The sequence below is a fragment of the Thalassospira sp. genome (assembly GCF_030690045.1).
Lineage (GTDB): Bacteria > Pseudomonadota > Alphaproteobacteria > Rhodospirillales > Thalassospiraceae > Thalassospira.
Genome location: NZ_JAUYHK010000016.1, coordinates 627,910 through 685,580, shown reverse-complemented (window position 1 = coordinate 685,580; position 57,671 = coordinate 627,910). Strand labels below are relative to the sequence as shown.

The 57,671-nt window shown below is 56.9% G+C and carries 53 protein-coding genes (2 of these 53 only partly in view); 20 read left to right on the top strand and 33 right to left on the bottom strand.

From position 1 onward, the window contains the following. Positions 1–554, top strand: the 3' portion of a protein-coding gene (locus Q8O73_RS14845; protein ID WP_305558945.1) for a D-sedoheptulose 7-phosphate isomerase. 40 nt of this gene lie to the left of the window's left edge; 554 of the gene's 594 nt are visible here — the last part of the coding sequence; its start codon lies beyond the left edge, outside the window; it ends in the stop codon at positions 552–554. Between the two features lie 17 nt (positions 555–571). Beyond that, the gene (gene rfaE1 / locus Q8O73_RS14840; protein WP_305558944.1) at positions 572–2,041 is read left to right on the top strand and encodes a D-glycero-beta-D-manno-heptose-7-phosphate kinase; all 1,470 of its coding nucleotides are present in this window, start codon (positions 572–574) and stop codon (positions 2,039–2,041) included. On the opposite strand, the gene cbiB is transcribed toward rfaE1, so the two are convergent. Beyond that, on the bottom strand, positions 2,038–3,114 hold the full coding sequence (gene cbiB / locus Q8O73_RS14835) for an adenosylcobinamide-phosphate synthase CbiB (protein WP_305558943.1): 1,077 nt from the start codon (positions 3,112–3,114) through the stop codon (positions 2,038–2,040). The two genes, rfaE1 and cbiB, sit on opposite strands and share 4 nt — an antisense overlap. 185 nt (positions 3,115–3,299) lie before the next feature. Here cbiB and Q8O73_RS14830 point away from each other — a divergent pair, with 185 nt between their 5' ends. The 12 genes from Q8O73_RS14830 to bioB all read left to right on the top strand — a co-directional run bounded on the left by Q8O73_RS14830 (position 3,300) and on the right by bioB (position 15,556). Continuing rightward, complete coding sequence (locus tag Q8O73_RS14830; RefSeq protein WP_305558942.1) at positions 3,300–4,298, top strand: sirohydrochlorin chelatase; 999 nt, start codon at positions 3,300–3,302, stop codon at positions 4,296–4,298. 14 nt (positions 4,299–4,312) lie between these two features. Continuing rightward, on the top strand, positions 4,313–5,545 hold the full coding sequence (gene cbiE / locus Q8O73_RS14825) for a precorrin-6y C5,15-methyltransferase (decarboxylating) subunit CbiE (protein WP_305558941.1): 1,233 nt from the start codon (positions 4,313–4,315) through the stop codon (positions 5,543–5,545). After that, positions 5,542–6,243 carry a precorrin-2 C(20)-methyltransferase gene (gene cobI / locus Q8O73_RS14820; protein ID WP_305558940.1) on the top strand — a complete coding sequence of 234 codons (702 nt, stop codon included), beginning with the start codon at positions 5,542–5,544 and terminating at the stop codon, positions 6,241–6,243. The genes cbiE and cobI overlap by 4 nt, the downstream gene beginning before the upstream one ends. Beyond that, positions 6,240–8,168, top strand: a complete 1,929-nt coding sequence (gene cobJ, locus Q8O73_RS14815) for a precorrin-3B C(17)-methyltransferase (RefSeq protein WP_305558939.1) — start codon at positions 6,240–6,242, stop codon at positions 8,166–8,168. Before cobI ends, cobJ begins: the two co-directional genes overlap by 4 nt. Next, complete coding sequence (gene cobM / locus Q8O73_RS14810; RefSeq protein WP_305558938.1) at positions 8,165–8,938, top strand: precorrin-4 C(11)-methyltransferase; 774 nt, start codon at positions 8,165–8,167, stop codon at positions 8,936–8,938. The genes cobJ and cobM overlap by 4 nt, the downstream gene beginning before the upstream one ends. A gap of 152 nt (positions 8,939–9,090) precedes the next feature. Further along, entirely contained in the window at positions 9,091–10,494 is a 1,404-nt protein-coding gene (locus Q8O73_RS14805; protein WP_305558937.1) for a circularly permuted type 2 ATP-grasp protein, read from the top strand. Between the two features lie 15 nt (positions 10,495–10,509). Further along, positions 10,510–11,460 carry an alpha-E domain-containing protein gene (locus tag Q8O73_RS14800; RefSeq protein ID WP_305558936.1) on the top strand — a complete coding sequence of 317 codons (951 nt, stop codon included), beginning with the start codon at positions 10,510–10,512 and terminating at the stop codon, positions 11,458–11,460. Position 11,461: 1 nt separating this feature from the next. Next, complete coding sequence (locus Q8O73_RS14795; protein ID WP_305558935.1) at positions 11,462–12,280, top strand: transglutaminase family protein; 819 nt, start codon at positions 11,462–11,464, stop codon at positions 12,278–12,280. Between the two features lie 15 nt (positions 12,281–12,295). After that, a complete protein-coding gene (locus Q8O73_RS14790) occupies positions 12,296–13,033 on the top strand; it encodes a proteasome-type protease (protein ID WP_305558934.1) in 738 nt (245 codons plus the stop codon). Between the two features lie 72 nt (positions 13,034–13,105). Beyond that, entirely contained in the window at positions 13,106–13,756 is a 651-nt protein-coding gene (locus Q8O73_RS14785) for a GntR family transcriptional regulator (RefSeq protein ID WP_305558933.1), read from the top strand. 253 nt (positions 13,757–14,009) lie between these two features. Further along, complete coding sequence (locus tag Q8O73_RS14780; protein ID WP_305558932.1) at positions 14,010–14,585, top strand: biotin transporter BioY; 576 nt, start codon at positions 14,010–14,012, stop codon at positions 14,583–14,585. Further along, positions 14,582–15,556, top strand: a complete 975-nt coding sequence (gene bioB / locus Q8O73_RS14775) for a biotin synthase BioB (RefSeq protein ID WP_305558931.1) — start codon at positions 14,582–14,584, stop codon at positions 15,554–15,556. Before Q8O73_RS14780 ends, bioB begins: the two co-directional genes overlap by 4 nt. Positions 15,557–15,636: 80 nt before the next feature. Here the strand turns inward: bioB and Q8O73_RS14770 are convergent, their stop codons facing one another. Both Q8O73_RS14770 and Q8O73_RS14765 read right to left on the bottom strand, forming a co-directional pair. Further along, on the bottom strand, positions 15,637–16,203 hold the full coding sequence (locus tag Q8O73_RS14770; RefSeq protein ID WP_305558930.1) for a CHAP domain-containing protein: 567 nt from the start codon (positions 16,201–16,203) through the stop codon (positions 15,637–15,639). A gap of 89 nt (positions 16,204–16,292) precedes the next feature. Further along, positions 16,293–17,573 (bottom strand): MFS transporter, encoded by a 1,281-nt coding sequence (locus tag Q8O73_RS14765; RefSeq protein ID WP_305558929.1) that lies wholly within the window; start codon positions 17,571–17,573, stop codon positions 16,293–16,295. 202 nt (positions 17,574–17,775) lie between these two features. On the opposite strand from Q8O73_RS14765, the gene Q8O73_RS14760 reads away from it, so the two are divergent. Continuing rightward, complete coding sequence (locus tag Q8O73_RS14760) at positions 17,776–20,106, top strand: alpha/beta fold hydrolase (protein WP_305558928.1); 2,331 nt, start codon at positions 17,776–17,778, stop codon at positions 20,104–20,106. Here the strand turns inward: Q8O73_RS14760 and Q8O73_RS14755 are convergent. The 6 genes from Q8O73_RS14755 to Q8O73_RS14730 form a co-directional block, all read right to left on the bottom strand. Further along, entirely contained in the window at positions 20,101–20,700 is a 600-nt protein-coding gene (locus tag Q8O73_RS14755; protein ID WP_305558927.1) for a hypothetical protein, read from the bottom strand. The two genes, Q8O73_RS14760 and Q8O73_RS14755, sit on opposite strands and share 6 nt — an antisense overlap. Positions 20,701–20,710: 10 nt before the next feature. Further along, entirely contained in the window at positions 20,711–21,313 is a 603-nt protein-coding gene (locus tag Q8O73_RS14750; protein WP_305558926.1) for a hypothetical protein, read from the bottom strand. Positions 21,314–21,375: 62 nt separating this feature from the next. Next, on the bottom strand, positions 21,376–22,953 hold the full coding sequence (locus Q8O73_RS14745) for an ABC transporter substrate-binding protein (protein WP_305558925.1): 1,578 nt from the start codon (positions 22,951–22,953) through the stop codon (positions 21,376–21,378). Position 22,954: 1 nt separating this feature from the next. After that, positions 22,955–23,833 carry an ABC transporter permease gene (locus Q8O73_RS14740; protein ID WP_305558924.1) on the bottom strand — a complete coding sequence of 293 codons (879 nt, stop codon included), beginning with the start codon at positions 23,831–23,833 and terminating at the stop codon, positions 22,955–22,957. Beyond that, positions 23,833–24,771 (bottom strand): ABC transporter permease, encoded by a 939-nt coding sequence (locus tag Q8O73_RS14735; RefSeq protein ID WP_305558923.1) that lies wholly within the window; start codon positions 24,769–24,771, stop codon positions 23,833–23,835. Before Q8O73_RS14735 ends, Q8O73_RS14740 begins: the two co-directional genes overlap by 1 nt. A gap of 193 nt (positions 24,772–24,964) precedes the next feature. Continuing rightward, the gene (locus tag Q8O73_RS14730) at positions 24,965–25,768 is read right to left on the bottom strand and encodes a class I SAM-dependent methyltransferase (RefSeq protein ID WP_305558922.1); all 804 of its coding nucleotides are present in this window, start codon (positions 25,766–25,768) and stop codon (positions 24,965–24,967) included. Between the two features lie 149 nt (positions 25,769–25,917). On the opposite strand from Q8O73_RS14730, the gene Q8O73_RS14725 reads away from it, so the two are divergent. From Q8O73_RS14725 to Q8O73_RS14715, 3 genes are read left to right on the top strand one after another with little or no spacing between them, the layout of a single operon-like run. Further along, a complete protein-coding gene (locus Q8O73_RS14725; protein WP_305558921.1) occupies positions 25,918–27,042 on the top strand; it encodes an ABC transporter substrate-binding protein in 1,125 nt (374 codons plus the stop codon). 3 nt (positions 27,043–27,045) lie between these two features. Then, on the top strand, positions 27,046–28,110 hold the full coding sequence (locus Q8O73_RS14720; RefSeq protein ID WP_305558920.1) for an iron ABC transporter permease: 1,065 nt from the start codon (positions 27,046–27,048) through the stop codon (positions 28,108–28,110). Further along, on the top strand, positions 28,107–28,907 hold the full coding sequence (locus tag Q8O73_RS14715) for an ABC transporter ATP-binding protein (protein WP_305558919.1): 801 nt from the start codon (positions 28,107–28,109) through the stop codon (positions 28,905–28,907). Before Q8O73_RS14720 ends, Q8O73_RS14715 begins: the two co-directional genes overlap by 4 nt. 65 nt (positions 28,908–28,972) lie before the next feature. Here the strand turns inward: Q8O73_RS14715 and Q8O73_RS14710 are convergent, their stop codons facing one another. Beyond that, on the bottom strand, positions 28,973–30,307 hold the full coding sequence (locus tag Q8O73_RS14710) for a tetratricopeptide repeat protein (protein WP_305558918.1): 1,335 nt from the start codon (positions 30,305–30,307) through the stop codon (positions 28,973–28,975). A 147-nt stretch (positions 30,308–30,454) separates the two neighbouring features. On the opposite strand from Q8O73_RS14710, the gene Q8O73_RS14705 reads away from it, so the two are divergent. Next, the gene (locus Q8O73_RS14705) at positions 30,455–31,417 is read left to right on the top strand and encodes an AraC family transcriptional regulator (RefSeq protein WP_305558917.1); all 963 of its coding nucleotides are present in this window, start codon (positions 30,455–30,457) and stop codon (positions 31,415–31,417) included. Here Q8O73_RS14705 and Q8O73_RS14700 read toward each other — a convergent pair. Further along, positions 31,409–32,455: a serine hydrolase gene (locus tag Q8O73_RS14700; protein ID WP_305558916.1), complete on the bottom strand. Its 1,047-nt coding sequence runs from the start codon at positions 32,453–32,455 to the stop codon at positions 31,409–31,411. The genes Q8O73_RS14705 and Q8O73_RS14700 overlap by 9 nt on opposite strands. A 131-nt stretch (positions 32,456–32,586) precedes the next feature. Here Q8O73_RS14700 and Q8O73_RS14695 point away from each other — a divergent pair, with 131 nt between their 5' ends. Then, a complete protein-coding gene (locus Q8O73_RS14695) occupies positions 32,587–32,916 on the top strand; it encodes a DHCW motif cupin fold protein (protein ID WP_305558915.1) in 330 nt (109 codons plus the stop codon). On the opposite strand, the gene Q8O73_RS14690 is transcribed toward Q8O73_RS14695, so the two are convergent. From Q8O73_RS14690 to lnt, 22 genes are all read right to left on the bottom strand, one after another. Continuing rightward, positions 32,913–33,332 (bottom strand): rubrerythrin family protein, encoded by a 420-nt coding sequence (locus Q8O73_RS14690; protein ID WP_305558914.1) that lies wholly within the window; start codon positions 33,330–33,332, stop codon positions 32,913–32,915. The genes Q8O73_RS14695 and Q8O73_RS14690 overlap by 4 nt on opposite strands. A gap of 195 nt (positions 33,333–33,527) precedes the next feature. After that, positions 33,528–33,965, bottom strand: a complete 438-nt coding sequence (gene irrA, locus Q8O73_RS14685; RefSeq protein ID WP_305558913.1) for an iron response transcriptional regulator IrrA — start codon at positions 33,963–33,965, stop codon at positions 33,528–33,530. A gap of 207 nt (positions 33,966–34,172) precedes the next feature. After that, positions 34,173–35,567: a nitronate monooxygenase family protein gene (locus tag Q8O73_RS14680; protein WP_305559001.1), complete on the bottom strand. Its 1,395-nt coding sequence runs from the start codon at positions 35,565–35,567 to the stop codon at positions 34,173–34,175. A 122-nt stretch (positions 35,568–35,689) separates the two neighbouring features. Then, complete coding sequence (pnp, locus tag Q8O73_RS14675; RefSeq protein ID WP_305558912.1) at positions 35,690–37,819, bottom strand: polyribonucleotide nucleotidyltransferase; 2,130 nt, start codon at positions 37,817–37,819, stop codon at positions 35,690–35,692. A 218-nt stretch (positions 37,820–38,037) separates the two neighbouring features. After that, positions 38,038–38,310, bottom strand: a complete 273-nt coding sequence (gene rpsO, locus Q8O73_RS14670; RefSeq protein ID WP_305558911.1) for a 30S ribosomal protein S15 — start codon at positions 38,308–38,310, stop codon at positions 38,038–38,040. 17 nt (positions 38,311–38,327) lie between these two features. Then, the gene (truB, locus tag Q8O73_RS14665) at positions 38,328–39,254 is read right to left on the bottom strand and encodes a tRNA pseudouridine(55) synthase TruB (protein WP_305558910.1); all 927 of its coding nucleotides are present in this window, start codon (positions 39,252–39,254) and stop codon (positions 38,328–38,330) included. Beyond that, a complete protein-coding gene (rbfA, locus tag Q8O73_RS14660) occupies positions 39,254–39,673 on the bottom strand; it encodes a 30S ribosome-binding factor RbfA (protein WP_305558908.1) in 420 nt (139 codons plus the stop codon). Before rbfA ends, truB begins: the two co-directional genes overlap by 1 nt. A gap of 24 nt (positions 39,674–39,697) precedes the next feature. Next, a complete protein-coding gene (gene infB / locus Q8O73_RS14655; protein WP_305558907.1) occupies positions 39,698–42,328 on the bottom strand; it encodes a translation initiation factor IF-2 in 2,631 nt (876 codons plus the stop codon). Between the two features lie 78 nt (positions 42,329–42,406). Beyond that, positions 42,407–42,997, bottom strand: coding sequence for an RNA-binding protein (locus Q8O73_RS14650; RefSeq protein ID WP_305558906.1), 591 nt, complete (start codon positions 42,995–42,997; stop codon positions 42,407–42,409). Between the two features lie 20 nt (positions 42,998–43,017). Next, positions 43,018–44,574 carry a transcription termination factor NusA gene (gene nusA / locus Q8O73_RS14645; protein ID WP_305558905.1) on the bottom strand — a complete coding sequence of 519 codons (1,557 nt, stop codon included), beginning with the start codon at positions 44,572–44,574 and terminating at the stop codon, positions 43,018–43,020. Positions 44,575–44,583: 9 nt separating this feature from the next. Then, the gene (gene rimP, locus Q8O73_RS14640) at positions 44,584–45,123 is read right to left on the bottom strand and encodes a ribosome maturation factor RimP (RefSeq protein WP_305558904.1); all 540 of its coding nucleotides are present in this window, start codon (positions 45,121–45,123) and stop codon (positions 44,584–44,586) included. 166 nt (positions 45,124–45,289) lie between these two features. Then, complete coding sequence (locus Q8O73_RS14635; RefSeq protein ID WP_305558903.1) at positions 45,290–45,889, bottom strand: biliverdin-producing heme oxygenase; 600 nt, start codon at positions 45,887–45,889, stop codon at positions 45,290–45,292. 92 nt (positions 45,890–45,981) lie between these two features. After that, positions 45,982–47,346 carry an HlyD family type I secretion periplasmic adaptor subunit gene (locus Q8O73_RS14630; protein ID WP_305558902.1) on the bottom strand — a complete coding sequence of 455 codons (1,365 nt, stop codon included), beginning with the start codon at positions 47,344–47,346 and terminating at the stop codon, positions 45,982–45,984. Continuing rightward, positions 47,343–49,079, bottom strand: a complete 1,737-nt coding sequence (locus Q8O73_RS14625; protein WP_305558901.1) for a type I secretion system permease/ATPase — start codon at positions 49,077–49,079, stop codon at positions 47,343–47,345. The genes Q8O73_RS14630 and Q8O73_RS14625 overlap by 4 nt, the downstream gene beginning before the upstream one ends. 106 nt (positions 49,080–49,185) lie before the next feature. Further along, entirely contained in the window at positions 49,186–49,920 is a 735-nt protein-coding gene (locus tag Q8O73_RS14620) for a calcium-binding protein (protein ID WP_305558900.1), read from the bottom strand. Between the two features lie 183 nt (positions 49,921–50,103). Then, a complete protein-coding gene (locus Q8O73_RS14615; protein WP_305558899.1) occupies positions 50,104–52,533 on the bottom strand; it encodes a TonB-dependent receptor in 2,430 nt (809 codons plus the stop codon). A 451-nt stretch (positions 52,534–52,984) separates the two neighbouring features. Then, positions 52,985–53,908 (bottom strand): DUF4880 domain-containing protein, encoded by a 924-nt coding sequence (locus Q8O73_RS14610; RefSeq protein WP_305558898.1) that lies wholly within the window; start codon positions 53,906–53,908, stop codon positions 52,985–52,987. Between the two features lie 89 nt (positions 53,909–53,997). Continuing rightward, a complete protein-coding gene (locus Q8O73_RS14605; protein WP_305558897.1) occupies positions 53,998–54,501 on the bottom strand; it encodes an RNA polymerase sigma factor in 504 nt (167 codons plus the stop codon). A gap of 88 nt (positions 54,502–54,589) precedes the next feature. After that, positions 54,590–55,309: a tRNA (guanosine(46)-N(7))-methyltransferase TrmB gene (locus Q8O73_RS14600; RefSeq protein ID WP_305558896.1), complete on the bottom strand. Its 720-nt coding sequence runs from the start codon at positions 55,307–55,309 to the stop codon at positions 54,590–54,592. Between the two features lie 107 nt (positions 55,310–55,416). Beyond that, entirely contained in the window at positions 55,417–56,589 is a 1,173-nt protein-coding gene (metK, locus tag Q8O73_RS14595; RefSeq protein WP_305558895.1) for a methionine adenosyltransferase, read from the bottom strand. Between the two features lie 285 nt (positions 56,590–56,874). Then, positions 56,875–57,375 carry a helix-turn-helix domain-containing protein gene (locus tag Q8O73_RS14590; protein WP_305558894.1) on the bottom strand — a complete coding sequence of 167 codons (501 nt, stop codon included), beginning with the start codon at positions 57,373–57,375 and terminating at the stop codon, positions 56,875–56,877. Between the two features lie 71 nt (positions 57,376–57,446). Further along, on the bottom strand, positions 57,447–57,671 hold the final stretch of the coding sequence (lnt, locus tag Q8O73_RS14585; protein ID WP_305558893.1) for an apolipoprotein N-acyltransferase. The gene runs 1,359 nt beyond the window's last position; 225 of the gene's 1,584 nt are visible here — the last part of the coding sequence; the start codon falls outside the window, past its right edge — the gene reads right to left on this strand; it ends in the stop codon at positions 57,447–57,449.

The window sequence follows — 57,671 nt, the reverse complement described above, 5'->3', positions numbered from 1 at the left end:
ATTTCGCCCTGATCAACAGCACGCGCGACGCCACCCGCGACTCTTTTATCCGGTTGGTCGATATCTGCGCCGATGCGTTGAATGCGGGTAACAAACTGTTGTTTTTTGGCAATGGCGGATCGGCTGCCGATGCGCAACATCTCGCCACCGAATTTGCAGTGCGCTATGTGCATGATCGCCGCGCCCTTGCCGCCATCGCCCTGACCACCGATTGTTCGGCCCTGACCGCAATTGGCAATGATTTCGGGTTTGATCATTTGTTTGCCCGCCAAATCGAGGCCCTGGGCAAACCCGGCGATGTCGCGATTGGCATTTCCACATCAGGCAACAGCAAGAACGTCAATCTTGCCCTGCAAAAGGCCCGCGAAACGGGCCTGATTGCGACCGGCTGGTCTGGCCGCACCGGCGGCGAGATGACGCAATTATGCGATCCGTTGATCATTGTGCCGTCCAACACCACCGCCCGCATTCAGGAAATGCATATCCTGTTGGGGCATATGCTGGTCGGGGCGCTGGAACACAAGCTGGGCCTGACCACCAATTCCCCTTATTGAAGACGAGCCTGACAATCATGACCGATCTGAGCCACCTTGCGCAACTGGTTGAAGATTTGCCCAATGCCCGGATTCTGTGCCTTGGCGATGTCATGCTGGACCGGTTTGTTTATGGCAGTGTCACGCGCATCTCGCCCGAGGCGCCGATCCCCGTGATCCGGGTGGAACGCGAAAACGCCATGCTGGGCGGGGCGGGCAATGTGGTGCGCAATGCCACCGCCCTTGGCGCATCGGTGTGGTTTCTGTCGCTGGTGGGGGATGATGCGCCGGGCCGCGAGGTGATGGAATTTGTCGCCCGCGACAAACGGGTTGAACCCTATATCCAGATCGAACGCAACCGCCCGACCACGATCAAAACCCGCTTTATCGCCAGCGGCCAGCAATTATTACGGTCTGATAACGAAACCACAACGGCCCCCGGTACGGATGCCATCGCCCGTCTTGGTGATCTGGCCGCCCAACTGATCCCCGAAGTCGCCGCTGTTATCCTGTCGGATTATGGCAAGGGCGTTTTGGCCCCGGCCGTGGTCAGCGCGACGATTGCCGCGGCGCGCAAGGCCAAGATTCCGGTGATTGTCGATCCCAAGGGAACGGATTACAGCATCTATCGCGGGGCGACCATCGTCACCCCGAACCGGGCCGAGGCCGAAGCCGCCACCGGCATTGCGGTGCGCAGCGATGACGATGCGATTTCTGCTGCGCGCAAGATCATCACTGATTGCGGCATTGAAAATGTTCTTTTGACCCGCAGTCAGGATGGCATGACGCTGGTGCCGCAAAACGGCGATGCCATCCATCTGCCAACCGAAGCGCGTGAGGTTTATGACGTGTCGGGTGCGGGCGATACGGTGGTCGCCTGTCTGGCCGCTGCCATTGCGGCGGGGATTGGCCTTGCCGATGCGGCGCGCATTGCCAATGTTGCCGCCGGCATTGTGGTTGGCAAAATCGGCACGGCGATTGTTTATCCCGATGAACTGGTGTCGATCCTGCATCATCATGACCTGATGATTGGCGAGGCCAAACTGATGCCGGTGGACCGTATGGTGGACCGGGTGGAGCGCTGGCGGCGCAAGGGATACAAGGTCGGCTTTACCAATGGCTGTTTTGATTTGCTGCATCCGGGCCATCTCAGCCTGTTGCAACAGGCACGGTCCAATTGTGACCGGCTGGTGGTCGGGCTGAATTCCGATGCCTCGGTCAAACGGCTGAAAGGTGAAAGCCGCCCGGTGCAATCCGAAGCCGCACGGGCCGCCGTTCTGGGATCGCTTGAAACCGTCAGCGGTGTGGTGATTTTCGGGGACGATACGCCGCTTAAGGTGATCGAGGCCTTGAAACCCGACATTCTGGTCAAGGGCGCGGATTACACCATCGACAAGGTGGTGGGGGCCGATATTGTGCAGGCCTATGGCGGCAAGGTGGTTCTGGCGCAACTGGCCGACGGGTTTTCAACCACATCGACCATTGCCCGGATGCATAAAAAACCTTAAGCCCAAATCATCAGCACAATCCCCAACGCCACCGCCCATGCGCCATTGAGCACACAGGCGACCCTGTAAATCCGCAAGCAGCGGAAAATGTCGCTGTGGGTTGCCGCCGAACGGCCATCGCCGATATAGGGGTCATTGACCAACTCGTCCCCATAATAACGCGGCCCGGCCAGTGAAAGGCCAAGGGCACCGGCCATTGCGGCTTCCTGCCATCCGGCATTGGGGGATTTGTGTTTGCCGGCATCGCGCCACATAATGCGCCAGGCCCCCTTGCCCGCCGCCGCCCCGCCCCGCAGTGTGGCCGCCAGACAAATCAGCAATCCGGCCAGACGGGCCGGAATCAGATTGGCAACATCATCCAGGCGGGCGGCACAGCGCCCGAAATACAGATAACGGGCATTGCGATGGCCGATCATGGAATCCATCGTGTTGATCGCCTTGTAAAGGCAGATCCCGACCGGGCCGAGCACCACATACCAGAACAGGGGGGCGACCACCCCGTCCGAGAAATTTTCCGAACAGCTTTCAATCGCCGCCCGTGCCACACCAGCCTGATCAAGCGAACGCGGATCGCGCCCGACAATCATCGATACCGCCCGCCTGCCACCGGCTATGCCGCCATCGCGCAGGCCAGTCGCCACGGCCATCACATGATCATAAAGCCCGCGTTGCGCGACCAGAACCGCGACCAGCAGGATTTCAAGCAACACCCCGATGGCCCCCAGATGCGACATGATTTTAACCGCCAGCCCGGCCATTCCCGCCGCCAGCAGCACCAGCACAACCAGAATCACGCCGCGCCAGAACCGTTCGCGGTTTGATTTTTCCGGTTTGTTCAGACGTTTTTCCAGCGCCGCAATCAGATTGCCGATCATCACCACCGGATGTGGCACCAACCTGAACAGCACCGGAAAGTCGCCAAACAGCGCATCAAGCAACAGGGCCGCCACAATGATGGTGGCAAGCGTCGCGCCAAAGGCCGGTTCAGAGAGCATAAAAAGGGTCAGACTGTTTTCCATTGCCGCAAGATGCGGCGCGTTACCGGCAAGGTCAACAGCGATTGCAGCGCCCAAACAGCGGCAACACCCCGAAATCAAAGCCGGTTTTGCAAATCCGTCATAATTTATGCCCAAGCTTCATAAGGGTTCGCTTGCATTCCGGGGACCAATCGGGGAAAACGGGGATGGCATCGGGGGCACAGGCGGATCGGGTTTGCCTGTTTGCACCATCAAAGAGAGAGAAAAAGGAGCAGCCTTTTATGTCTTACAAAGGCGCGGTGATGATTTGCGGTCACGGTTCGCGCGATGAACGCGCGGTTTCACAGTTCAACGCCATGGTTGAAAAGATGAAACAGACCCATCTGGCCGGATACGATGTCGAAAGCGGTTTTCTGGAATTTGCCCATCCGATCCTGCGCGACGGTTTTGAAAAGCTGAAAGCACGCGGCCACAAAAAAATTCATGCCCTGCCGGGGATGTTGTTTGCCGCCGGTCACGTCAAAAACGACCTGCCGAGCGAGGTCAATAATTTCGCCCATGCCAACCCGGATATCGAGGTCAAATATGGCCGCGATCTGGCGATTGATCCGAAATTGCTCAAGGCATCGGCAGACCGCATCGAGGAAGCCCTTGCCGGTGCCGATGACAGCATCAGCCGCAAGGAAACCCTGCTGATGGTGGTCGGGCGCGGCACCAATGACCCGGATGCCAATGCCAATGTATATAAAGTGGCGCGGATGCTTCAGGAAGGCATGGGTTTTGCGCGGGTTGAAATCAGCTATTCCGGAGTGGCCCATCCGCGCGTCAATGCCGGTCTGCGCGAGGCGATGAAGCTGGGATACAAGCGGGTTGTTGTTTTCCCCTATTTCCTGTTTGTCGGCATTCTGATTGACCGCATTTACGATCATGCCGACGAAGTTGCAGGCGAATTTCCCGATGTCGAGTTTATCAAGGCCAGCTATCTTTCCGATCATCCGCTGGTTCTGGAAAGTTTTGCCGAACGTCTGGCCGAAATCGACAGCGGCGATAACAATATGAACTGTCAGCTTTGCAAATATCGTGAACAGATCATCGGCTATGAAGACGATGTTGCCACCCCGCAAGTCGGCCATCATCATCATGTGATGGGGATTGGCACCGATGGCGGGCATGGGCATTCTCATGGGCATGGTCACGGGCATTCCCATGATCACCACGATCACAGCCATGACCATCATGATCATGACCATCCCCCGGCGCACAAGGCGACCGGTTCCTGATTGGCGGGGACATGGTGTCACATCACACAGATATTGCAAAAACCGCCCCGATCACGGTGATTGGCATTGGCGAGGACGGGTATGACGGGTTATCGCCCGTCGCCCGTGCGGCCCTTGCCAGGGCATCGGTGATTTTTGGCGGCAAACGGCATCTGGCCTTGCTGCCCGGTGACATTGGCGGCGACAAACGCGCCTGGATCAGCCCGTTTGAGGATAATCTGGCGCTGATTGCCGCCATGCGGGATCGGGGGCCGGTGGTTCTGGCATCTGGCGACCCGATGTTTTTCGGGGTTGGCAACACGCTGATTGATCATTTCGGTTCCGGTTCGATATCGGTGATCCCGCATCCGTCCAGCATCAGCCTGTTGTGTGCCCGGTTGGGCCGGGCATTGGCCGATTGTGATGTCATCACCCTGCATGGACGGCCTTTGGCGGGGCTTGCCGCCCGGTTGCGCCCGCGGGGCCAGATCATTGCCCTGTCGCAGGATGGCGAGACGGTGCGCCATGTTGCCGCCCTGCTGAAGGATCGCGGATATGGTGACAGCCCGATCACGGTTTGCGAAAGACTGGGCGGGGCGGCGGAAAAAATCACAAGCCATACCGCCACCCAATGGGGGGGCGACAAAAGCGCGATTGATCCGCTCAATATCCTGATGATTGATCTGGTTGCCGGGCCAAAGGCACAAATTTGGGGCCAGACCGGCGGCCTGCCCGATGATGCTTTTATCCATGACGGCATGATCACCAAAAGCCATGTCCGTGCCATCAGCCTTGCCTCGCTTTCGCCGTGGAAAGGCGCAGTTTTGTGGGATTTGGGGGCGGGATGCGGATCGGTGGCGATTGAATGGATGCGGGCCGGGGGTGATGCCTTTGCCATTGAACGCGATGCAAGCCGGTGTGCGATGATGCGACAAAATGCCGATCATTTGGGGGTGCCGGGATTACATATTCTGCAAGGCGACATTGCCGACAAGCTGCCCGATCTGCCGACCCCCGATGCCATTTTTGTCGGCGGCGGCATTACCACGCCCGATCTGATGCGGGCCTGTTGGGACCGTCTGCCGCCGCACGGGCGGCTGGTGGCCAATGCGGTGACATTGCAGGGCGACCGGGAATTATTATCATTTCAAAACGAATTTGGCGGCACGCTATCGCGCCTGCAAGTTTCGCACATTGTCCCGCGCGGCGGGTTTGACGGCTGGCACAGTCTGGCCCCTGTGACGCATTATCTTGGACTCAAATCATGACCGGAACAGCATATGGGCTGGGCATTGGCCCCGGCGAGCCTGATCTGATCACGCTCAAGGCCTATAAAATCCTGCAAGATGTGGCTGTTATCGCCTATCCGGCACTGGAAGACGGTATCAGTCTGGCCCGCAGCATTGTTGACCCGCATGTTCCGGCCGGGCGCATTGAAATTGCCATTCGCATTCCGATGGGCCCGCCCGCCGATGCCATTTATGACCGGGCCGCCCTTGAAATCGGCGCCCATTTACAGGCCGGGCGCGATGTTGCCGTGCTGTGCGAGGGCGACCCGTTTTTCTATGGCAGCTTCATGTATCTGTTTGGCCGTCTGGCCGAGGCCGGGCATATCGTCAAAACCGTACCGGGTGTCAGTTCGATGATGGCCTGTGCCGCCCAGCTGGGCGCGCCTTTGGCGGCCAAAAACGATGTGTTGCAGGTCATCCCGGCGCCGCTTTCAGCCGAACGCCTGACCGCGCAATTGCAAGACACCGACGCCGCCGCCATCATCAAGCTGGGCCGTCATTTTGCCAAGGTGCGCAAAGTGATTGAGGCACTGGGCCTGACAGACCGGGCGCGGTATATCGAACGGGCCACCCTTGATACCCAGAAAATGATCCCGCTGGGCGATTTGCCGCCCGATGCCGTCGCCCCCTATTTTTCGATGATCCTGATCCACCGGCGCGGAGATGCCTGGCGATGAGCCCTGTTTTTGAGTCCCGATCTGTCATCCTTCCGACCGGCCCGATTGCGCCGATTGCCGTGGTTTGCCTGACGCAGCGCGCCCTGCCAACCGCCCGGCGCATTGCATCGGCACTGGAAGGGGCGACCCTGCACGGATTGCGCACCCGCGTTTCGACCAAGGATGTCGATATTGCCTTTGACGATACCATTTCACATCTGCAACACATATTTGCCGCTGATCATGTGGTGATTGGCGTCTGCGCCAGCGGCATTCTGATCCGCGCCCTTGCCCCGCTTCTGACCGGGAAATGGCAGGATGCGGCGGTGATTGCCGTGGATGAAGCCGGGCATCATTTCATTCCGCTTTTGGGTGGGCATCATGGCGGCAACCGCCTGGCACGCGATCTGGCCGACCGGCTGGGCGGGCAGGCGGCAATCACCACGCCGGGCGATGCCGCCCTTGGCCTTGCCCTTGACGAACCGCCTGCGGGCTGGAAAATCCATGATCCGGCGATGGTCAAACCGGCCACCGCCGCCCTTCTGGCCGGTCAAACCGCCAAAATCACGATCAATGCCGGTAACGCCGCCTGGCTGACCAACAGCACCATCGCCCAAAGCGATAACGGCACTGTGCATCTGACCGTCACCGCGCAAGAGATATCGGGCGAGAACGACGACCCGGCGCAAACGCCGCAAGTGATTTTTCATCCGCCGGTTCTGGCCCTTGGCATTGGGTGCGAACGCGGCTGCGATGCGCAGGAAGTCATCACACTGGCCCGCCAGACATTGACGGCAAATCACCTGAGCCCCAAGGCGGTTGGATGTGTGGTGTCGATTGACCTGAAAGCCGACGAAGAAGCCGTCCATGCGCTGGCCGCCGATCTGGGCGTTCCGGCCCGGTTTTTTGATGCCGCAACGCTGGAAGCCGAAGCCCCGCGTCTGGCCACCCCGTCCGATGTGGTTTTTGCCGAAACCGGCTGTCACGGTGTGGCCGAAGGGGCCGCCCTTGCCGCGGTTGGTACCGACGGAACCCTGATTGTTACGAAACAGAAATCAAAACGGGCAACCTGTGCCATTGGCCTGTCCTCCCCCCGCGACCTGATCCCCACCGATACTGGATCGGCGCAAGGTCGCCTGTCGGTGGTTGGCATCGGCCCCGGACAGCCCGGCTGGCGCAGCCCCGAGGCCACCGCCCTGATTGCACGCGCCACCGATATTGTCGGATATCAGATGTATATCGATCTTCTGGGCGGTCTGGCGGACGGCAAACGCCTGCATCATTCCGATCTGGGGGCCGAAGAAGCCCGCGCCCGCCATGCACTGGAACTGGCGGCACAGGGGCGTGATGTTGCCCTGATCGGGTCGGGTGATGCCGGGATTTATGCACTGGCAACCCTGGTGTTTGAATTGCTGGACCGGGAAAACCGCCCGGAATGGAACCGGGTGGCGATTGCCGTTTCGCCGGGTATTTCGGCCCTGCAAGCCGCCGCATCGCGGATTGGTGCGCCATTGGGTCATGATTTTTGTGCGATTTCGCTGTCGGATCTTTTGACGCCGCGGGACGATATCCTGCGCCGTCTTCGGGCCGCCGCCGAGGGGGATTTTGTCATCGCCTTTTATAATCCGGTGTCAAAGCGCCGCCGGGATTTGCTGGCGACTGCCCGTGACATGTTGCTGGCCCATCGCCCGGCCGATACACCGGTGGTTCTGGGTCGGCAACTGGGCCGCCCGGACGAGGAGATCAAGGTCGTTCCGCTTGCGAAACTTGAGGTCGATATGGTCGATATGCTGACCGTCGTTCTGGTCGGGTCCAGCAATAGCCGCCATATCACCCGGGGCACCCGCGACTGGGTTTATACCCCGCGCGGTTATGAAAAAAAGGGGCCGGATGCCGCATCCGCCCCGGTGCATTCTTCTTTATCTGACAAGGGCCAATCCGCATGACAGTTCATTTTATCGGGGCCGGTCCCGGTGCGCCCGACCTGATCACGGTACGCGCCCTGAAACTGATCCAGTCCTGCCCGGTCTGTCTGTATGCCGGGTCGCTGGTGCCCGAACAGATCGTGGCCGAGGCCCCGGCAAGTGCCCGCGTGATCGATACCGCATCGATGCATCTTGATGAAATCATCGATGAAATCAAAACCGCCCATGATCAGGGGCAGGATGTGGCCCGTGTACATTCCGGCGATCCGTCGATTTATGGCGCGATTGCCGAACAAATCCGCCGTCTGGAAGTCCTTGATATCCCCTATGACATCACGCCGGGCGTTTCGGCCTATGCGGCGGCGGCCGCCGCCCTTGGCACCGAACTGACCCTGCCCGATATTTCGCAAACCGTGATCATCACCCGCACCACCATGCGGTCATCGGCCATGCCCGATGGCGAAAGCCTGTCGGAACTGGGTAAATCAAAGGCGACACTGGCGATCCATCTGTCGATCAACAATCTGGCCAATGTTGTGCGCGACCTGACGCCGCATTACGGGGCGGATTGCCCGGTGATTATCGGTTATCGCGTCAGCTGGCCCGACCAGAAGTTTATACATGGCACCCTTGCCACCATTCGCGGGCTGGTCAAGGGCAGTGGCATCACCCGCACCGCCCTGATTATGGTCGGGCATGTCCTGAATAATGGTGATTTCACCGATTCCCGGCTTTATGCCGAGGATCACCACCATGTTTTGCGCCCCAAAAAGGCCGATAATTCCTTATAAACAGGCTGCCTTGCACAGTCTTTTCGCAGGTGCGGTATAAATTTTAGGCATCTTTCATCCCCGCCAAAAAAATATTCATCCCTTCACTGATCGCACTTGACCCCAACGCGGACAGCGGCCTTTAATCTATACATAAGGCAAGGGGAGAGCACATGTTCAACGAGATGATGATGAACGATCAGGTGCGCGAACCCTATCGCGCACTGGTTGACTGGATGGATGCAACCGGCGCAGAGACGCTTACCCAGAAACGTCTGGAAGCCGAAACGCTTTTCCGCAAAATTGGCATTACCTTTGCCGTCTATGGCGAGGGTGGCGACCCGGAACGGCTGATCCCGTTCGATTTGATCCCGCGCATTTTTACCGCCGCCGAATGGCGCAAGCTGGAACGCGGCGTCAAACAACGCGCACGGGTTCTGAATGCCTTTCTGTATGATGTTTATCATAACGCCGAAATCATCAAGGCCGGGATTATTCCTGCCGATCTGGTTTATTGCAATGCCGCCTTTGAACCCGCGATGATTGGCATTGATCCGCCACGCAAGGTTTACAGCCATATTGTCGGCGTCGATATCGTCCGTGTCGGGGCCGATGATTTTTACGTGCTCGAAGACAATTGCCGCACCCCGTCGGGCGTGTCCTATATGCTGGAAAACCGTGAAATCATGATGCGGATGTTTCCGGAACTGTTTTCCAAATTGCGGATTGAACCGGTTGACAGTTACCCCGACATGTTGCTGAGAACGCTCAAAAGCATCGCGCCGGTCAAATGCAACAGCGATCCCAATATTGTCGTCCTGACGCCCGGCGCAATGAACAGCGCCTATTACGAACATTCCTTTCTGGCCGACCAGATGGGCGTTGAACTGGTCGAAGGGCCCGATTTGTTTGTCGCGGGCGGGCTGGTTTATATGCGCACCACACGCGGTCCGGAACGGGTCGATGTGATTTACCGCCGTCTGGATGATTCCTATATCGATCCTTTGTGTTTCCGTCCGGATTCGGTTCTGGGCGTACCGGGTTTGATGAATGTGTACCGGTCCGGCGGCGTGGCGATCTGTTCGGCACCCGGTGCCGGGGTGGCCGACGACAAGGCGATTTATACCTATGTTCCGGACATGATCCGATTTTATCTGGGGCAGGAACCGATCCTCAATAATGTGCCGACATGGAAATGCGGTCGCCCCGATGATCTGAAATATGTTCTGAACAATCTGGGTGATCTGGTGGTCAAGGAAGTTCACGGATCAGGCGGTTATGGCATGCTGGTTGGTCCGGCTTCCACCGCCGAAGAACGAGCCGCCTATGCCGAACGGATCAAGGCCGATCCCGGCGATTTCATTGCCCAGCCGACATTGGCCCTGTCGGCCTGCCCGACCTTTGTCGAAAGCGGCATTGCCCCGCGCCATGTCGATTTCCGACCATTTTGTCTGGTTGGGGATGATATCCGCCTGACGGCGGGCGGATTGACACGGGTCGCCTTGCGCGAAGGGTCGCTTGTGGTCAATTCGTCGCAGGGTGGCGGCGTCAAGGACACCTGGATCATGGCGGAATAGGAAAGGACAGATCACATGCTCAGTCGTACTGCTTCAAATCTGTTCTGGCTTTCGCGCTATGTCGAACGTGCAGAGAACATGGCCCGCCTGATGGAAATGGGTTATCGCATGGCCCTGATGCCCGCCGTTGGCGATGGCAATCGCGCTGAATGGCGATCTGTGCTGTCGGCGGCGGGCTGTGCCGACGGGTTTGCCGTCGAACATGGTGAGCCGACCCAGGCGGCGATTTCCGATTATCTGATTTTTGATCGCGATAATCCGTCATCGATCCTGAATTGTTTTGAATATGCGCGGGCCAATGCACGGGCCATGCGCACCGCCATTACCGCCGATATGTGGGAAGCCATCAACGGCGCCCTGATGGAATTGCGCCGGGCGGGCATGCGCAATCTGGCGAAAAACGACCTGCCGGAATTTATCGACTGGGTCAAACGGCAAGGCGCGCTGTTTCGCGGCACTACGGATTCAAGCCTTCTGCGCAATGACGGCTATGATTTTATCCGGCTGGGCACGTTTATTGAACGGGCCGACAATACAGCGCGTTTGCTGGATGTGAAATATTATGTGCTGTTGCCTGAAACCAGCATCGTCGGCGACGGGGTGGATAATTATCAATGGACCACTGTCTTGCGTGCTGCATCCTCGCTGCGGGCTTTTCACTGGGTCTATAAGGATGATTATTCGCCGTGGCGGATTGCGCATTTCCTGATCCTCAATCCCTTCAGTCCGCGATCATTGTTTCATTGCAGCGAGAGGATCACCAACCACCTGGAACGTCTGGCCCGGCAATATGGCGGACGTCATCCGGTCCACAGTGCGGCGGTTGATACCTATTCCCTGCTGAGCCAGGGCGATATGGACGAGATTTTCAATACCGGGCTGCACGAATTCCTTAGCGATTTCCTGATCCGCAATCAGGCTTTATCGAGCAGCATCGCGGAAACCTATTATTTCGGGGGGCAATAACATGCGCCTGAGCGTCGAACATCGCACCCATTACCGGTATGCCCCTTCTGCGCGTTATGTGACGCAAAGTCTTAAACTGACCCCGTCGCGGTTTGACGGGCAGAAAATCATCGAATGGTCGATCCGCGCCGAGGGCTGTGTGATCAATTCCGAATTCATCGACGGTTATGGCGATACCGTCAGCACCCTGACCGCCAGCGGCCCGGTCGATGAGGTCGAAATCGTCGTTCAGGGCTGGATCGAAACCACCGATCTGACCGGCCTTTTGCGCGGACACAAGGAAAAGGCATCGCCGCTGGTGTTTTTGCGATCCACCGACATGACCCGTTCCAGTGCGGCGATCCGCAAACTTGCCAAGGGCGTTGCCCGCAAGGGCGAGGGTAAAACCCCACTGGAACAGGCCCATTTGATGGCCGAAGCCGTCAGTGATGCAGTTGAATATGCACCAGGCACCACCCATGCCCATACCACGGCGGCCGATGCGCTGGCAGCCGGGCAGGGTGTCTGTCAGGACCATACCCATATTCTGTTGTCGGTGGCCCGCCATTTGGGCGTTCCGGCGCGGTATGTATCGGGATATCTTTTTGCCGATTCCAGCGGCATCGCCCACGAGGCCGCCCACGCCTGGGCCGAACTTTATGTGCGCGATATCGGCTGGATCGGATTTGACGCCTCGAACCGCTGTTGCCCGACCGACTATTATATTCGCCTTGGCTCTGGACTTGACGCACGCGACGCATCACCTATACGGGGTGTACATTCTGGTGGTGCAGACGAGAATTTGGATGTAACAGTCGTCGTTGCGCAATCACAACAATAACCGGACCGAGAGAAAATGACTTATTGCGTCGGGTTGATGCTCGATGAAGGACTGGTGTTCCTGTCGGACACGCGGACCAATGCGGGTCTCGACAATATATCGCGTTATCGCAAGATGTTTACCTGGGAAAAGCCGGGGGAACGCGCCATTGCCATGATGACGGCAGGCAATCTTGCCATCACCCAGGCGGTGATGAGCATCCTGCAAGAAACGATTGACGACCCCGAAGTCGCCGAAGGCGATTGCCTGATGACGGCACCGACCATGTTTCGCGTTGCCGAACTGGTGGGCGAGGCGATGCAAAGTGTTCAGCACAAATATCACGACACGCTGGAACAGCATAAGGAAAGCTCGTCGGCGACCATCATGGTCGGCGGACAACGGGCCGGCGGGGCGCAACGGCTGTTTCTGATTTATGCGGCGGGCAATTTTATCGAGGCCACCGAAGACACGCCCTATTTGCAAATCGGCGAACACAAATACGGCAAACCCATTCTGGATCGCGTCATCACCACCGATACGCCGATTGCCGATGGTATCAAAGCCGCCTTGCTGTCGATGGATTCGACCCTGCGGTCCAACCTGTCGGTTGGCATGCCGCTGGATATGGCCGTCCTGCCCGAAGGCCAGTGCAAGTTTTCCGAACGCACCCGGATCGAGGCCGACAATGCGCGGTTCCGTGCCCTGTCCGATGCCTGGTCACAGGCGCTGCGCGATGCTTTTTCCGACATGCCGGACGAACAGACAATATAGGGGCGGCTGGTTGCCCGCTCCGCAAGATGTGCGCACTCGACATTCAGGTGCGCACATATTATCTATAAAATCATGGCACATGACAAAGACGACACCATCACCGGCAGGATCACCCGCGCACTTGCGGAGCGCATCATTGCCGGAGAATTTGCGCCGGGCAGCAAATTGCGGCAGGACCATTTTGCCGAAGAATTCGGCGCAAGCCACGTCCCCGTGCGCGAGGCGTTCCGCAGGCTGGAGGCCCAGGGCCTTGTTGTGAGTGAACCGCGACGCGGGGTGCGCGTTGCCAGTTTCGATATTGCCGAAGTCCGCGAAGTGGCCGAAATGCGTGCCGCCCTTGAGGTTCTTGCCCTGCGCCATGCCGCCCCGCATCTGACAGGTGCCATTCTGAACGAGGCCGAAGCGATCAATCGCGCCGGGGAAAACGCCCCCGATGTCCGGGCATGGGAAGAAGCCAATCGCGCCTTTCACCGCCTGATCCTTGCCCCCTGTGGCATGCCGCGCCTGATGACGGCGATTGATGATTTGCATGCGGCCAGCGCCCGGTTCCTGTTTTCCGGGTTTCGCATGGAATGGGAAGCCCCGACCGATCAGGATCATCGCGCCATCCTGAAAGCCCTGCGCGAACGGCAATTCGATGTTGCCGCCGCAACCCTTGCCCGCCATGTCAAATGGATCGGCACCCCTCCTGGCACCAAAACCCGGTCCCGCACCGCATCCTGACGCACAAAATCCAGATTTTAATCCCCCCAGCATCTGTCGGGATGCATTTTTGCGTCAAAATCCCAAATTTTATAGATAAAATTTATCTTTTAAAATCATATATATATAAATCATATGCACCACTTATATAGGCAGTTTTGCGATAATTATTGATTTTTGGGATTGATTTCAGCCCAATATCTCGGCGTAATAATAGATGATATTAAATTTTATCTATAATTTTAAATCCACCGCCAAGAAAGGTGATATCCCCATGCGCACGACCCTTTCCAAACCGGCCGAAAGCCGAATTCCATCCGCCCTGAAATACAGCCTGATGGTGCTGGCAGGTGTGGCGATCCTGACGGCCAGTGCCAAAATCACCGTGCCGTTCTGGCCGGTGCCGATGACCTTGCAAACCATGGCCGTCATGGCAATTGCCCTTGCCAGCGGCCCGCGCCTTGGCGGAGCCACCTTTCTGGCCTATCTGGCCGCCGGGGCCGTTGGCCTGCCGGTTTTTGCCGGGACACCGGAACGCGGCATCGGCCTTGCCTATATGGCCGGTCCGACGGGGGGATATTTGCTGGGTTATCTGATGGCCATCCTGCTGGTCGGGGCATGGGCGCAAGGCCGCCGTCCTTTGGCGCGGTTTGCCATCATGATGGCGGGCATGGTACCGGTTTATGTTCTGGGGCTGGCGTGGCTGGCGGTTTTTGTACCGCTTGAAAAGGTGGCAGAGCTTGGTTTCACCCCGTTCATTGCCGGTGACACGATCAAGATCGCACTGGTTGCCCTTGGCAGTGCGGCCCTTGCCCGCCTGATCCAGCACCGCACCGGAAATGTCGCATGAACATGCAAAACCCGGCAATCGACAATACCCTGCGGCACGACTGGACCGTGGACGAGATTGAGGCGATTTATTGCGCACCCTTGCTGGAACTGATGGGCCGCGCCAATGCGGTCCATCGTGCCCGCCACGATCCCGATCATTTGCAAAAGGCCAGCCTGCTGTCGATCAAGACCGGTGGTTGCCCCGAAGATTGCGCCTATTGCCCGCAATCGGCGCACCACCGCGAGGTCAAAATAGATCGGGAACAATTGATGGACCCGGTATCGGTGATTGCCCTTGCCGAACGTGCCAGATCGGTCGGGGCGGAACGATTCTGCATGGGGGCGGCATGGCGGCGGGTGCGCGACGGGGCCGCCTTTGATGCCGTGATCGAGATGGTACGCGGGGTGCGTGGTCTTGGCATGGAGGCCTGCGTTACCCTTGGCATGCTCGAACCCTGCCATGCCGAACGTCTGGCCGCCGCCGGACTGACGGCCTATAACCACAATCTGGATACCAGCCCGGAATTTTACGGCAAGATCATCACCACCCGCACCTGGCAGGACCGGCTTGACACCCTGTCTGCGGTACGCAGGGCGGGGATTGATCTGTGTTGCGGCGGGATCATCGGTATGGGTGAAAGTATCCGCGACCGTGCCTCGATGCTTCAGGTGCTGGCCGGATTTGCGCCGCATCCCGAAAGTGTGCCGATCAACGCCCTGGTGCCGGTGGCGGGTACGCCGCTTGCCCATCGGGACCCGGTGGATGCTTTGGAACTGGTGCGCATGATTGCCACGGCGCGGATCATCATGCCGGCATCGACCGTGCGGCTGTCGGCCGGGCGCACCGACCTGTCGCGCGAGGCCCAGATCATGTGCCTGCTGGCCGGGGCCAATTCGATTTTTTACGGTGAAAAACTGCTGACCACGCCCAACCCGGAAGAAAGCAGCGATACGGCATTGTTCAGGGCGTTGGCGCGGATGGTGGCCTGATTATATCCAAAGCCCCCGAACCGGAAAACAATCCGGTTCTTCCTGACGAAGCGCCTGCCCCACCGGGCCTTCGTCTTTTTTCAGTTGGCTTCGGCTGTCTGGTGTTGCTGATAGATAAAGCCATGCGCCGGATAACTGCGGCCAAAGGTGCCAACGGTATTCATCATCTGCACCTGCGACCAGTCATTATGGGGCGAGACATCGCGCACCGGCTGACGCAGATGCATTTTGCCGCGCGTGCGTGAATCACTGCCCCAATTGGCGTGATTGACCATAATGTTGCGGGAATCCTGAACCGATGCCACCACGGCGACATGGCCATAACTGAGGTTTTTGGTTTTTTTCAGGGCCAGAACCGAACCGATCTGAGGCGTTGAACCACGGGAATATTTCTCCCCGGCCTGATCCCACCATGTCCAGGCATCACCATAAATTTCAATCCCGGACACCGCACGGGCATAAGGCACGCATTGCAGGAATTCATCGGTCGGCGGAAAAGGTTTGAGGCGCGGCGAGGGCAAGGAGACCGGCATTGCCGACATTGCAGCTTCGTGATCCGGCATCTGCACCATTTGGGGTGCACTTTTGGCGGTTGAAAAACATCCCGCCAGCAAGACACACAAAACCACAACCGAAATATGCCGCATTATTCCCCCGTCAAAAGTGACTGATCATCCAAATCTTTGCCCTGCATATCCGTACATCCATGTTTAGCCACAGGAAACTTAAACAATTGTTACGATTCCGGCGGCGCGTCCGGTGATTTCCCCGGCAGGGCATGCGGTGTTTGCCCGTCAGGTGTGGCAAAATTTTGGCACAATCGCCATCCGGCAAAGATTGCGGCCAGCACAATCAAAATGCCAGATCCGCGGGCGGTGATCTGAACCCCGGCAAATTCCGAAATCGCCCCCAGCAGGGTCCCACCCAGCGCAATGCCGCCAAAACTGGTCGCACTCCAGAAACTCATTACCCGGCCCCGCAGAGTGTTATCGACGGCAAGCTGCAAGGCGGTTTGCGATCCGACCCCGACCGCCGTCAGGCCAAACCCGGACAGCACCACCAGCACCACCGCCAGTTCAAACCAAGGCGCAAAGCCAAGCCCGATCAGCCCGCATCCGGCCAGAAACGCCCCGATAATTGCAATGCGTTTGAAATGATACGGTTCGGACGGCAATTGCGACATCATCAGGGTCGATGCCACCGCCCCGATCCCCGCCGCCGATGATAAAATGCCCAGCCCGGTGACGCCGCGTTCATAAACCGCATCGGAAAACACCGGCAGCAATTCAACCATCCCGGTCCCGACCAGCGCGACAAAACAGGACAGACCCAAAACCGAGCGAATCATGGGATGATTAACGGCATAGGACGCCCCATCGACAAGGGCCGCCAGCACCCGGCGGCTTTTGGCATCGGGCGCGTGTTCCACATGGATATGCAACAGGCCCAGAATAAAGACAAAGGGCAGATAACTGAGCGCATTGATCAAAAATGCGGCCCCGACCCCGGCCGATGCAATCACCAGACTGCCGATTGCAGGCCCGACCAGACGGGAAATATTGAAATTCATCGCGGCATAGGTCACCGCCCGGCTCATATGTTCGCGCCGGACAATGATCGGCACCAATGCAAGACGCACTGGCGTCATCGCACTGGCGACAATGCCATTGGCCGCCGAAAAAACCACCATCCAGAACAGATTGATATAACCGGCCCACGACATCGCCATCAGCGCCACGGCAATTGCCGCCATGGCGGCATTGAGGATCATCGCCATGCGGCGCAAATCAACCCGATCGGCCATCACGCCGAAGACCGGCCCCAACAGCACCGCCGGGGCAAAATTCAGGGCGGCAATAAACCCGGTCCAGAAGGCCGAGCCGGTCAGGGTCCATGCCAGCCACGCCATGGCAATTTTCTGAATCCACAATCCTTGTGTGCTGATCATCTGGCCGATCAGAAACAACACAAAATTACGGTCCCGAAAAACCGAAACAGAAGGAATGGCAGGCGGCACGGTGACTCCGACGGGCGCAAGACGGCCCCAACAGGTGGGAAAACAGACAGAATGACAATGGTCTGGTTTTTATGACGATAACATGATCCCGACGCGGTTTGCACCGGGCGATATTCCCCATATATAACAATCTTAATCCGGCCCGTTTTATCATGGATCCTGCATTCCCACATATCATCAGGTCAGCACAGGTCATATACGCATGAATATGGATTTCCGGCAGATCGAACGGCAAAAATATGCCATCAGCCCGCAGGCCTGCGAATGGACGATGCGGGCGATGGGGGCCTTGCGATCCCGGCTGGAAATCAACATCAAACTGCATGGCGACCGCGAACATCTGGCGGCGGGCGATATTTTCATGTTCAACCATTTCGCCCGGTTTGAAACCTTTATCCCGCAATATCTGATTGCGGCTGAAACCGGGGTTTATTGCCGGTCGGTTGCATCGGGTGAATTTTTTGCCGGTGACAGCCGTCTGGGCCGTTATCTGGCATCGCTGGGCGGGGTACCCAATGATTATCCGCGCCTGTTGCCGTTTCTGGCCGAGGAAATCCTGCGCGGCGGCAAGGTGGTGATTTTTCCCGAAGGCGGCATGGTCAAGGACCGCCGCGTGTTGCTCGGCGATGATCATCCGGGCGACAAAAAGCAGGATTACAGCATTTATTCCAAATCGGCTGATCAACGCCGCGCCCATCACAGCGGTGCGGCCATCCTTGCACTGGCCCTTGACGGATTCAAGGCCGGGCTGGGCGAACTGATTGACCGAAAACCGGCGCGCAAGGACGCCCTTCTGGAACAATGGGCCACCCGGCTTGAGATGAGCCCCGATGCCCTGCATGCCGCCATTTTACGCCCGACTTTGGTGTTTCCTGCCAATATCACCTTTCATCCGTTGCGAATGGATCAGAATTTGCTGGCATGGGGGGCCGATATGTTTTCGGGCGGGTTAAGCCCGCGCATGGCCGAGGAAATGCTGATTGAGGGCAATCTGCTGCTGAGGCGCACCGATATGGATATCCGGCTGGGCGATCCGATGGATCCGCGCGGGCGGTTTAACTGGTTTGATCGCAAGATGCTGGCGCATAATGTAGCCGGGGCGACATCCCTTGATGATCTGTTTCGCCCGCCATCGCCCGGTTTGCGCGACCGCGTGATGCGTCACAGCCTGTCACGGCATATTGTACCGTTCCGCGATCAGGGCATGGCGATGATGTATGCCAATCTGACCCTGAATGTCAGCCATCTGGCATCGCGACTGATCATGATGCTGATTGCCGAGGGTATCAACGAGGTTGATATCGGCCATTTTGACAAAACCCTGTATCTGGCGATCAAGAATGCGCAAAACGCACCGGACATTCATCTGCATCGCGGCATGCGCAATCCCGCCAGCTATATCGGGATATTTGACCGTAATTGTCCGCAAATCCGGCAATTTATCGATATTGCCGTCACCAAGGGCCTGATCGAACGGCGCGAAGGGCGGTATTGTTTCCTGCCGAAATTACAGGCCGAGGCAGATTTTCATCAGATCCGCATGGATAATCCGGTGATGGTCTATGCCAATGAAATGGCCCCGATCCGATCGGCGTGGGATGCCCTGATCACCGCCCGCCAGCAAGTCGATACCCTGTCGGCCACCGCAATGGCGCAATTGCGATTTGATGATGAAATGCGGTCCTGGCAATGGAACCACGCCAAGTTTCAGCGCCCGAAATTTGCCGCCATCAATGGTCAGGAAACCGCCAGTGCTGATGCAAGGCCATACCTGCATCTGCCGCCTGGTGATCATTCCAGAACCGGGATTCTGGTTGTGCATGGTTTTCTGGCATCCCCGGCGGAATTGCGCAATCTGGGCGACCGTCTGGCGGCATCGGGCCATGCGGTGATGGGGGTGCGGTTATCGGGGCATGGCACATCGCCGCATGACCTGCAAACGCGACGCTGGTCAGACTGGCTGGCATCGGTGCGGCGCGGTTATAATATCCTGTCACCGTTTTGCGACCGGATCATCATAGTCGGGTTTTCGACCGGCGGGGCGTTATCCGCGATCCATGCCGCCAGCCATCCGGAAAAACTGGCCGGGCTGGTTCTGGCGGCGACGCCGCTTAAATTCCGCAATCGCAATCTGATGTTTGTGCCGCTGTTGTACGGGGCCAACAAACTGGTGGGCTGGATGCCATCGGCACAGGAAATGCTGGGTTTTCGGTTAAATGAATCCGAACATCCCGATATCAATTACCGCAATATCCCGATTCAGGGCCTGCATAATCTGCGGCAGGCCGTCGCCGAAATGAACCGGCGACTGGCCGATATTCAATGTCCGCTTTTGATTTTGCAAGGGGATGAGGACACGGTGGTCGATCCGGCCAGTGCGTCGATGATTGCACGCCGCACCACCGGCACGACGCACAAAACCGTTACTGTGCTAAGATCAACCCGCCACGGTATTTTAAACGAGGATATCGACGGGGCGGTTGATCATGTTGTGGATTTTGTCACGCAGACCGATCAGTCCGACGTGTCATAACCCGCGCAACCACGGCAGGAACCCGTCCAGAAACCGTGTGGTGGCGGGCATGAAATGGCTGCCGTGATGATACATCGGATCCAGACTGGTGACGATTTTCGTACCTGCGCTGGTCACACGGTCTTCATACAAAACCGATCCCAGATCGCCGACATCAATCAGCGATGTCGCCCCGTCTGGCACGATGAAATGCCCGTGATGATGCCATGTCGCATCGGCCAGCGTGATATGTGAAAACAATGGATGATCGGGCGACACCAGATGCAGGCCCAAGGTGCCGCCTTCTTTCCACCACCAGAAATTGGTCGGTGTATAATGCCAGTCCACCCCCGAAAGCCAGTTGCCCGGCCCGGTTGACCCCATGATCACCAATGTTTTCCCGGCATCGAGAAACCGTTCAAATTTTGCCCGGTGCGGGATCAGGACCGACGGATCGGTGCGGCAGGAAACAATCAGCACGTCATAATCTTCAAACCGTGCATCTGCGATGTCGCGGGTATAGATCACCCCATCGAAAAAATCGCGATATCGCGGTTCATACAGGGTGCGATGATGATAATAGGTGCCGCCATCCAGGGCTGCGATGCGTGCCATGATATTTCCCTTAATTCAGCCCGGCGGCCCAGTTGCACAATTGCGGCACAATCCGCGCCGTTGTGTCGGTCGATCCGGCATACATCCACAAATCATTCCCGGCATGCATCAGGATGCGCCCGCCCTTTGGCCGATCATAGACCCAGTCGCAGGGCAGATGATCCGGCCCCACCCCGTGCAGGGCAATTGCCCCTTGGGGTGGCGGATTGCATCCCCGCGCATAAAACCCGGCAACCCCGCGCCGGAACGTCAGATGATCGGGATCAACCCCGTCAAACACCGGATGATCGCATAACCGGTGAATGGTCAGATTTTCCAGCGATGAACGTTCCAGCGGCACAAAGGTGTTAAATTCCGGCAACATCGGCCAAGCGACATGACCGTTGAAAACCAATGTTCCGCCGCCATCCAGAAAATCTTCAACCTTGCCGGTCATGGTGCCAAAAAACCGTTGATCCAGATGGGCGGGCAACATCAGCGCGGCATAGGGTGCGAGGTCAGTATCGACCAGATCGTAATGGTCGATTTGCGCGATATTGGTGGCATAGCCACTGACATCGGGCAGGTCATCCCCGGCCCCCTTGATCGGATTGAGAAACAGGCAAATTCCCATCTTAACATCCATCTTGAAAGGCATGTCTGGCCGGAATCATCCGGCCAGAGCACAGGTTTCCGTTATCTGGAAACGTTTTTGAAATCATAGAAAAAGCCCGACGGATGCACCCGGAAACCGGCAACATCCTTTGCCGATGCGGCCACATAAACCTTGTGGACCAGCGGAATGATCGGTGCATCCTGTTGCAGGATTTCCAGCGCCCGGCCGTATGTCGCATCGCGTTCGGCACCGGCATCAAGAGTCCGGCCAGTATCGACCAGCTGGTCGAATTCTGCATTCACCCAAAATTGCTGGTTAAGTCCGGCTTTGGAATGGAATTGCGATTTCAGGTGCAAATCCGGATGGCCGGTCATTTCCGGGGTCCAGAACACGACTGAAATGTCATATTCGCCGCGTTTGACGAAATCGAGCATCCCTTCCCATGTGTACATCTGAACATCGGTGGCAATACCCTGCTGTTTCAGCAATGTCGCCATGACTTCGGTAATTGCGGGCATTTCTGTCCGGCTGGAATAGCTTAGAATGCGCAGGGTCAGGGGTGCGCCGTCTTTTTGCCATGTGCCATCAATCTTTTCATATCCGGCATCGGTCAAAAGCGCACTGGCGGCTTCGACATCAAAGGCATGCGGGGTGACTTTTGGCGCCCAGTCAAATTGCGGGGCGAAAAACTGCCATGCCGGTTCGCCAATCCCGTCCAGCGCCCCTGCAACCACCGTGTTGCGGTCAATCAGGGCATTGACGGCGCGGCGCAGGCGCACATCGTTCAGAACGCTTTTGTCACCGGCATTGATCGCGCCGTAATACAGACCGGCAATCGGTTTGGAATAGACATTGAATTTTTCATCCGCCGACAGGCGCGCCACATCGGAGGGCAACAGATTATCGACGAAATCGACTTCTCCGGCCTCAAGGGCGAGGGTGCGGGAATTATGGTCGGGGATATAGCGATATTCGATCCGGTCAAGGACCGGTTTATCGCCCCAATAGCCGTCAAACCGTTCAACGATGGTGCGGTCCTGCGCGATATATTCGACAAATTTCCACGGCCCGGTGCCAACCGGCGAGACAAATTGTCCGTCGGCATCAAAGGATGCCTTGCCATACATCACCGTAATCGCGTCGCTCAGCTGATTGGGCAGGGCGGCAAAGGGTTCGGTGGTTTCAATTTCAAGGGTTTTGGCGTCAATCACCGTAATCTTGCTGATATTCAACAGATCGGCGGCATAGGGCAGCAAGGCAATGACCCGTTCCAGCGCATATTTCGCGGCATCGGCATCAAAGGCCGATCCGTCATGGAAGGTCACACCGTCGCGCAGATTGAAATGCCAGACGGTCGGTGATACCCGGTCCCATGACAGGGCAAGGCCCGGCACCGGGTTCAGGTCGTAATCCAGCTTGACCAGCGTATCGAGAATTTCGCTTTCATTAAAGAAACGGCTGCGGCGCGGCTGGATCGACAGCGGCAGGGCTTCCCACATCGTGCCGACGACAAGGGTTTTCGGTTCAGATGCAACAACCGGCGCGGTTTCGGCATCGACGGTGGCGGCGGGCATCAGATTGCGAACAGCAAAGAAGCTGCCGACGGCAACTGCAACGGCCAGCACAAGGCCGGTAAGGATTTTATTGCGTGTTTTCATTTCAGTCCTTTGGGTGAAAATAGCTGGCGCGTGTATCGCGGAAACGATCCCCGATCACGTCGCCCAGCATGTTGATGGCAATGACAAATCCAACGATGGTCAGCCCCGGCGCCAGAACAAGCCGGGGATATTCACGAAGATGGCTGCGGGATTCGGCGATCATGCGCCCCCATTCCGGTGTGCCGGGTTCAACCCCCAGCCCCAGAAAACTGAGACCTGCAAACGACAAAATCACCCATGACAGCGAATAGGTGCCAAGGGTCAGCAAGGGGGCGGCAATATTGGGCAGGATATGGCGCATCGCAATGCGATGGCCCGGCACGCCCAGAGCCTCGGCGGCAGTGACATAGGTTTTACCGCGTTCCACCATCACGACATTGCGCATTACACGCGCATAATCGGTCCAGTGGACGGCAGCCAGCGCAATGATCACCGCCTGCAAGCCCAGCCCCAACACCCCGGAAATAATCATGCAGATCGCAAGAGCCGGCAGCACCGAAACACCTTCGCAGAACCGCATCACCACCCGGTCGATAAAGCCACCGCACATCCCGGTCAGACAGCCGACCGCACTGCCAAACCCGGCGGCCAGCGCCACCACCAGCAAGGCCGACAACGTGGTCAGGCGTGCGCCATATAACAGGCGCGAAAAAACGCACCGTCCCATCGCATCGGTGCCCAGCGGATAATCCAGACCGGGCGGTTGCAGGCGATGCAAAAACTGGCTGTGGAACGGATCATTGGGCGCAAAAAACGGCAGAATCAGAACCGCGACAATCGCCACCACCACAAAAGCGGCCAACCCCCAGACCCGCCGCGACACACCCGGCGCAAAACGGCCCAATATCGGCCCCAGGGCAAAGGATTGCGCAAGGGCCATTACACAATCTCCCGCGCGCGGGGATCATAGATCGAAATGGCGACATCAACGGCCAGATTGACCAGAATATAGGCCGTGGCAATCACCAGAAAACAGCCCTGTATGGCCGGATAATCGCGGTTCAACAGCGATTCCACCAGAAACCGGCCAATGCCAGGCCACGCAAACAGGGTTTCGACAATGATCATGCCGTCAAACACCCGGGCGAATTGCAAACCGGTCAGGGTCAGAACACCCGGCACGACATTGGGAACGCCGTGATGCAACAGGGTGCGGATTTTGCCCAACCCCTTGGCGCGGGCGGTGCGGATATAGGGTTCGGTCAGTTCTTCCAACAGGCTGCTGCGGATATAACGCGCCAGCACCCCGGCAATCGAGGTTGCAATCACAAGGGTTGGCAAGACCGCATGCGCCAATGTGCCATGCCCGCTGCTGGGCAACCAGCCCAGCACCAGCGAAAACAACAGCGCCAGCAACAGTGCATACCAGAAATTGGGGATCGACATGCCGATCACGGTCATGGTCGTACAGACCCGGTCAATCCGCCCGCCGGGATACAGGGCGCATAAAATACCCGCCGGAATCGCAATCAGCAGGGCCAGCCCCATCCCGGCCACCGCCAGCGTCATCGATTTCCCGATCCGCAGCACAATATCATCAATAACCGGAGCCCGCGTGACCAGCGAAATTCCCATATCGCCCTGAAACAAGGCACCCAGCCAGCGGAAATACTGCACCGGCAAGGGATCATTCAGGCCGTTGGCCTCGGCAAAGCGTGCCACCTGCGACGCATCGGGCAGGGTGCCGTCCATCTGCGACAGCAACAAAATCTCGACGAAATCGCCGGGCATCAGCCGCAGCAACGCAAAACCGGCAACCGATATAAAAACAATCAGCGCCAAGGCATGGGTCAGTCGCACCCAAAGTCGGTAGGCCATGATCGAACTTTCTGTCCGTCCGTCTGTGGCTGGCAGCCGCAGCACCTAATTTTGAGACTTATATTCAGTTGCATCATATAAACACAACTGATTTTCATTCTCATTTATCAAAAAAGACAGAAATTCAATCAGATAAGGTGTAAACTTAATCCAACTTTCGTATTGCGTGTGATTTTTGTGGAAGACGCCCCCGTTATGAAAGGGGCGTTTCTCCCAACGGTTTTTGTGCACAAATCGCATAGCGGTGCTGTGCGCCACGTTCCAGCCCCTTGAACCAGCCCAGATGGGGTTTCTGGGTGCGGTGAATCGCCCGAAGATCAGTATCGACCGTGACCGGATCAAACCCGGCAGAAGTCAAAAGACCGGCAATATCGCCTGCCCGCGCCCCGGATGAAAAATACACCCGCGCCAGAATATCGCGATGGGTGCGCATCTGGTCGGTATCAAGACCGTTCGATTTTCCCAGCTTTGCGGCCATCCGCACCAATCCCTTATGCAGGCGGCCAATCCAGGTGTCGGAAACAAAATCGCCGTCAATCAGCAATATCTGCCCGCCGGGTTTCAGCACCCGGAACCACTCGGCAAAGGCCGCCGCCGGATCCACCAGCGTCCAGACCAGATGCCGGGTAATGATCACGTCATAGGTATTGTCAGGTTCATAGGTGTTTTCGGCATCGCCCAGCATGAAACGGATATCGCGTTTGCGGTCCTTTGCCTTGGCCCGTGCGCGTTCCAGCATCGGTTCCGCCCAGTCAAGGCCGGTCACCTGATAGCCCAGATCATCCATCAGATGGCTGATCACGCCAGTGCCGCTGGCAAGGTCCAATGCCGTGCGTCCGGCCCCGGACCCCAGATGCCGCCGGATCAGGGCCTGCCACGCGGCACGTTCTTCTTCCGAAAAAATCTCGTGACCCGGTTGCAGGTCGAATGTTGCCGCCCGACCGGACCAGTATTCCTTGATTTCATCGCGCAGGCCAAAATTGTCGATTTTGCTCATCACTCTCTCCGGCGCAGGTTTGATGCGCCCCGATTATTGTTTTGTTTTTTTCCCATCGGCTTTTTCGCCATGAATGAGAAAGATATTGATTTGCATTCTTAATAGATGATAAAGCGCAGATCAGGCAACACATAAAAGGGGTTCTGGAAATGAAATTTTTGGGCATGACCGCTGCACTGGTCATGGGGTTTTCCACGATGGCGCTGGCCGGTGAGAAAGTCATGATCACCGATGTCGCAAATCGTCAGGTCGAAGTCGAACTGCCGGTCAAAAACGTCATTCTGGGCGAAGGCCGACTGATTTACGGCATTGCCGCCCTGGACCGCGACGATCCTTTTGCCCGCATCGTCGGGTGGCGCGACGACCTGATCAAATTCGATCCGCAAACCTATGCTGTCTATCACGCCAAATATCCGGAAATTGAAAATATCCCGACCTTTGGCGGGGTCAAGGAAGGCACGTTTGACGTTGAACAGGCGATTGCCCTTAATCCCGGCATCGTGATCATGAATCTGGAATCGCGCGGTGCGACCGAAGACGCCGGACTGGATGCCAAGCTGGCGTCTGTCGGGATTCCGCTGGTCTATATCGATTTCCGCGAAGCCGCGATGCACAATACCGAACCCAGCCTCAAGATTCTGGGTCAGCTTTATGGCAAGCCGGAACTGGCACAGGAACTGATTGATTTCCGCAGTGAACAGATTGAAGCCATCACCAGCGTCATTGCCCGCGAAAATCCGGAAAAGCCGGTGGTGTTTGTTGAACGCGCCGCCGGGTATTCGGATGAATGCTGCATGTCGTTTGGCAACGAGAATTTCGGCATGATGGTGGAAATGGCAGGCGGCATCAATATGGCGGCCAGCATCATTCCGGGCACCTTTGGCACTGTTAATCCGGAACAGGTTGTCGCGTCGGACCCCGATCAGATCATCGCCACCGGCGCAAACTGGGAAGCCTCTGTTCCCGGCGGGGCATGGGTCGGTCTTGGCCCGAATGCCGACCGCGCCATTGCCCGCCAGAAACTGGCGGCCCTGATGGATCGCCCGGCCTTTACCGGCGTCAAAGCCGTTGAAGACAAACAGGTTCATGCCGTCTGGCACCAGTTCTATAACAGCCCCTATCAGTTTGTGGTGATACAGCAAATGGCGAAATGGCTGCATCCCGATCTGTTTCCCGATCTGGACCCGCAGGCCGCGTTCCGCGAATTGCATGAACGGTTCCTGCCAATCGAATATGACGCGGGATATTTTGTCTCGTTGACCGACGAGGACTGATCCATGAGCCTTGTCACCAGACAGGATGCGGTGGTTCTGGGGAGCGTGCAGTATCGTGCACGCTCCTTGCGCCGTCTTCTGATCGTTGCCGGATTGTCATCCATCCTGTTTTTGTCAATGGCGGTCGATCTTGCCACCGGCCCGGCCAATTATCCGCTGACGGACGTTTTGCGTGCCCTGTTTGTGCCCGATAGCGTCCCCCATCAGATGCGGGTTGTGATCTGGGACATTCGCATGCCCATCGCCCTGATGGCGGTGATTGTCGGGGCGGCCCTGTCCACCGCAGGCGCCCAGATGCAAACCATCCTTGCCAACCCGCTGGCCAGTCCCTTTACGCTGGGTATATCGGCTGCCGCCGGATTTGGCGCGGCGCTGGCGCTGGTGCTGGGTGTGTCGATCATTCCGGCCTTTGTCGAATTCATCATTCCGCTGAATGCCTTTCTGATGGCGATGGGGGCGGCCCTGCTGATTCATTTTTTCAGCCGCCTGCGCGGGGTGACGGTGGAAACCATCGTCTTGCTGGGTATTGCGATGGTGTTTACCTTCAATGCCCTGCTGGCCCTGCTGCAATATCTTGCCACCGAACAGGCGCTGGCCGCCGTGGTGTTCTGGACAATGGGCAGTCTGGTCAAGGCGACCTGGACCAAGGTTGCCGTTACCGCACTGGCCGTTGTCATTGCCGTGCCTTTGTTTGCCCGGCGGGCATGGGCGCTGACCGCCCTTCGTCTGGGCGATGAAAAGGCGGCGAGTTTCGGGGTCCGGGTGCAGAAAGTCCGGCTGGAAACCATGTTGCTGGTCAGTTTGCTGGCGGCCATTCCGGTCTCCTTTGTCGGCACCATCGGCTTTGTCGGACTTGTCGGGCCGCATATTGCCCGCATGCTGGTCGGCGAAGATCAGCGGTTCTTCCTGCCGGCCTCGATTCTGGCCGGGGCTGTGATGCTGTCGGCAACATCGGTGCTAAGCAAAACCCTTGTCCCCGGTGCTATCCTGCCGATTGGTGTGATTACCGCATTGGTCGGGGTGCCGTTTTTCTTTTCGCTGATTTTCGCCACCCGGAGACGGTCATGACCAGTTTACAGCTTGAAAATATCGGGGTTCGGTATGGCGATACCGATGTGGTGTCGGGGGTATCGACCCCTGTTCTGCGCGGTGGCGAACTGACCGCCGTTATCGGCCCCAATGCCGCCGGGAAATCCAGCCTGTTCAAACGCATTGCCGGACTGGTCAAGGGACCGGGTGTGATTCACCTGTCCGCCGCCGCCCAGGCCGCAGAAAACGCCATCTGTTATTTGCCGCAGGATACCTCGACAACGGCGATCCTGACTGTTTATGAATCGGTCATTCTGGCGGCCAAACAGGGATCGTCGTGGAAAGTCACCGGCCGCGAATTGCAAAAGATTGATGCCGTTTTGAATGCCTTGCGCATGACCGACATCGCCGGGCGCAATCTGGGGCAGCTTTCGGGCGGGCAACGGCAACTGGCGGCAATTGCGCAGGCACTGGTGCGCGAACCGAAAATCCTGTTGATGGATGAACCGACATCCGCCCTTGACCTGCATCGCCAGATTGACGTGCTGTCTTTCATGCGCGAACTGGCGACGCGACGCAATATGGCCGTGCTGATTGCCTTGCATGATTTGAACCATGCCCTGCGCTATTGCCAGAATGTCATGGTGGTGGTCGATGGCCGCATGATCGCCTGCGGGGCGACCCATGACATCATCACGCAGGATTTGCTGCGCGATGTGTATCGGGTGAATGCGCGGATCGAACGTTGTTCGTTTGGCAACAGCCATGTTGTCATCGACGGACCGATCCACGACCATGCCGCCATGTCGGTCGAAGACTTTGCCGCTTGTGCCTGACGGTTATTCAGAACTGCCTGAAATTCAGGCCGGTTCTTCCTTGAACCGGCCTGATGCTTTTGATCCTAGGCTGCCTTGTAATGGCCTGCTGCCTCGGCCCGGCGGGCAAACAGCAAGGATAGCGGGCTTTCGGGTCGGTTTTCGCGCCGTTCGGAGGCCAGCGCCCGGGCAAGGTTTTGATTGCCCCCGCGCAACGATGCCTCGATCAGGGTCAGATCGATGATATCGCGCTGGGCGTGGCTGCCGCCAAACTGGTGGGCACTATCGCGGACCGGACGCAGCAATTCGATGGTGCGGGCATAATCCCCTGTCCCAAAGGCCAGAACACCCTTTGTCAGGGCATTGCCGACATCGCCGGTAAAGCGGGCATTGTCATCCTTGCGCCGCATCGCCCCTTCCTGTGCGTCCAGAATGCTGTCGGCCAGACCGGTTTTGCCTGCCCCGACACAGGCCATCGCCGCATGCAGGTCATTAAAGGCATAATTGCCTGCTGTTGCCACCGGTTCCCATTTCGCCACCAGATCCTGCCAGCGATCCCCGACATCAATCCCGCGCAAATGCAACCGCCATAACAGGGCGGATGCGTCGATCATTTCCATAATCACGCCGGATTTTCCGCCATTGATCGGCCCGTCATACAGGTCCAGCACGGCATTGATATCTTCGTTTTCCAGATGATACAGCGCCAGATGCCACCAGTTATGCACCGAGAAAAAGCTGTCTTGCGACCAGGAATCCGCATTATCCGTCATCCAGGCAATGCCATCGCGGGTCCTGCCCTGCATTTCCATCACATGGGCCACCGCATGTTGGGCCCAGCCATCGCGCGGATTGAGTTCCACCCCCTTGCGGCCAATTGCTTCGGCCCGGCCATAATGGCCGGTTTCCTCAAGGCCAAAGGCATACATGCCGAGCATCACATGATAACCCGGCATGGTATCATCCCAGGACCCGATGGCGCGTGCGATCCGGTCGCGCAACAGCCGTGAGCGTCCGGTAAAGAAATCAATCAGATGCCCGACCTGAAGAGCGAGGATATCCGATGGATTGTTGATGGCGATGTCTTCGAGAACCCGCGAAGCCGCATGCCAGCGCCCGGCGATCAGATGATCAATCGCGGCAATATGGCCGCATTCGCGCGGGGTGGCGTCGCCTTTCAGTGCGTCTGCCAGACAGGCTCGCGCCACCGGCAAGGCCGCCGGTTCCGTTCCCATCAAATGCAAATAGGCTTTTAACACATGGGCCATTACAAAACCGGGATCGGTTTTGATCGCCGCATCGACACTTGCCACCGGATCGCCGATATAGCATTGAAATTGCGTCAGTGCGGTTTCGTAATGATCCCGCCCGGCATCCGATGCGCCGCTCAGAATCAGGCCGAGCCTGTCTTTGGTCGTCATATCCCTAAATCTCCAATGTTTCTTGTATCCCTTTTCCTGCCCGCGGTAACGGGGCGGATCGCGAAACTATAGGGATAAACAAAAGCTGGAAATGATCGCGCCGCCGGTTAAAATGCCCGAAACGCCATAATTGAAATTATTCCAGACATGGACGCCTTATCTTACATTCTGCGGCCGATCCGGCTTTCCGGTGCTGTCTTTCTTGAAGGCGACTTCAGCGCGCCCTGGTGCCTGCTGTCGGAGGTCACACCGGAAGATTACCAAGGCTTTATCACAATGCCCGTACGGGTCATTGCCTATCATTATGTCGTGTCGGGTACGCTGGTTCTGAGTATCGCCGGGTTGCCGCCGGTGACAATCAGGGCCGGGGAAATTGTCCTGCTACCCCATAATGATCCGCATGTGATGGGCAGCAGCGCCGGTCTGGAACCCGAAAACCCCGAAGGACTGATCTCGCACGCTTCGGATCAGGATATCGCCCGCATCCAATATGGCGGTGGCGGCGAGATTACCAAAATCCTGTGCGGTTTTCTGGGCAGTGAAAACAGCCAGACCCCGCTTCTGGGCCATTTGCCGCCGATCCTGCATCTGACCCCGAATGACACGATTCTGGGGGACTGGCTGGGGCAATCCTTTCGGATGGCGGCCCGCGAACTGGCGCAGGGCCGGGCGGGTTCGGCATCGCTTTTGGCCAGAATTTCTGAAATGCTTTTTATCGAGGCCATCCGCACCTATTTCGCAGCGCTGCCGGAAGGGGGGTCAGGATGGTTGTCAGGCTTGCGCGATCCGGTAATTGGCAAGACCCTGTCCCTGATGCATGATCGCCATCGCGATGACTGGACAACCGATATGCTGGCCAGTGCAGTTGGTATGTCACGATCCGCCTTTGCCCAACGGTTTCGCGATTTGATCGGCCAGCCGCCGATGCGGTATCTGACACAGATACGGCTGGAAAAAGCCGCCGAAAGTCTGCGCCATAACAGTCACAGCCTTGCCCGGATCGCCTTTGATGTCGGATATGACTCCGAAGCCGCGTTTCAGCGCGCCTTCAAACGGGAATATGGCGTTCCACCCGCCACATGGCGGCGGGAAAACACACCGTCACGATGATGTTTCGCGCCGGGATGCTGCGGCAATGATTTGCGCCAGCACATCATGCAAATCATCGCGATAGCCGGTGCGGGCCGACGGGCTGTTTTCATCCGATGTCATGACAACGCTCAATTCCAGATCGGGCACGATATAGAGCATCTGCCCGCCATAGCCCCACGCATAGATCACATCTTCGCCACCAATAGTGCGCCGGAACCAGCCATAACCATAACCATCGCCGTTAAATCGCGAGGTGGTGCGCGGCTGCCAGCTTTGCCTGATCCAGTCCGGGGAAATCACATCCTGTCCGTCCGCAGTGCGGCCGCCATTGCGATACAATTCACCAAAAGCCAAAAGCGAGGACGCACTCATCGCCATCTGATTGCCGCCAAAATAAATCCCCTGCGGGTCACGGTCCCAGGCGGTGATGGCAAAACCATCCACCGCCCCCAGCCAGTCCCGCGCCAGCGCCAGCGTGGATCGCCCGGTTTGCCGTGTCAGGATGGCCGACAGCAAATGCGACGATCCGGTCGAATAGAGCATTGTGCCGCCCGGCTGATCGACAAAGGGTTGATTGAGCGCGGCACGCACCCAGTTGCCGCTGGCGACCCAGCGTCCGTAATTGCGGCCCGATGTCCGTTCCAGCCCGGCCTGCATCGACAGTAAATGCCCGATGGTGATGTCATGCAAACGCGGATCGGCATCGGCGGGCAGATCACCAGCCAAAAGCGGCGCGATTTTTTGATCGACCCCGGCCAGAACACCGCGATCAATCGCGATCCCGACAAGGGCGGAAATCACCGATTTGGAGGCCGATTTGATATTGGTCGCCGATGCCGGCGTATGGCCGCGATAGCCACGTTCGGCAATGACCATACCCGATTGCGCCACCATCACCACCCGCAGCGGTTCCAGCGCGCCTGCACGTTCCAGAATATCCGGCAAGGACGGTACGGTTGACGACATGGCCACAGACGCATCAGGCTGTTGCGCCTGTGCAACCGGCTGGGTCAGGGGAAAAACAAGGCCGAAAACAATCAGATATCTGTACATCATCGCTGTTTACGCAACCCTGATGGCAAAATCATGACCGGTTTGCAAAAACGCCCCATCTGTTCATGGACAGACCGCAATGGGAAAGATAGCTTCGGCAATCCTGTTTGCAATCCCGTCAAGGTTTCCCCTTCATGCACATATCCGATCTTCCCTTTGGCATTACCGACTGGTCGGGGGTCGAGGCCACCGAACATCCCGGCGAAACCGGCATGGCCTTTTGGCGCACCCGGCATTTTGGCCCGATCCGGGTCAGAATGGTGGAATATTCGCCGGGCTATCTGGCCGATCACTGGTGCGTCAAGGGCCATATCCTGTTGTGCCTTGAGGGTGAATTGCACACGGAACTGGCCGATGGTCGCAGCTTTGTCCTGACACCGGGTATGAGCTATCAGGTGGCCGACAATGCCGAACCGCACCGGTCACGCACCAAAAAAGGTGCCAGACTGTTTGTGGTGGATTAATCGCCCATTTCGGTCAAGGCGCGTTCCATGCGGCTGGCATGGGCAGCCTCGACCCGCGACAGGCTGTCAAACCATGCAGCAACATCATCCAGCCCTTCTTCGCGGGCGATGCGGGCCATTTCGGGATAGCGGGTGGCGCTTTCTTCCTGTTCGGCCATCAGGGCGGCCTGAAGATTCTGACGGGTGGAGCCAAAGGGTGCGCCGGTTAACGGGTCGCCGGATTTTTCCAGAAATTCCAGATGACCAAAGGCATGGCCTGTTTCGGCCTCGGCGGCGATGCGAAACAGTTCGGCGATATGGGGCAGGCCTTCAATATCGGCCTGCTGGGCGAAATAAAGATAACGCCGATTGACTTGCGCCTCGCTGGCAAAGGCGGCCAGCAGATTTTTCTCGGTACGTGTTCCCTTGAGCGGCACCTTGTGGTCCCCTGTCAGTCTTCTTGAATTTATAAAAACGGGCGGGGCACATATGCGCCACCGCCCATCTATTTGTGCGAAGAAGCCGGAACGTCAAGAAGCAACGGGGCAATTGATCCTGATATCGTCCGGTTTCATCACAATGTCACAGCATCGCCCGGTTTATGCCCGGATTGGGCCCGGATGACATATCCGTCATGCAACGTGGCGTTCTTCCTGACGGCGCAGGCGAAACACCAGATCAACCGATGCCAGTTCGGTGCCGCGCGGCATATTGGGCACGCGGGCCAGCTGCACGGCATCCGCCGGAATGTCGATCAGCATGCCGTCATCTTCGCAGTAAAAATGATAATGCGGCGCGACATTGGTATCGAAATAGGACCGCCCGGAATCGACAACGATTTCGCGGATCAGACCGGCATCGGTAAACTGGTGCAGCGCGTTGTAAACGGTCGCCAGTGACACCCGCACATTTTGCGCCATTGCCTCGGAATGAAGCTGTTCGGCGGTGATGTGGCGCGGGCCGTTGTCAAATAACAGACGGGCCAGTGCAAGACGTTGACGGGTGGGTCGCAAACCGGCTTCTTTCAGGCGGTTCAAAGCGTGGGTATAGGGTCGCTGAATGGTCATCATGTTTGCCCCTTGCTTGTTTCAGACAGGCGCAACATGCCCCTGTCGGTGATTACAGGGCTACATTAGGGAACCTTAAGGCACGTTTCTTTGATTTTGATCAACTATAATCAAATGATCTCAAAGCAACGAAACAAAGGGATTTCAGGCCTTACAACCCAAAAAGGGCCAGCCTTGCGGCCAGCCCCTTTTGGAGAAATATCTTTGAAATCAATCGCCTGTGGCGATGCGTTCAACCAATTGCCCCACAGTCGGTACAAAGCCGTTTGAATAAAACGGGTCTTCGGCAAATTTATAGGCATTGTGCCCGGCAAACATCAGTTCGTTTTCAACCGTTGCGCCATGAGCAATGCTTTGCAGGGTTTTCTGAATGCAGAAGGACCGCGGATCGGCGCGTTTGCCGGTCGTACCTTCTTTCTCTGCCCAATTGGAAAACTGGCAGTGCGACAGACAGCCCATGCAATCGATCTGGTCTTTTTTAATTTCAAGCGCACTGTCGGGTGTCACAAAGACCATTGTGTCATCCGGGGTCGGCATGCCTTCGCTATAACCTGCTGCCAGCCAGCCCCACACCTTGTCCGCCTCGTCTTCACGGACATAGATCGGACGACCGCGACGGCCCAATGGAATACCGACCTGCAAATCGGCCTCGGCGGTCCGGGAATAGCGCACCTGCCGGTTGGACCGCATATGCAAATCTTCCAGAAACGCATTACGCACGGCAGAACTGTAAAAGCCGGTCGGGCTGAATTTATGCAACGACACGTCGCCGTCTTTCAAGGTCATCAACCGGGATTTCCATTCCGGCGAAATCGGGCTTTCCTTGGTCAGCAACGGGCGTGTACCAAACTGGAACGCCACCGGTGCGACTTCCGGATTATCCATCCAGTCGGCGTAATCACGCAAATACCACACGCCACCGGCCATAATGATCGGCACAGTGTTCAGCCCTACCGAATTCATATAGGCGCGCAATTCCATCACCCGCGGTAACGGATCTTCGGGCACCAGCGGGTCTTCGGAATTTGACAGGCCATTATGGCCCCCGGCGCGCCACGGATCTTCATAGACCACACCGCCCAGCCATTCGGGAATTTTTTTATAGGCGCGCAGCCACAGGGCGCGGAAAGCGCGGGCCGACGACACAATCGGGTAATAATAAACGCCATATTCGGCGGCAATCTGCGACACCTTGTAAGGCATACCCGCCCCACAGGTCACACCATGCACCAGCCCTTTGGTGCCTTCCAGAACACCGGTCAGGATTTCTTCGGCACCGCCCATTTCCCACAGCACATTCATATGCAGGCGGCCTGCGCCATTGCGGGTTTCATGGGCAATCTGCGCCTGGGCGATCCCGCCCTGAATACCATAGGAGATCAGTTCCTGATGACGATCTCCACGGGTTTTACCGGCATATTCAATCGGAACAAGATTGCCATTTTCATCATAGGAATCGGCATTCACGGCAGAAAACGTCCCGACACCACCAGCCGCCGCCCATGCGCCGGAACTAAGGCCTGTTGAAACAGCAATCCCCTTGCCACCTTCTACCAAAGGCAGCACCTCTTTTCCCGACATGACGAGCGGTTCAAGGGCTTTCAAAATCGTCTCTCCCATTCGCTTTCACTCAAATGCGGCCCGCTTGCGCCACATTGAAGGCCGGACGGCGTATTGTTGTTTTCCGCCGTCCGGAGTCTCTCAGGCTTCAGTCCAAAGTTTCAGTCTCAGGCTTCGGTGGCGTCGAGATCCGCACCGGTTGCCTGATCAACACGTTTCATCGACAGCTTGATCTTGCCGCGATCATCAAAACCAATAACCTTGACCTTGACAGCATCGCCTTCCTTGACCACGTCGGAAACCTGTTTCACACGGTCTTGCGACAGTTCGGAAATGTGAACCAGACCGTCCCGTGCGCCAAAGAAATTGATGAACGCGCCGAAATCAACTGCCTTCACAACCTTACCATCATAGATATGGTTCAATTCAGGTTCCGCAACAATTGATTTGATCCAGTCAACGGCCTGCTTGCCCTTGACACCATCGGTGTGTGCAACCGAGATCGAGCCATCGTCTTCGATGTCGATCTTGGCACCGGTTTCTTCGCAGATTTCGCGAATGACCTTGCCGCCCGACCCAATGACTTCGCGGATTTTGTCACGCGGAATCTGGAACTGGATGATTGTCGGGGCATTTCCCGAAACTTCACCACGCGATTCCGGCAGTGCCTTGGACATTTCGCCAAGGATATGCAGGCGACCGCCGCGGGCCTGATCCAGGGCGATCTTCATGATTTCCTGGGTGACCGAGGTGATCTTGATATCCATCTGCAAGGAGGTGATACCATTTTCCGTACCGGCAACCTTGAAGTCCATGTCGCCAAGATGATCTTCGTCACCCATGATGTCCGACAGAACGGCAAAATCGTTTTCTTCCTTGATCAGGCCCATCGCAATACCGGCAACCGGACGGGTCAGCGGAACACCGGCATCCATCATCGCAAGCGAGCTTGCGCAAACGGTGGCCATCGACGAAGACCCATTTGATTCAGTGACTTCGGAGACGATCCGAACCGTATACGGGAAGACATCCTTGGCCGGCATCAACGGATGCAGAGCGCGCCATGCCAGTTTGCCATGACCGATTTCACGACGCCCCGGCGAACCCATACGACCAGCTTCACCAACCGAATAGGGCGGGAAGTTATAGTGTAACATGAAGTTTTCGCGGTATTCGCCATCCAGCGCATCGACAATCTGTTCATCCTGACCGGTGCCAAGGGTGACGACGGCAAGCGCCTGGGTTTCACCACGGGTAAAAATCGACGAACCATGGGCGCGCGGCAGAACCGACACTTCGCCAATGATCGGACGCACATCCGAACCCGAACGGCCATCAATACGCTTGCCGGTTTTCAGAACCGCACCGCGCACGATGTCTTTTTCCAGATCCTTGACGATGCTGGAAATCTTGCCTTTCAGGGCATCGGAAATTTCTTCGTCTGCCAGTTTGGCAAGAATTTCCTGCTTGGCTTCGGAAATCGCGCCGGAACGATCCTGCTTGACGACATGGGCATAGGCCTTGGTCAGCGGATCGGTGCCAATCGAGGCAACCTTGGCGACCAGTGCGTCATAGCCTTCGGGCAGTTCGGCAATGGCACGCGGTTCCTTGGCGGCATCTTCGGCCAGTTCAATAATCAGGTCGAGAACGGCCTGAAACTTGTCATGACCAAATTTGACCGCACCGAGCATGATTTCTTCGGACAGTTCCGATGCCTCGGATTCCACCATCATCACACCGTCGCGGGTCCCGGCGACCACAAGGTCAAGCTCGGAGCCTTTAAGCGTTTCGGTGGTCGGATTGAGCAGATATTCGCCATCCTTGTATCCGACGCGGGCAGCGGCAATCGGGCCCATAAACGGCAGACCCGAAATCGTCAGGGCGGCCGATGCACCGATCATGGAAATGACATCGGGGTCGTTTTCCATGTCGTGGGACAGAACGGTACAGACAAGCTGGGTTTCATTGCGATACAGCGGGTGAAACAGCGGGCGGATCGGACGGTCGATCAGACGGGAAACCAGGGTTTCCTTTTCCGACGGACGGCCTTCACGCTTGAAAAAGCCACCGGGAATTTTGCCTGCGGCAAAGGCTTTTTCCTGATAATTCACGGTCATCGGGAAAAAATCGATGTCCGGGCGCGGCGACTTGGCGCCAACAGCCGTACACAGAACAACGGTTTCACCATAGGTGACCATAACGGCACCGTCAGCCTGACGGGCGATCTTGCCGGTTTCCAGAACCAGCTTGGCGTTGCCCCACTGCATTTCCTTGCGGACGACATTAAACATTTTCAACTACTTCCTTACAAACAGACCTGTATGCGGATCTGGTCAGTCATATACGAGATCCGAACACATTAATCATGAGGCATATATGACAGCCGCATGATTAATGGGTCCGGACAATCGAAGCAGGCCAACCATTTGGCCTGTTTCTCTCATATATCCCGATCCACACGGGATAAAAAACGACGGCGGAGGGTCCGAGGACCGATCCGCCGTACGTCAAAGTCTTAGCGGTGACGAATACCAAGGCTCGCGATAACAGCTTCGTAGCGCGCGTTATTCTTCCGCTGTAAATATTTCAGCAACCGGCGACGCTGGCCGACCATCATGAGAAGACCACGACGACTGTGGAAGTCGTGGTTATGTTCTTTCATGTGTTCGGTCAGGTTTTTGATCCGTTCACTCAGAATGGCAACCTGGACCTCGGGGGAACCGGTATCGCCTTCTTTCTGACCAAATTCCTTGATCAGCTCGGTTTTGCGTTCAGCAGTAATCGACATCAGGCATCCTTTCGCCTTTAGAGATTAAAAACACGCACCGGACGAATTTCGCCACCCTGTATTTCGGCCAGCGCAACTGCGCGGCCGTTCAACTTGGCGCAAACAATTCCGTCCTGTGCGACGGGGGTTCCGGGGTCACTGCGTTTGGCCACGGCCAACAGCCCGACAGGCTGTCCGCTGGCAAGACGCTGCGCCTCGACTTCGGTCAGGGCCAGCGCCGGGATGTCGTCCAGCGCGGTCTCAACCGGAAGCAGTTTCTCGATCACCGCTTCGGGGTCCATCTCCAGCAATTGCTGCAAGGGGATGGAATTTCCCTCCGAAAAAGGCCCCGCCGATGTCCGGCGAAGGGCCGCGATGTGGCCGACAGAACCAAGGCGCAGCGCAATATCGCGCGCCAGTGACCGCATATATGCCCCTTTGCCTGAAACAACTTCAAACACGGCATGATCACGGTCCGGCATATCGACCAGTCGAAGATCCTTAATCAGAATCGGACGTGGTTTCAACACCACGTCTTCATCCCGGCGGGCCAGATCATAGGCGCGTTTGCCATTGACCTTGATCGCCGAAAATTTTGGCGGCACCTGCTGGATTTCACCGATGAAATCCCCCAGCACCGCGTTGATCGCATCAGCATCCGGACGATGATCCGATGTGGCGGTTACCTCGCCTTCGGCATCGTCGGTGCTGCGTGCCTCGCCAAATTTTAGCATGACACGATAACTTTTGCTGCCATCCATGACATAGGCAACCGTTTTGGTCGCCTCGCCAAAGGCAATCGGCAAAACGCCGCTGGCCAGCGGGTCCAGTGTCCCGCCATGCCCGGCCTTTGCCGCATCCAGATGACGGCGAATCTGATTGACCACCGTCGATGACGTGATCTCCAGTGGTTTGTCCACTGCGAGCCAGCCATTAATGCTTATACCGCGACGCCGACGCGCCATCAGTCGTCCTCTTTGTCCTGATCGTCCGATGTATCCGCCTTCAAATCGCGGGCGACGTGGGGGTCGCGCAGCAAGGCACCGATATGATCGGCCACATCAAAACTCTTGTCTTCAACAAAACGCAATTGCGGCACAAATTTCGTATGAACCGATTGCGCCACCTGAAGGCGCAACTGCCCCTTCTGCCGGTGCAGGGCGGCCAGCGCCGTTGCGGCTTCCCCGCCGCCCAGCGGCGTAAAGGAAACCATCGCATTGCGCATATCCGGGCTCAGATCGACCTTGGTGATGGTCACCGGTCGGCGCAAAAGGTCCGGATCGTAAATATCACCCCGCTCAAGCGCCCGGGACAGCGCGTGGCGAATTTCTTCCGCCACGCGCAACTGTCTCTGGCTTGGAGCTTTGGCCGGTTGCTTCGCCATATTCATAAGTATCGCTGCGCCACCTTAAAGCTGGACAGCGACTTCCTCCTGTTCGAAGCACTCAATCACATCGCCCACCTGAAGGTCATTGTATTTGGCAAACGACATGCCGCATTCATAACCTTCGCGGACGTCCTTGACTTCGTCCTTGAAACGACGGAGCGTCGAAAGTTCACCACTATGGATCACCACATCGTCACGCAGCAAGCGGACACCCGCACCGCGTTTGACCGTTCCTTCGGTGATCATACAACCGGCAATCTTGTTGCCGGAAATGGTGAACACTTCGCGGACCTGTGCATACCCCAGGAACTTCTCGCGGACTTCCGGCGACAACATGCCGGTCAGCATCTGCTTGATATCATCGGCAACGTCATAAATGATCGAATAATACCGGATATCGACATTGTCGCGGCGCGACTGTTCACGGGCCTGCTGGTTAGCACGCACGTTAAAGCCGATGATCAGGGCATTCGATGCCCGCGCCAGCGTCACGTCGGATTCGTTGATGCCGCCAACGCCACTATGCAGGACGCGGACACTGACTTCGTCATTGCCCAGTTTCTGCAAGGTGCCAATAAGCGCCTCGACCGAACCCTGCACGTCGCCTTTAATGACGATCGGCAGTTCCTTGGTGTCACCGGTCCCTGAAAACATGTTTTCAAGGGCGGATTTCTTCATCGTCGCGGCCTGCTGTTCGCGGGTACGACGCTGACGGAATTCGGCAACTTCACGCGCCTTGGCTTCGGTTTCGACAACCACAAAGTCATCACCCGCCGACGGCACACCGTTCAGGCCGGTTACTTCGACCGGCATACCCGGCACGGCATGATCGACCCGCACGCCATGGTCATTGACCAGGGCGCGAACACGGCCCCATTCCGCACCGGTGACAAAGATGTCACCGTTATTGAGCGTGCCGCGCTGCACCAGAACGGTCGCCACCGGACCACGGCCCTTTTCCATCCGGGCTTCGACGACAACGCCATCGGCAACACGGTTGGGGTTGGCGCGCAGATCCAGAACTTCGGACTGCAACAGAATGATTTCTTCAAGATCGGTCAGGCCGTCGCCGGTTTTGGCTGACACTTCAACGCACTGGGTTTCGCCGCCCATTTCCTCGACCACGACTTCGTGCTGAAGCAGTTCGGTTTTCACCTTGGTCGGGTTTGCGCCCGGCTTGTCGATCTTGTTGATCGCAATGATCATCGGCACATTGGCAGCCTTGGCGTGGTTGATCGCCTCGATGGTTTGCGGCATGACCGAGTCATCAGCCGCCACCACCAGAACCACAATATCCGTCACCTTGGCACCGCGCGACCGCATTTCGGTAAAAGCAGCGTGGCCCGGCGTATCGATGAAGGTGATCTTGGCACCGCTGGCCATCGTCACCTGATAGGCGCCGATATGCTGGGTAATGCCACCGGCTTCACCACTGACAACGTCGGTTTTGCGCAGAGCGTCCAGCAACGAAGTCTTGCCGTGGTCAACATGGCCCATCACGGTCACGACCGGCGGACGGGTAATCATCTGTTCTGCGGTATCTGCCGCCGTGACCAATGCTTCTTCAACGTCGGACTCGGACACACGTTTCATGTTATGGCCGAATTCCTCGACCACCAGCTGCGCGGTATCGGGATCAAGGCTTTGATTGATGGTGGCCATCACGCCCATACCCATCAGGCTTTTGATCACATCGGCCGCACGTTCCGCCATACGGTTGGCAAGTTCCTGAACGGTGATAACGTCCGGAATATTAACGTCACGGACGATTTTTTCTTTCGGCTTCTGCGCGCCATGCATGCGAGCCTTGGATTTGGCCTGCTGGCGCTTGATCGACGCCATCGAACGACGGCGACCGCCTTCATCACCGGACATTGCGGTGTTGATCGACAGCTTGCCCCGACGACGGACATCTTCCGTTCCCTTGCCGCGCGGCGTACCACGACCGGCCGCATCGGCTTCGGCAGCTTTTTTGCGCGCAGCAGCGGTGCGGGCTTCTTCTTCGTCCAGTTCCTTGCGGCTTTTCGGCTTGGCCGCCGACGGCGCCGAACGGCGACGTTCTTCGGGCACCAGCGGTTCGGCCGGTGCGCCCGGAATAACGTCTTCCGCGACGGCTTTTTTGGCTTCGGGTTTTTTCACCTTCGGACGCGGCGCAACGGCGGCCGGCGCGGCCTCGTCGTCGTCACGCCCAGCAGAAACCGGAGCAGCAGCAGCGGCTTGGGCGGCTTCGCGTTTCAGGCGGGCATCTTCCTCGGCCTTTTTGATCGCATCCAGACGGGCGCGCTCGGCGGCTTCGGCTTCTTCCTGCTTGCGGCGTTCATCCGCTGCCTTCAGGGCAGCCATCCGCGCAGCGCGTTCGCTGTCGGTCAGGTGGCTGTGGTCTTCAACAACCCGCGGCTGTTCCTTGACCGGTTCGGGCGTTGCAACCGGGGCCGGTGCATTTTCGGCAACCGGCTCGTCCTTTTTCACTTCGCGGAAGCGGCCGGAGTCGTTTTTCTCGAATGTCCGCTTCTTGCGCACTTCAACGGTCACAGCTTTGGACCGTCCATGCGAGAAGCTTTGACGTACCTGCCCAGCCTCGACCGTTTTGCGCAATTCAATTTTCGGTCGATTGAGGCTCAGCGGCTTCTGCTCCGTATCGCGATCACTCATAATCCGTCCAACTTCCTCATTTCCTGCGGGGTGGGCACATCCTGCCGACCCTGTCTGTCTGTTCGACGCATCCTGCCTTCAGGCTGCGCGAAATCCTTCAAGCCGCTGTAACGAGCGGCCCAGCCGTTCTGCCAGTCCTCCCGGCGAAACGGCCACATGCACTGCGTGATCCCGGCCAAATGCCATGCCAATCTCGGCAGCATCCAGAACGGAAAAGACCGGCAGATCATATGCTTTCGCAGCGATCTTGCCTTTTCCGTCTGCGGCACCGTCACGCGCCGCCAATATCATTACCGCCCCCTCGTCGATGCGGGCGCGGACCTTTTCATACCCGGCAACCGCCTGTCCGGCACGACGCGCCAGCGACAACAGATCGATACATTTCCTGACCAGCAAAAGCTCGATCCGGTCTGCCAGCGCCGGGTCAACCACTACTTTTTGTCGGGCTGCCCGGGCAAAAGCATTTTTTGCACAGGCGGTATTTACCACATCCCGCGACGGGCACAACCATAATCCCCGTCCCGGCAGGCGTTCCTCAAGATCGGGCACGACCGTATCATCCGGGCCGATCACAACCCTGAGAAGATCTTCTTTCGCCCGGACTTCGCCGGTGACAATGCACCGGCGTTCCGGTTCCACGCGATCCTTGCCGCCTTTACGGTGCGACATGGTCGACCTCCGATCCGCAATCAGGCTTTGTCGCCCTGATCTTCGGTTTCGCCTTCGGCTTCAAGATCATCAAACCAGCCTTCGGCACGACGCGCCGCCATAATCAGGTCATTGGCCTGATCCATGGTGATGGTGTCGGCATCCCCGGCAAATTCAATCAGCTCGTCACTGGCAAGATCGGCGAAATCTTCAACGGTTTTAACGCCGTTTTCGCCCAACTTGACAACAACCGCCAGTGACAATCCCGGGAATTCGACAAGCGCGTCATCGACCCCAAGTTCTTCACGGCGTTTTTGCAGACGTTCGGCTTCTTCGGCCAGATAGCTGCGCGCACGATTGCGCAGTTCTTCGGCGATCTCGGCTTCAAAACCTTCGATTTCCGACAATTCGGCCAGCGGCACATAGCCAACTTCCTCAACCGAGGTAAAGCCTTCGGCGACCAGAAGATGGGCAATGACTTCGTCAACATCAAGCGCCTTGACGAACATTTCTGCCCGTTTGCGTGATTCTTCCTGACGGCGTTCGCTTTCATCTTCTTCGGTCAGAATATCAATATCCCAGCCGGTCAATTGCGAGGCCAGACGCACATTCTGACCGCGACGACCAATGGCCAGGCTGAGCTGGTCATCAGGCACCACCACTTCGATGCGGTTGGCTTCTTCATCCAGCACGACCTTGCTGACTTCTGCCGGGGCAAGGGCATTGACGACAAACGTTGCCGGGTCTTCCGACCACTGGATGATATCGATTTTTTCACCCTGCAATTCGGCAACCACCGCCTGCACGCGCGACCCGCGCATACCGACACAGGCCCCGACCGGATCAATCGAATGATCGGATGACTGTACCGAAATCTTGGCACGGGAACCCGGATCGCGGGCAACCGATTTGATCTCGATGATATTATCATAAATTTCCGGAACTTCCTGGGCAAAAAGTTTTGCCATGAAAGTCGGATGGGTGCGGGACAGGAAAATCTGCGGCCCGCGCTGTTCGCGACGGACATCCAGGATCAGGGCGCGAACCCGGTCCCCCTGACGCACGGTTTCGCGCGGGATCAGCTCTTCGCGGCGCAGAATGGCTTCGGTGCGACCGATATCGACCAGAACATTGCCAAATTCAACGCGCTTGACCAGACCGTTAATGACTTCGCCGATGCGGTCCTTGTATTCGTCAAACTGGCGTTCGCGTTCAGCATCGCGCACTTTTTGCACAATGACCTGCTTGGCGGTCTGGGCGGCGATGCGGCCAAAATCAATCGGCGGCAACGGATCAACCAAAAATTCGCCCAGCTCGATCTTTTCATTGCGCAGGCGGGCTTCTTCCAGCGACATCTGGGTGAAATCATTTTCGATGTCGTTGGTCACCTCGACATAGCGCGCCAGCTTGATTTCGCCGGTTTTGCGGTCGATATGGGCGCGGATGTCATGCTCGTGACCATATCTGGAACGACCGGCCTTTTGAATGGCCTGTTCCATCGCACCAAGGACTTCATCACGATCAATGCCCTTTTCGCGGGCGACGGCATCGGCCACCTGCAAAAGTTCCGGACGCGGCATTCCCGAAGTTGTTTCCATTTCCAGCCTCTATTCAGCGTTCTTGTCAGCGCGACCGGGGCCGGTGACATACGCGATCAATTCATCCGACAGCACAAGTTTCGACTTGGCGATATCGGCCAACGGCAACAATTCGCGTTCGCCATCGACAATCAGGGCGACCGCATCATTTTCAATTCCATCCAGCTTTCCGCTGAAACGGCGACGGCCATCAACCGCCACCACCATCTCGACCTTTGCTTCAAAACCGCGCCAGTTTTCAAAATCCTTGCGCCGTGACAGCGGGCGGTCAATGCCCGGTGAACTGACTTCGAGGGTATAGGCGCCCGAGATCGGGTCTTCGACATCCAGCAATGCCGAAACCGTACGGCTGATTTCCGCACAATTTTCAACATTGATGCTGCCCTGACCATCCGCGCGGTCGGCCATGATCTGAAGAATCTGCGTGTCTTTCCCCATGATGGAAATCCGCACCAGTTCAAACCCCAGCGCATTGATCGACGGTTCAATAATTTCCGCGATCCGCACCATCAAAGGGTCTTTTAACTGTTGTCCGATCAGTTCAGCCATATAGCGAGCCATACCCCAGAATGCACAAAAGAGCGGGCCGAGGCCCACTCTTTGTCCGAAATTACAAAAAGCTTGGCGGCCTTATACCGCCAGTTTTCGCAGAAATCAAGTCACGATCCTGATCGTCAGGCCCTTTTCAACCGCGGGCTTTGACGATTTTTGAGGATCAGGCCTGCACCCGATCCGATTCAAGCAGGCGGCGAAAAAAATCGAATGCCGATACCGCCCCGGCAATCACCGACGATTCTTCGGCCTGATCCAGCCGCAAATTATTCATCTGATCGACAAATCCGCGCCAGTGCTTGCCACGTCCTTCGGTATGCCCGGCCAGATGCCGTGCCCCGAATTCCTCGTTCAAATTCAGTGCGGCGGCGGCTTTTAACAAAAAGGCCGCCCCCAGCGACGATCCTTCGCATACATAAAGCCAGCCCAGACGACTTGCCCCCTGTGCCGCAATGGTGTCACCGGGCATATCGGAAAGGGTCGTGACCCCCAAATCAGCCAAATCGGCTGATACCGCGTCGAACCGGGCCCGCGCCACCAATCCCGGCAATTGCACATTCAAATCCGGCGCATCATAAAGCGGCTTCATCGCCCGGTGAAACCGGTATTGCATCGTCAGAAACCGGATGTAATTGGCGCGGCTGGCAAACGGGTCCATCGCCATCACCATATCATCAATTTTTTGATGGTTGCTGGTGGTTTCCTGCTTTAACCGCGCCACCCGTGGCGGCAGTTCGGCGCACTCAAGAACATCGCTGTGCATTATCGTCCCTTTATTGCTGGATTTTAAACGGGATAATCTCTCTTTTATCTGAGACGAATGGCAGATAACGATTTCTGAGATACGGCTTAAAATCAGTCCTCGCGGAAGGCACGGGCAAACTGGTCGCTGAGCGGTTTGAACAGATAACTGAGGGCGGTGCGTTCACCGGTTGCAATAAAGGCCTCGACCGGCATGCCCGGCATCAGGCTTTGTGTGCCCAGACGGCTGATTTCACCGGCATCGATCCTGATGCGTACGCTGTAAAACATCTCGCCGGTCAGATCATCGCGGGTGAGATCGGCCGCCACCACCGACACCCGGCCATCGAGTTCCGGTGTTGTGCGCTGGTTAAAGGCGGTAAAGCGCAGCATCGCCGGTTGCCCCGGCAGGACCTGATCAATGTCTTGCGGGCGTAACTGGGCCTCGATCACCAGTTCATCATTGTCGGGTACGATCCCCATGATCCGGTCGCCCGCCGCCACAACGCCACCCACCGTATGCACCGCCATCTGATAGATCGTGCCATCATAGGGGGCGCGAATATCGATGCGGCGCAACTGGTCGCGCAGGGCGATCTGTTTTTGCATCAGTTCGGCCAGTTGCGGGTCAATATCGGACAATTCGGTCAGGATTTCGGTCTGACGGTCCTGATCCAGTTGCAAAATCGCAATTTCAGTTTCGGCAATCTGCATGCCGGTCCCGGCAATATTGGCAATCAGTTCGCCACTTTGCCCGGCAAGGCTGGCCTTTTCCCGGCGCAAGGCCGCGACACGGGTAATCGGCACCAGTTGTTTGTCATACAACATCTCCAACCCGCCCAACTCATCGACAATGTGGCGGCTTTCTTCTTCCTTGGCCTGTTTTTGCGCCGTCATCCCGACCACGGTTTCGCCCAGTTGCAACAAACGTTGCTGCAATTGCTGTTTTTTGGCATCCAGACTGGCGCGCCGGGCGGCAAACAGGCTGCGTTCGGCGGCCACCAGTTCGGCAACCGCCGGGTCATCCTGCCGGCCGGCAAAGACGGCGGGCAGGGTCAGGTCATCCGCCCCGTCCCGTTCCGCGATCAGCCGCATGCGCCGGGCACTGAGCGCATCGATCTGGCTTTCGGTAATGGCAAGGCTGGCGCGTGCCATGGTATCATCAAGGCGCATCAGCAAATCGCCCGCCGCCACCCGGTCGCCATCCCGCACCCTGATTTCACCGACAATTCCACCGTCGGGATGCTGAACATCCTTGACGTTGCTATCCACTACCATCTTGCCGCTGGCGACCACCGCCCCGGACAGTTGCGCCACCGCAAGCCAGCCCGCAAGCCCCGCCGCCATCAGCACCACCACCCCGACTCCAAACACCATATGATTCCGCAACGATCTTGCCGCCGGGCTGATTGGGGACAAAGTCGAAATTTCCCGGTCATCACCGGACGGTTTTTGGGAGTTAGATCCGATAAATGTCATGCGCTTTCCTCCAGCGGGCGCATGGTTTTACGCAGGATATCGTCACGGGCACCAAGGGCGACCTGCCGCCCGTCCTGAATAACCATCGCCAGATTGACCGCCGCCAGCACCGCCGGACGATGGGCAATCAGCACCACAATCGCCCCGCGCCGACGCGCCCCGGCAATTGCATGGGTCAGGGCATGTTCACCCTCGGCATCCAGACTGGCATTGGGTTCATCCAGCACAATCAGGAACGGGTCGCCATACAGGGCGCGGGCCAGCCCGATCCGTTGGCGCTGCCCACCCGAAAGGGTGGCTCCGCCTACCCCGATCCGGGTATCATAACCGTCAGGCAGACCCAGAATCATGTCATGAACCCCGGCCTGCCGGGCGGCATCGACCACTGCATCGGCCGGAGCATCCGGATCCAGACGGGCGATATTGGCCGCCACACTATCGTCAAACAATTCCACATCCTGCGGCAAATAACCGATATGCCGCCCCAGGCGGTCCGGGTCCCAATGATGCAATTCCGCCCCGTCAAGGCGGATCGTTCCGCTTTGCAAGGAACCAATCCCCACCAGCGCCCGGCCAAAGGTCGATTTGCCCGATCCACTGGGCCCGATCACGCCAAGACCATCCCCGGCGCGCAACCGCACATCGGCAATCCGCACCAGAATGCGGCCATTATTTTGACCGCCGGACACACCGGGAGCCCGCACTGCCAAATTGGCGACTTCCAGTTTTTGCACCGGGGCGGGCAGAGGCATCGGATCATCCTTGCGTGCCGCAACGCCCAGAATTTTTTCCAGACGATGATGTGATTGCCGGGCGGCAATAAAGCCGCGCCAATTGCCAATCGCCTGTTCAACCGGAGCCAGGGCCCGCGCGGTCAGGATCGAGGCGGCGATCATCGCACCGGGCGAGACTTCCTGCATAATCGCCAGCCACGCGCCCAGCGCCAGAACCCCCGACTGCATGGCAAGGCGGATCACCTTGATATAGGCGGTAAAGGTTGAATTGACGTCGCCCACCCGGTTGTTATCGGTCAGATAATCCTGATGCAATTGCGCCCAGCGCCGGGTAAAGGCACCGGTCATGCCCATGGCGCGAATCGCCTCGGCATTGCGGCGCCCGGCCTCAATCAGGGTGCTGCGCCGGGCGGCCTGCCCGTTCATTGCCTCAACCTGTTTGCGGGTTGCCATTTCGCTGATCAGGGTCAGCACCACCAAAATCACCCCGCCCGCTAGTGCCATAACGCCCAGCCACGGGTGAAAGGCAAAAATAATCCCGACAAATAACGGCATCCACGGCATGTCGCAAATTGCCATTGGCCCGGCCCCACCCAGAAACTGCCGGATCTGATCCAGATCATGCAGGGGACGGGCGGTTTCACCACCGGGTTTCAGGGCCTGATCAAGGGTGGCGGCAAGGGCATTTGCGCCCAGCTGTTCATCCACCCGCCAGCCGATCCGCACCAGCATGCGGGCCCGCAACGCATCCACCGCCCCCAGAAACACATATAAAACCGCCACCAGCACGATCAACGCGGTCAGGGTCGGCAGGCTGCGGCTTGCCAGAACCCGGTCATAGACCTGCAACATGAAAAGCGGCCCGGTCAGCATCAGCAAATTGGCAATACCGCTAAGCACCCCGACCGACAAAAACGCCCCGCGCACCGCCCGAAGGGCTTGCGCCAGCACGCCCTGTTCACGGGATTTCTGCCGGGAAGATCGACCTTGATGCGACATGACATATCCGGGGGTTGGAAAATCAAAAGACACTGGATGAACGGCAGAAAGCGCAAACAGGCCGGGGACTGCGCAAACCGCAGCCCCCTTTCAATGCCCGTTACGATCAGACGAAATCGGTCTGATCAAGGCTGTTGAAATCAACACCGGTCAGGGTGATGGTGCCATTGGCATGGGTGATCAGCGCATTACCGTTGCCGTCATCGCCAATCGTGACCGAGTTGTAATCGATATCAAGAAGATCGGTACCGTCGGTGAAATCGGTAACGGTGTCGTCACCGAAGCTGGCCGAGGTGTCGAATTCAAAGGTATCCGCACCGCCATTGCCGGTCAGAACATCATCACCGGCCCAGCCGCCAATCACGTCAGCGCCGCTGCTGCCGTTGATTTCGACGCCTTGGGAGGCGAAAGTGCTTTCAAGCGTTGCAATATCACCCGTGCGCAGTTCTGCAAGAACAGAGTTGGTTGCACTGTCACCGGGATTCAGGCCGGAAATGTCAACTTGTGAATCGGTGAATTCGAACAGGCCGGTACCCGCATCGTACCCCAACGCACTGCCAAAGGAAATCTGGTCAAGATTGCCCGCAACAGTGTGATTCGACATGTTGTATTCAAACATACCCGATCCGGTTGTTGCCAAAAATGCACCAGTATAGGAACTGCTGCTATTCTGGTCTTCCAGCCAGAACTGATTGCCAAGCTCGGTCGGGGACGCGCCGCCAAAGAACGAACCGTAGTTACCTGATCCGCTCGAGAAATTATTGTCAAAATCATCGAGAAACGCCTGAAGATCAACGCCGTTGCCCGAACCGTTTGCGGTAAGATCAATCGTAATAGCCATTTCACAATTCTCCATTTGCATTTTTGCCCCAACCAATGAGGCAACTATTTGATAATGACTCTTAGTATCATATATAGTCAACAATTTTTTTGTTTAAAATCAATTACTTAAATGAAAAATAGAGTATCAGGCCGGAGCTTTCACCAGCCTGTTACTCTCCAGTTCAAGATCATTTTTCAGAATTCAGAAATTGCCGCTAAGCGTCATGATTGCTGTCCGTCCCGGGGCCAATATCAGCCCGCCAAGTGCCTCGACATAGGCTTCATCGGTCAGGTTATTGACCGCAAAGCCGAATTTCACGTTATCGTTGAATTCATAAGAACTATACAAATCATACGTGCGATATCGCAGAATGCTTTGTGCATCGTCGCCAAGATTGCCGGCGATATTTTCTTCGGGATAAACAAAGGTCGCACGCGCACCGAGCGTCAGACTTTGATCAAACATCCGCACACCGCCATCAAGCGTATATTTGCGCTTGGGCAAGGTATAGACTGTCGTCAAACCGCCTGCTTTGCCCCAATGCGCTGGCAAGCCTACCGTGCCGGGCATTGATGGTATGGCATTAAGCGGGAAAATAATCGGATCGTAATTTCCCGTCAGATCCGTATCGGAGAATGCCATACTGCCGGAAAGATATATTTTTTCAGCGTCATAGGCGACTTCCACCTCGTTGCCCGACATATAAACCGGATCAAGCAAATTGACATAGGATTGCGCCTGCGCAGCCTGTGTCCAACCCAGAGGAGCACTGATGGTTCGCGGCGTCGGCTGGGCAACAGCCGCCGAAACGATATAGTTTTCAATCTTGGTCTGATAATGAGACAGCTTTGCCCGGAAACCGTCATTTTTGACGAATACATCATCAAATTTCAGATTGACGCCAAATTCGGTGGTAAAAGAGTCCTCGGACTCAAGATCAGGATTGGCGTAAAATGGAATAGGCACGCCCGCAACATGACGCCCTTTGATCATGCCTTCCATAATCGTCGGCGGACGATAGGCCCGGCGATATGACCCAAAGAACTGGATACCCTCAAACGGTGATAAACCAAGGGTGACAGATGGCGAAATTTTATGACCGGATAGATCGATATCAAGTGGCGTTCCGCCACTTTCACAAGTATTGGCAGGGTTGTATTGCTCGCACCAGTATGAATCGCCATCCAGTTGAAACCGATCATAGCGCAAGCCGCCAGTCAACTGCACGAGTCCGCCCCAGTCAAAGGTTCCGTCCATAAACGCACCCTGGACATCCCGCTGACCGTTTGGCGTTGATCCTTCCAACTCAAACCCGAATCCAGCCCCGCCAAGCCCCAAAGTTTCGGAGCCTGTTTTGGTTTTGTCCTGAAAGGTTTCAACGCCATAATCGAGACTGAAAATGCTATCCCGGCTTATAACTTCATCAAGATAGAATTGGCTCGTATTGGCTACGTCAAAACCATAAGTATCTATTTTGTATTCCGTGTTGAATGCGTCGGTCGATACGGCTCCGGCAGCGGTATAACGCGCAGGGCGAAATTGCTTGTTTTCCGTCTGCGTCCACCAAAGACCGGTTTTCAAATCAATAAGATCGGTTTCCGGGTTCCACGAGTGTTTGGCAGTAACGGTATGAGACGTCGCTTCGTTTAAATCGTTATATTGCAAATCTTCGCCGGTTGCTTTTCCGAAATTTGTTGTAAAACCGACATAGCCAAGATTGAGATCCTGATCCTCTGACAGCGCAATATTGGCCTTGAAAAGACCGGCACTCTGTTGTTGGTCGGTATATCTTTGTTCCTCACCACCCGCTTCAACCAGTGTTCCCGCACCACTCTGAGGACGCGTTATATACAGGCCCGGATTGTTTTCGCCCCCCTTGTACTCCCCAACCAGCTTGCGACTGAAGGCCACCGCAACATCGAATTTCGGCGTTACACGCGCAGCAACGGACACATCACCCGCAAAGTCATATTCATTATTGCCGCGCGAAAGATTGATCTTGCCGCCAATATCCTCGTCAGCATCCAGAATATCGTCGGTATTCAGTGTTCGCATAGAAACAATACCGCCCGATGTTCCAGCGCCGCCGACACCGGAAAAGTTGCTTTTTTCTACAGTGACATCCGCCAGCAACGCGGTATCAATATACATTCTGTTGACGACGCCGTGACCGGACTGATTGAAGTTCTGACGCGCACCATCAATGTTCATATTGACGCGCCCCTGATCCTGCTGGCCGCGAACATTGACAGACAAGCCGGGTTGCTGACGATTGCCCGCAACGTCAACACCCGGAACCTGAGAGAAAATATCCGCGGCATCCCTGCCCGGTACTTTTCTTATATTTTCTGCCGTAATCACCGTCACCGACCCCGGCGTGTCGTAAACCCAGTCCGGATTACCATTATATCCAACGGCATTTCTTCCAGCCGACACCTGCACCGGCGCGGTCACCACCTCGCCATTACCAACGTCACCGGCAATCATTTCCTGAATGCTGATAGTGTTGGCATCAAGGGATCGCCATGACAGACCGCTGCCATCCAGAAGACGGGTCAACGCATCCCGGGCAGTCATATCGCCCTCCACAGTCGGCACCATGACATTGTCTGGCAAACTGCCATCGACCACGACATCAAGCCCCGAAATCTGCGCAAACGCCATCAGGGCGGCGGGCAAGGGCTGGGCGGCGATGTCAAAATGAAAGCTTTGTCCGGCAAGGTTGCTTTGTGCCAGTTCGCTTTCGGTGCCCGAACCGGCTGTTTGAGCCTGAAGAGGGACCGGGATGATGGCCATCAGGCTGCCGGTCAACGCAGTTGCCATCGCAAAGCGCGCCATCCGGGGTGCGATTTTGACGGGGTTAACAGGGACAAAGCAAATTTCATAGGTGGGGCAGGGCAGGGCGGATGGCATTCGTATCGTCTCCTGAAGAAAGGGGGACGCCTGTGACAGGTCACGGTGCGTCTTGCTCTTTCCTTGAGACGAAGCTGATTTCGATATATCTGACGAAGAACGATATTTTTTGCGAATAGTTCTTATTTTTATGTGAATCACCCCTAAATCAGGGCGGATGGAAGCGGTTTCAGGCCGCCCGGATCACGGTCAGATAATCGGTAAAATGATCAACCCGCACCGGCAAAGCCTGCGCCAATGCCGATACCGCTGTGGCGGAGCGATCCAGATCGATCATCAATGTCACCGGGCGGGCTTTCAATGCGTCGCCGATAATCACAATCTTGCCCGGTTGCCAGCGTTCCAGAACCTGCACCACATCAGACAACGGTTGCCCCATGAAAATCAGACGCCCTTCCCGCCAGGCAAGGCTGGTTGCCACATCCACCCCATAAGGTTTGCCGCGCTGCCCGTCGCGATACCGCACAGCATGCCCGGCCTTCAGTTCCCCCTGCATACCCCCGAAACGCAGATCAACACTGCGTCGGGCGGCAATAACAGTGGTTTCGCCCTCATACAGGGCAACATCGATCTGCCCGCCAAAGGATTGACTAATGCCGTTACCTGACTCGACAAAAAAAGCTGTGTTGCTGGCCGACATATCAAAAAATGCTTCGCCATGATGCAGATGCACGCCATTTATCCCGCCCTGTGTACGCAACGACAGGGCGGTATTGCTGGCCAGAACGACATCAACCCCACCGGGCAGGGTCATATTCTGACGCTCGCCCACGCTGGTTCGCAGATCGGCAAAGGAATGCCGCCGGGTGGTTCCCCATCCAGCCACCAGCACGGCAATGGCAAGACCACCGCCGATGAAAGCACGTCGCCCGACCGTGCTGCGCTGTGCCAGATCAAGGCTGGCTGTGCCGTTCCAAAGCCGTTCGATATCCTCGAACGCGGCCAGATGGGCCGGGTCCGATATCCAGCGGGCAAAAGCCGCCCGATCCGCAGCGGTTTCACTGCCATCAAGCAACAAAGCGAACCAGTAAACAGCCTGATCCGCGATAGCGGTGTGTTGTGCCGCGTTACCGGTTTTTGCGATGTTGGTCATGGTATTTTGCCCGTCTGAATTGACCTCATTTGACATATGACGAAGCAGGTCGCCCGATTTCTGATGTCAAAATCAATTCAGTCTGAATTTTAGTGATATTTTTCCATTTCCGCCTTCACCAGCGTCAGGGCCCGAACCATGCGACTGAAGGCTGTCTGAGTTGGAATGCCCAGTTTTTCGCCGATTTCGGCATAGGTAATACCGTCAATCCGCGCCAGAATAAAAACATCGCGCAAGTCACGCGGCAAATGATCCAGCGTCTTTTTCAGCATCTTCAGTTCCTGCCGCGACCAGACAATCTGTTCGGGGGAGGGCGCATCATCCGCAATCATGCCAAACACCTTGTCCGGGTCCGGAACAAAAGACAAAATGCGTTCCCGACGACAATGATCAATCACCAGATTATGCGCAGTCCGATACAAATAGGACTGGGCATATTGCACTTCGGGCAGCGACGGTGTTGTGACAATCCGCAGGAAGGTATCCTGCACGATATCGTCAGCCGTATGCATCGCCAGATTTTTCCGCCGCACAAAATGCAGCAGTTTTGTCTGGTATTGCCGAAACAATGCGTTGATATCCCAGTGTGTCACGCGACGAAGCCTTCGCAAAATTCCCGGTTTTAGGGATCTGTTGCGCCGACATTAACGCTTTTGACAATCATTCGCAAATATAAAGATATCAGCCTTCGATACGCGCCCGCCGCCGAAACCGCAAATAGCTGCATTTCTTGCCCTGACGCAGGGCTTTTTGCTCGTACCGTGTTTTGATCCAGTCCGAAGGCGGGTTGCGCCAGTCCCCGGCAGTGTCGGCCAGCCATTCAAAATTCGGGTGATTGTGCAGATGTTGCAAGGTCCAGGAAATATATTGCATATCGTCGCTGGCGACCCGGAATTCCGCCCCGTCCTTTAACAGACGTGCCATCAGCGCCAGATTTTTCGGGCCAATAAACCGGCGTTCCGCATGGCGGGTTTTCGGCCACGGATCGGGAAACAGCAAAAACGCCCGGTCAAAACAGGCATCGGCCAGTTTATAAAGCAACGGGCGAGAATCATCGGGCACAACCCGCACATTCACAAGGCCCCGTTCGTCGATATGACGCAACAGGCTGCCGACACCATCCATAAACGGTTCGCAGCCGATAAACCCGACATCGGGATGGGCTTCGGCCTGCCCGGCCAGATGTTCGCCACCGCCAAACCCGATTTCCAGCCACATCTGTTGCGGACGCACCGAAAAATAACCCGCCGGATCAACATTGCCGGTTTCGGGATAATCAATGCGGATGTTTGGCAACATTTCATCCACCAGCGCCTTACGCGACGGTTTGAGAGGACGGGTGCCGCGACGTCCATAAAAATTGGGTCGGTCCGGGGTCGGTATCGGTCTGTTGCTGCGCATTGTCTTATGTCTGTCAGGGATAAAATCAAACGGGCGACCCAGAAGGCCGCCCGCGTCTTAACATGTCTGGCGATTTTGGCAAATCGCCGCGTGATCTTTCTTTGGCCTCAGGCCCCGAAGGCCGATTTCAAATCATCGACCAGATCGGTGCGTTCCCACGAAAAACGCCCATCCTCTTCGGGCTTGCGTCCGAAATGCCCATAGGACGAGGTCGGCACATAAATCGGACGGCACAATTGCAGATGTTCGCGAATGCCGCGCGGGCTGAGATCCATCAATTCACGCAGGATTTTGCCCAGTTTCAGTTCGTCAACATTGCCGGTTTCATGGGTGTTGACATACAGTGCCAGCGGTTTGGACACGCCAATGGCATAGGCAACCTGAATCGTACAGCGCGTTGCCAGACCCGCCGCCACAACGTTTTTGGCCAGATAGCGTGCGGCATAGGCCGCCGAACGGTCCACCTTCGTCGGGTCTTTGCCCGAAAATGCGCCACCACCATGCGGTGCCGCCCCACCGTAAGTATCGACAATAATCTTGCGCCCGGTCAGACCCGCATCGCCATCCGGACCGCCAATCACAAAACGGCCCGTCGGATTGATGTAAATTTCATCTTCGGCAGGCATCCAGCCTTCCGGCAAGGCCGACTGGATATAAGGCAGAACCAGCGCACGCACATCGGCCTGTTCCAGGTTGGCGGCGTGCTGGGTCGATACCACGACCGAGGTTGCGCCAACCGGCTTGCCATCGACATAGCGCAGGGTGACCTGGCTTTTGGCGTCCGGGCCAAACCCAATGGTCTTACCAGAATGGCGATCTTCGGCCATTCTGCGCAAGATATGGTGCGAAAACTGGATCGGAGCAGGCATCAATTCATCGGTTTCATTACAGGCATAGCCAAACATGATCCCCTGATCGCCCGCACCCAGATCCTTGTTACCCGCCGAGTCAACGCCTTGGGCGATATCGGCCGATTGTTCATGGACGTGGCATTCAATGCTGGCGGTTTTCCAGTGAAACCCCTCCTGCTCGTACCCGATCTCGCGGATAGCGTTCCGGGCGCGCTCAATCATCACATCCTTGGTAACGCTTGCCGGGCCGCGAACTTCGCCGGCCAAAACAACGCGATTGGTGGTTGCCAGTGTTTCAACAGCAACACGCGCATCCGCATCGGCGGCCAGAAACGCATCGACAATGCTGTCGGAAATACGGTCGCACACCTTGTCCGGATGGCCTTCGGACACGGATTCACTGGTAAACAGATATTCGGTAAGGGACATTTTCAACCTTCTCCGGTGAAAAAGGGTTTCCAAAAACTGGACCGGAGGGCCGTGGTACGAATGTATCCATCAGCGCCCACTTAGCCTTTTTTTGCGTGGTGGCAAGCGGTCCAAATCCGTCCACGTATTTCAGGGTCACAAGTGACCGACTGCCGGTTTTGCCTGATCAGACAGATATGGTCAAGTCTGATTGCCGATGACAGCGGTGTAAAATCATTCATCCACAAAGAAAAACGCATCCCGGCACAAAGCAGAGATGCGTTTAAATTCAGCACAACCAGAGGGTTACTGGCTGTCTGCGGTGGCTTCAACCGCAATCACAATACCCATCGATTTGACCAGTTCAAAAACCCGTTTGCGCTGCACCGGATCGGTAATCCGGTAATAGGCGCGCACCAGCTCAAGGGTTTCGCGACGGTTCATCGGGTCATTGTCGAACGGATCCGGGCTTTCGGACATTTCGCGACGTTCATGCACGGATTTTGCCGAAATTTCGTCGGGCATATCGTCAAAAAAGAACGATACCGGGACTTCGAGCACCCGCGACAGATCATAAAGGCGCGACGCCCCAACGCGGTTGGCACCGCGTTCATATTTCTGGACCTGCTGGAATGTCAGACCAATGGCTTCGCCCAGTTTTTCCTGGCTCATCCCCAAAAGGGTCCGCCGTAAACGGATGCGCCCGCCGACATGGATATCCACCGGATTGGGTTTGCCATTTGCGGTGCGGCCACGACCACGACCGCGTGTGTTCTTTACGATAACGGTTTCATCTGCTGGCGACATTGTCCTGATCCTTCCTCACTCCGACCTCCACCCTGTTCTGACGAGGGATACATGACGGGCGGTTCGGCGTATTATAAGGCCACCTGACGGGAAGTATGAAAGCGTTCATATCCCAATACGAGAGCGGCAAAGAAAAGGACTATACCGTAAAATGGTATATCACGCCACAAAGAATATACTGTGGTATTAACTTTCCCACTCAAAAGGGGTGATATCAGAATTTCTGCTGTTCTTAAGGGTAGAGAACCCTGTATGCGGCCATAGGCATCAAAGGATGCCGAGATGCCGGTATAGGC

Excerpts from the sequence above, each read along its gene's own strand:
- rfaE1 (WP_305558944.1), top strand. The coding sequence starts at position 572 with ATGACCGATCTGAGCCACCTTGCGCAACTGGTTGAAGATTTGCCCAAT.
- Q8O73_RS14830 (WP_305558942.1), top strand. The coding sequence starts at position 3,300 with ATGTCTTACAAAGGCGCGGTGATGATTTGCGGTCACGGTTCGCGCGAT.
- cobI (WP_305558940.1), top strand. The coding sequence starts at position 5,542 with ATGACCGGAACAGCATATGGGCTGGGCATTGGCCCCGGCGAGCCTGAT.
- cobJ (WP_305558939.1), top strand. The coding sequence starts at position 6,240 with ATGAGCCCTGTTTTTGAGTCCCGATCTGTCATCCTTCCGACCGGCCCG.
- cobM (WP_305558938.1), top strand. The coding sequence starts at position 8,165 with ATGACAGTTCATTTTATCGGGGCCGGTCCCGGTGCGCCCGACCTGATC.
- Q8O73_RS14805 (WP_305558937.1), top strand. The coding sequence starts at position 9,091 with ATGTTCAACGAGATGATGATGAACGATCAGGTGCGCGAACCCTATCGC.
- Q8O73_RS14800 (WP_305558936.1), top strand. The coding sequence starts at position 10,510 with ATGCTCAGTCGTACTGCTTCAAATCTGTTCTGGCTTTCGCGCTATGTC.
- Q8O73_RS14795 (WP_305558935.1), top strand. The coding sequence starts at position 11,462 with ATGCGCCTGAGCGTCGAACATCGCACCCATTACCGGTATGCCCCTTCT.
- Q8O73_RS14790 (WP_305558934.1), top strand. The coding sequence starts at position 12,296 with ATGACTTATTGCGTCGGGTTGATGCTCGATGAAGGACTGGTGTTCCTG.
- Q8O73_RS14785 (WP_305558933.1), top strand. The coding sequence starts at position 13,106 with ATGGCACATGACAAAGACGACACCATCACCGGCAGGATCACCCGCGCA.
- Q8O73_RS14780 (WP_305558932.1), top strand. The coding sequence starts at position 14,010 with ATGCGCACGACCCTTTCCAAACCGGCCGAAAGCCGAATTCCATCCGCC.
- bioB (WP_305558931.1), top strand. The coding sequence starts at position 14,582 with ATGAACATGCAAAACCCGGCAATCGACAATACCCTGCGGCACGACTGG.
- Q8O73_RS14770 (WP_305558930.1), bottom strand. The coding sequence starts at position 16,203 with ATGCGGCATATTTCGGTTGTGGTTTTGTGTGTCTTGCTGGCGGGATGT.
- Q8O73_RS14760 (WP_305558928.1), top strand. The coding sequence starts at position 17,776 with ATGAATATGGATTTCCGGCAGATCGAACGGCAAAAATATGCCATCAGC.
- Q8O73_RS14755 (WP_305558927.1), bottom strand. The coding sequence starts at position 20,700 with ATGGCACGCATCGCAGCCCTGGATGGCGGCACCTATTATCATCATCGC.
- Q8O73_RS14750 (WP_305558926.1), bottom strand. The coding sequence starts at position 21,313 with ATGGGAATTTGCCTGTTTCTCAATCCGATCAAGGGGGCCGGGGATGAC.
- Q8O73_RS14745 (WP_305558925.1), bottom strand. The coding sequence starts at position 22,953 with ATGAAAACACGCAATAAAATCCTTACCGGCCTTGTGCTGGCCGTTGCA.
- Q8O73_RS14740 (WP_305558924.1), bottom strand. The coding sequence starts at position 23,833 with ATGGCCCTTGCGCAATCCTTTGCCCTGGGGCCGATATTGGGCCGTTTT.
- Q8O73_RS14735 (WP_305558923.1), bottom strand. The coding sequence starts at position 24,771 with ATGGCCTACCGACTTTGGGTGCGACTGACCCATGCCTTGGCGCTGATT.
- Q8O73_RS14730 (WP_305558922.1), bottom strand. The coding sequence starts at position 25,768 with ATGAGCAAAATCGACAATTTTGGCCTGCGCGATGAAATCAAGGAATAC.
- Q8O73_RS14725 (WP_305558921.1), top strand. The coding sequence starts at position 25,918 with ATGAAATTTTTGGGCATGACCGCTGCACTGGTCATGGGGTTTTCCACG.
- Q8O73_RS14720 (WP_305558920.1), top strand. The coding sequence starts at position 27,046 with ATGAGCCTTGTCACCAGACAGGATGCGGTGGTTCTGGGGAGCGTGCAG.
- Q8O73_RS14715 (WP_305558919.1), top strand. The coding sequence starts at position 28,107 with ATGACCAGTTTACAGCTTGAAAATATCGGGGTTCGGTATGGCGATACC.
- Q8O73_RS14710 (WP_305558918.1), bottom strand. The coding sequence starts at position 30,307 with ATGACGACCAAAGACAGGCTCGGCCTGATTCTGAGCGGCGCATCGGAT.
- Q8O73_RS14705 (WP_305558917.1), top strand. The coding sequence starts at position 30,455 with ATGGACGCCTTATCTTACATTCTGCGGCCGATCCGGCTTTCCGGTGCT.
- Q8O73_RS14700 (WP_305558916.1), bottom strand. The coding sequence starts at position 32,455 with ATGATGTACAGATATCTGATTGTTTTCGGCCTTGTTTTTCCCCTGACC.
- Q8O73_RS14695 (WP_305558915.1), top strand. The coding sequence starts at position 32,587 with ATGCACATATCCGATCTTCCCTTTGGCATTACCGACTGGTCGGGGGTC.
- irrA (WP_305558913.1), bottom strand. The coding sequence starts at position 33,965 with ATGATGACCATTCAGCGACCCTATACCCACGCTTTGAACCGCCTGAAA.
- rpsO (WP_305558911.1), bottom strand. The coding sequence starts at position 38,310 with ATGTCGATTACTGCTGAACGCAAAACCGAGCTGATCAAGGAATTTGGT.
- truB (WP_305558910.1), bottom strand. The coding sequence starts at position 39,254 with ATGGCGCGTCGGCGTCGCGGTATAAGCATTAATGGCTGGCTCGCAGTG.
- rbfA (WP_305558908.1), bottom strand. The coding sequence starts at position 39,673 with ATGGCGAAGCAACCGGCCAAAGCTCCAAGCCAGAGACAGTTGCGCGTG.
- infB (WP_305558907.1), bottom strand. The coding sequence starts at position 42,328 with ATGAGTGATCGCGATACGGAGCAGAAGCCGCTGAGCCTCAATCGACCG.
- Q8O73_RS14650 (WP_305558906.1), bottom strand. The coding sequence starts at position 42,997 with ATGTCGCACCGTAAAGGCGGCAAGGATCGCGTGGAACCGGAACGCCGG.
- nusA (WP_305558905.1), bottom strand. The coding sequence starts at position 44,574 with ATGGAAACAACTTCGGGAATGCCGCGTCCGGAACTTTTGCAGGTGGCC.
- rimP (WP_305558904.1), bottom strand. The coding sequence starts at position 45,123 with ATGGCTGAACTGATCGGACAACAGTTAAAAGACCCTTTGATGGTGCGG.
- Q8O73_RS14635 (WP_305558903.1), bottom strand. The coding sequence starts at position 45,889 with ATGCACAGCGATGTTCTTGAGTGCGCCGAACTGCCGCCACGGGTGGCG.
- Q8O73_RS14630 (WP_305558902.1), bottom strand. The coding sequence starts at position 47,346 with ATGACATTTATCGGATCTAACTCCCAAAAACCGTCCGGTGATGACCGG.
- Q8O73_RS14625 (WP_305558901.1), bottom strand. The coding sequence starts at position 49,079 with ATGTCGCATCAAGGTCGATCTTCCCGGCAGAAATCCCGTGAACAGGGC.
- Q8O73_RS14620 (WP_305558900.1), bottom strand. The coding sequence starts at position 49,920 with ATGGCTATTACGATTGATCTTACCGCAAACGGTTCGGGCAACGGCGTT.
- Q8O73_RS14610 (WP_305558898.1), bottom strand. The coding sequence starts at position 53,908 with ATGACCAACATCGCAAAAACCGGTAACGCGGCACAACACACCGCTATC.
- Q8O73_RS14600 (WP_305558896.1), bottom strand. The coding sequence starts at position 55,309 with ATGCGCAGCAACAGACCGATACCGACCCCGGACCGACCCAATTTTTAT.
- metK (WP_305558895.1), bottom strand. The coding sequence starts at position 56,589 with ATGTCCCTTACCGAATATCTGTTTACCAGTGAATCCGTGTCCGAAGGC.
- Q8O73_RS14590 (WP_305558894.1), bottom strand. The coding sequence starts at position 57,375 with ATGTCGCCAGCAGATGAAACCGTTATCGTAAAGAACACACGCGGTCGT.